The 57,671-nt window shown below is 40.5% G+C and carries 48 protein-coding genes (2 of these 48 running past the window's edge); 30 read left to right on the forward strand and 18 right to left on the reverse strand.

The annotated features are described in order from the left end of the window. The 5 genes in view from ABXZ32_RS05700 to hemA are tightly spaced (at most 38 nt apart) and all read right to left on the reverse strand, a layout consistent with a single transcriptional unit that may run on beyond the window. Window positions 1-450 carry the 5' portion of a DUF6973 domain-containing protein gene (locus ABXZ32_RS05700; protein ID WP_354617705.1) on the reverse strand. Its footprint begins 12 nt before the window's first position, so only the first 450 of its 462 coding nucleotides appear in the window; it begins with the start codon at window positions 448-450; its stop codon lies off the left edge, out of view. Between the two features lie 26 nt (window positions 451-476). Further along, complete coding sequence (gene hemE / locus ABXZ32_RS05705) at window positions 477-1,505, reverse strand: uroporphyrinogen decarboxylase (RefSeq protein WP_354617706.1); 1,029 nt, start codon at window positions 1,503-1,505, stop codon at window positions 477-479. Window positions 1,506-1,522: 17 nt separating this feature from the next. Then, window positions 1,523-2,209: a uroporphyrinogen-III synthase gene (locus ABXZ32_RS05710; RefSeq protein WP_354617707.1), complete on the reverse strand. Its 687-nt coding sequence runs from the start codon at window positions 2,207-2,209 to the stop codon at window positions 1,523-1,525. Window positions 2,210-2,247: 38 nt separating this feature from the next. Then, window positions 2,248-3,162 (reverse strand): hydroxymethylbilane synthase, encoded by a 915-nt coding sequence (gene hemC / locus ABXZ32_RS05715; protein WP_354617708.1) that lies wholly within the window; start codon window positions 3,160-3,162, stop codon window positions 2,248-2,250. After that, on the reverse strand, window positions 3,159-4,415 hold the full coding sequence (gene hemA / locus ABXZ32_RS05720; protein WP_354617709.1) for a glutamyl-tRNA reductase: 1,257 nt from the start codon (window positions 4,413-4,415) through the stop codon (window positions 3,159-3,161). The genes hemC and hemA overlap by 4 nt, the downstream gene beginning before the upstream one ends. Window positions 4,416-4,619: 204 nt before the next feature. On the opposite strand from hemA, the gene ABXZ32_RS05725 reads away from it, so the two are divergent. The 12 genes from ABXZ32_RS05725 (at window position 4,620) to ABXZ32_RS05780 (ending at window position 17,341) form a co-directional block, all read left to right on the forward strand. Then, window positions 4,620-5,510, forward strand: coding sequence for a helix-turn-helix domain-containing protein (locus ABXZ32_RS05725; RefSeq protein ID WP_354617710.1), 891 nt, complete (start codon window positions 4,620-4,622; stop codon window positions 5,508-5,510). Window positions 5,511-5,899: 389 nt separating this feature from the next. Then, complete coding sequence (locus ABXZ32_RS05730) at window positions 5,900-6,343, forward strand: hypothetical protein (protein ID WP_354617711.1); 444 nt, start codon at window positions 5,900-5,902, stop codon at window positions 6,341-6,343. Between the two features lie 159 nt (window positions 6,344-6,502). Continuing rightward, window positions 6,503-7,930, forward strand: a complete 1,428-nt coding sequence (locus ABXZ32_RS05735) for a DUF4932 domain-containing protein (RefSeq protein ID WP_354617712.1) — start codon at window positions 6,503-6,505, stop codon at window positions 7,928-7,930. A gap of 191 nt (window positions 7,931-8,121) precedes the next feature. Beyond that, window positions 8,122-8,838 (forward strand): hypothetical protein, encoded by a 717-nt coding sequence (locus tag ABXZ32_RS05740; RefSeq protein ID WP_354617713.1) that lies wholly within the window; start codon window positions 8,122-8,124, stop codon window positions 8,836-8,838. Window positions 8,839-8,996: 158 nt separating this feature from the next. Beyond that, window positions 8,997-10,187, forward strand: a complete 1,191-nt coding sequence (locus ABXZ32_RS05745) for a transglutaminase domain-containing protein (RefSeq protein WP_354617714.1) — start codon at window positions 8,997-8,999, stop codon at window positions 10,185-10,187. A 179-nt stretch (window positions 10,188-10,366) separates the two neighbouring features. Beyond that, window positions 10,367-10,981, forward strand: a complete 615-nt coding sequence (locus tag ABXZ32_RS05750) for a MarC family protein (RefSeq protein WP_354617715.1) — start codon at window positions 10,367-10,369, stop codon at window positions 10,979-10,981. A gap of 141 nt (window positions 10,982-11,122) precedes the next feature. Then, complete coding sequence (locus tag ABXZ32_RS05755) at window positions 11,123-12,163, forward strand: zinc-dependent alcohol dehydrogenase family protein (RefSeq protein WP_354617716.1); 1,041 nt, start codon at window positions 11,123-11,125, stop codon at window positions 12,161-12,163. Window positions 12,164-12,185: 22 nt separating this feature from the next. Further along, window positions 12,186-13,343, forward strand: a complete 1,158-nt coding sequence (gene solA, locus ABXZ32_RS05760; protein WP_354617717.1) for an N-methyl-L-tryptophan oxidase — start codon at window positions 12,186-12,188, stop codon at window positions 13,341-13,343. A 61-nt stretch (window positions 13,344-13,404) separates the two neighbouring features. Then, window positions 13,405-14,007: a short chain dehydrogenase gene (locus ABXZ32_RS05765; RefSeq protein ID WP_354617718.1), complete on the forward strand. Its 603-nt coding sequence runs from the start codon at window positions 13,405-13,407 to the stop codon at window positions 14,005-14,007. A 307-nt stretch (window positions 14,008-14,314) separates the two neighbouring features. After that, a complete protein-coding gene (locus ABXZ32_RS05770; RefSeq protein ID WP_354617719.1) occupies window positions 14,315-15,751 on the forward strand; it encodes a pyridoxal phosphate-dependent decarboxylase family protein in 1,437 nt (478 codons plus the stop codon). Between the two features lie 31 nt (window positions 15,752-15,782). Beyond that, window positions 15,783-16,904, forward strand: a complete 1,122-nt coding sequence (chrA, locus tag ABXZ32_RS05775) for a chromate efflux transporter (protein WP_354617720.1) — start codon at window positions 15,783-15,785, stop codon at window positions 16,902-16,904. 32 nt (window positions 16,905-16,936) lie between these two features. Further along, on the forward strand, window positions 16,937-17,341 hold the full coding sequence (locus ABXZ32_RS05780) for a hypothetical protein (RefSeq protein ID WP_354617721.1): 405 nt from the start codon (window positions 16,937-16,939) through the stop codon (window positions 17,339-17,341). 237 nt (window positions 17,342-17,578) lie between these two features. On the opposite strand, the gene ABXZ32_RS05785 is transcribed toward ABXZ32_RS05780, so the two are convergent. From ABXZ32_RS05785 to ABXZ32_RS05795, 3 genes are all read right to left on the reverse strand, one after another. Beyond that, window positions 17,579-18,427 carry an N-acetylmuramoyl-L-alanine amidase-like domain-containing protein gene (locus ABXZ32_RS05785; protein ID WP_354617722.1) on the reverse strand — a complete coding sequence of 283 codons (849 nt, stop codon included), beginning with the start codon at window positions 18,425-18,427 and terminating at the stop codon, window positions 17,579-17,581. Between the two features lie 10 nt (window positions 18,428-18,437). Further along, complete coding sequence (locus ABXZ32_RS05790; RefSeq protein ID WP_354617723.1) at window positions 18,438-21,956, reverse strand: TraB/GumN family protein; 3,519 nt, start codon at window positions 21,954-21,956, stop codon at window positions 18,438-18,440. A gap of 103 nt (window positions 21,957-22,059) precedes the next feature. Continuing rightward, window positions 22,060-23,148: a mechanosensitive ion channel family protein gene (locus ABXZ32_RS05795; RefSeq protein ID WP_354617724.1), complete on the reverse strand. Its 1,089-nt coding sequence runs from the start codon at window positions 23,146-23,148 to the stop codon at window positions 22,060-22,062. 186 nt (window positions 23,149-23,334) lie between these two features. Here ABXZ32_RS05795 and hemH point away from each other — a divergent pair, with 186 nt between their 5' ends. The 9 genes from hemH (at window position 23,335) to ABXZ32_RS05840 (ending at window position 37,887) form a co-directional block, all read left to right on the forward strand. Then, entirely contained in the window at window positions 23,335-24,366 is a 1,032-nt protein-coding gene (gene hemH, locus ABXZ32_RS05800) for a ferrochelatase (protein ID WP_354617725.1), read from the forward strand. Beyond that, window positions 24,366-25,757 carry an MATE family efflux transporter gene (locus ABXZ32_RS05805; RefSeq protein WP_354617726.1) on the forward strand — a complete coding sequence of 464 codons (1,392 nt, stop codon included), beginning with the start codon at window positions 24,366-24,368 and terminating at the stop codon, window positions 25,755-25,757. Before hemH ends, ABXZ32_RS05805 begins: the two co-directional genes overlap by 1 nt. A gap of 49 nt (window positions 25,758-25,806) precedes the next feature. Beyond that, the gene (locus ABXZ32_RS05810) at window positions 25,807-28,941 is read left to right on the forward strand and encodes a VPS10 domain-containing protein (RefSeq protein ID WP_354617727.1); all 3,135 of its coding nucleotides are present in this window, start codon (window positions 25,807-25,809) and stop codon (window positions 28,939-28,941) included. A gap of 78 nt (window positions 28,942-29,019) precedes the next feature. Beyond that, complete coding sequence (locus ABXZ32_RS05815; protein WP_354617728.1) at window positions 29,020-32,151, forward strand: VPS10 domain-containing protein; 3,132 nt, start codon at window positions 29,020-29,022, stop codon at window positions 32,149-32,151. A gap of 96 nt (window positions 32,152-32,247) precedes the next feature. Next, entirely contained in the window at window positions 32,248-32,799 is a 552-nt protein-coding gene (locus ABXZ32_RS05820) for a CopD family protein (RefSeq protein WP_354617729.1), read from the forward strand. 124 nt (window positions 32,800-32,923) lie between these two features. Continuing rightward, complete coding sequence (locus ABXZ32_RS05825; RefSeq protein WP_354617816.1) at window positions 32,924-34,330, forward strand: ATP-binding protein; 1,407 nt, start codon at window positions 32,924-32,926, stop codon at window positions 34,328-34,330. 76 nt (window positions 34,331-34,406) lie between these two features. Then, entirely contained in the window at window positions 34,407-35,189 is a 783-nt protein-coding gene (locus ABXZ32_RS05830) for an enoyl-CoA hydratase/isomerase family protein (protein WP_354617730.1), read from the forward strand. A 23-nt stretch (window positions 35,190-35,212) separates the two neighbouring features. Further along, complete coding sequence (locus ABXZ32_RS05835) at window positions 35,213-36,763, forward strand: hypothetical protein (RefSeq protein WP_354617731.1); 1,551 nt, start codon at window positions 35,213-35,215, stop codon at window positions 36,761-36,763. Window positions 36,764-36,810: 47 nt separating this feature from the next. Beyond that, window positions 36,811-37,887, forward strand: a complete 1,077-nt coding sequence (locus ABXZ32_RS05840; protein ID WP_354617732.1) for a PA0069 family radical SAM protein — start codon at window positions 36,811-36,813, stop codon at window positions 37,885-37,887. A 62-nt stretch (window positions 37,888-37,949) separates the two neighbouring features. Here ABXZ32_RS05840 and ABXZ32_RS05845 read toward each other — a convergent pair whose 3' ends face one another. From ABXZ32_RS05845 to ABXZ32_RS05860, 4 genes are all read right to left on the reverse strand, one after another. Continuing rightward, window positions 37,950-39,365, reverse strand: coding sequence for a Gfo/Idh/MocA family protein (locus ABXZ32_RS05845; RefSeq protein ID WP_354617733.1), 1,416 nt, complete (start codon window positions 39,363-39,365; stop codon window positions 37,950-37,952). Window positions 39,366-39,468: 103 nt separating this feature from the next. After that, a complete protein-coding gene (locus tag ABXZ32_RS05850) occupies window positions 39,469-40,128 on the reverse strand; it encodes an HD domain-containing protein (RefSeq protein ID WP_354617734.1) in 660 nt (219 codons plus the stop codon). Next, window positions 40,125-40,862 carry a lysophospholipid acyltransferase family protein gene (locus tag ABXZ32_RS05855; RefSeq protein ID WP_354617735.1) on the reverse strand — a complete coding sequence of 246 codons (738 nt, stop codon included), beginning with the start codon at window positions 40,860-40,862 and terminating at the stop codon, window positions 40,125-40,127. The genes ABXZ32_RS05850 and ABXZ32_RS05855 overlap by 4 nt, the downstream gene beginning before the upstream one ends. A 99-nt stretch (window positions 40,863-40,961) precedes the next feature. Further along, complete coding sequence (locus ABXZ32_RS05860) at window positions 40,962-41,372, reverse strand: BrxA/BrxB family bacilliredoxin (protein ID WP_354617736.1); 411 nt, start codon at window positions 41,370-41,372, stop codon at window positions 40,962-40,964. Between the two features lie 129 nt (window positions 41,373-41,501). Here ABXZ32_RS05860 and ABXZ32_RS05865 point away from each other — a divergent pair, with 129 nt between their 5' ends. The 4 genes from ABXZ32_RS05865 (at window position 41,502) to ABXZ32_RS05880 (ending at window position 45,074) form a co-directional block, all read left to right on the forward strand. Beyond that, entirely contained in the window at window positions 41,502-42,236 is a 735-nt protein-coding gene (locus ABXZ32_RS05865) for a tellurite resistance TerB family protein (protein ID WP_354617737.1), read from the forward strand. 53 nt (window positions 42,237-42,289) lie between these two features. After that, window positions 42,290-42,874, forward strand: coding sequence for a HupE/UreJ family protein (locus tag ABXZ32_RS05870; protein ID WP_354617738.1), 585 nt, complete (start codon window positions 42,290-42,292; stop codon window positions 42,872-42,874). Between the two features lie 132 nt (window positions 42,875-43,006). Beyond that, window positions 43,007-43,444 carry a deoxycytidylate deaminase gene (locus tag ABXZ32_RS05875; RefSeq protein WP_354617739.1) on the forward strand — a complete coding sequence of 146 codons (438 nt, stop codon included), beginning with the start codon at window positions 43,007-43,009 and terminating at the stop codon, window positions 43,442-43,444. Between the two features lie 10 nt (window positions 43,445-43,454). Then, a complete protein-coding gene (locus tag ABXZ32_RS05880; RefSeq protein WP_354617740.1) occupies window positions 43,455-45,074 on the forward strand; it encodes a S41 family peptidase in 1,620 nt (539 codons plus the stop codon). Between the two features lie 13 nt (window positions 45,075-45,087). Here ABXZ32_RS05880 and ABXZ32_RS05885 read toward each other — a convergent pair whose 3' ends face one another. Then, complete coding sequence (locus ABXZ32_RS05885; RefSeq protein WP_354617741.1) at window positions 45,088-45,291, reverse strand: hypothetical protein; 204 nt, start codon at window positions 45,289-45,291, stop codon at window positions 45,088-45,090. A gap of 51 nt (window positions 45,292-45,342) precedes the next feature. After that, window positions 45,343-45,921, reverse strand: a complete 579-nt coding sequence (locus tag ABXZ32_RS05890) for a MarC family protein (protein WP_354617742.1) — start codon at window positions 45,919-45,921, stop codon at window positions 45,343-45,345. A 121-nt stretch (window positions 45,922-46,042) separates the two neighbouring features. On the opposite strand from ABXZ32_RS05890, the gene ABXZ32_RS05895 reads away from it, so the two are divergent. Further along, a complete protein-coding gene (locus ABXZ32_RS05895) occupies window positions 46,043-46,612 on the forward strand; it encodes a DUF3109 family protein (RefSeq protein WP_354617743.1) in 570 nt (189 codons plus the stop codon). On the opposite strand, the gene ABXZ32_RS05900 is transcribed toward ABXZ32_RS05895, so the two are convergent. Continuing rightward, window positions 46,605-48,572 carry a tetratricopeptide repeat-containing sensor histidine kinase gene (locus ABXZ32_RS05900; protein ID WP_354617744.1) on the reverse strand — a complete coding sequence of 656 codons (1,968 nt, stop codon included), beginning with the start codon at window positions 48,570-48,572 and terminating at the stop codon, window positions 46,605-46,607. The two genes, ABXZ32_RS05895 and ABXZ32_RS05900, sit on opposite strands and share 8 nt — an antisense overlap. Before the next feature lie 19 nt (window positions 48,573-48,591). Continuing rightward, a complete protein-coding gene (locus ABXZ32_RS05905) occupies window positions 48,592-49,326 on the reverse strand; it encodes a LytR/AlgR family response regulator transcription factor (protein ID WP_354617745.1) in 735 nt (244 codons plus the stop codon). A gap of 403 nt (window positions 49,327-49,729) precedes the next feature. Here ABXZ32_RS05905 and ABXZ32_RS05910 point away from each other — a divergent pair, with 403 nt between their 5' ends. The 3 genes from ABXZ32_RS05910 (at window position 49,730) to ABXZ32_RS05920 (ending at window position 54,213) form a co-directional block, all read left to right on the forward strand. After that, the gene (locus tag ABXZ32_RS05910; RefSeq protein ID WP_354617746.1) at window positions 49,730-49,906 is read left to right on the forward strand and encodes a hypothetical protein; all 177 of its coding nucleotides are present in this window, start codon (window positions 49,730-49,732) and stop codon (window positions 49,904-49,906) included. 625 nt (window positions 49,907-50,531) lie between these two features. After that, a complete protein-coding gene (locus ABXZ32_RS05915; RefSeq protein ID WP_062056651.1) occupies window positions 50,532-51,518 on the forward strand; it encodes a ribonucleotide-diphosphate reductase subunit beta in 987 nt (328 codons plus the stop codon). Between the two features lie 211 nt (window positions 51,519-51,729). Further along, window positions 51,730-54,213 carry a ribonucleoside-diphosphate reductase subunit alpha gene (locus ABXZ32_RS05920; RefSeq protein WP_354617747.1) on the forward strand — a complete coding sequence of 828 codons (2,484 nt, stop codon included), beginning with the start codon at window positions 51,730-51,732 and terminating at the stop codon, window positions 54,211-54,213. A gap of 425 nt (window positions 54,214-54,638) precedes the next feature. Here the strand turns inward: ABXZ32_RS05920 and ABXZ32_RS05925 are convergent, their stop codons facing one another. Continuing rightward, complete coding sequence (locus ABXZ32_RS05925; protein ID WP_354617748.1) at window positions 54,639-55,286, reverse strand: gluconate 2-dehydrogenase subunit 3 family protein; 648 nt, start codon at window positions 55,284-55,286, stop codon at window positions 54,639-54,641. Next, complete coding sequence (locus ABXZ32_RS05930) at window positions 55,286-56,998, reverse strand: GMC family oxidoreductase (protein WP_354617749.1); 1,713 nt, start codon at window positions 56,996-56,998, stop codon at window positions 55,286-55,288. The genes ABXZ32_RS05925 and ABXZ32_RS05930 overlap by 1 nt, the downstream gene beginning before the upstream one ends. Window positions 56,999-57,136: 138 nt before the next feature. Here ABXZ32_RS05930 and ABXZ32_RS05935 point away from each other — a divergent pair, with 138 nt between their 5' ends. Beyond that, window positions 57,137-57,671 carry the 5' portion of a sugar phosphate isomerase/epimerase family protein gene (locus ABXZ32_RS05935; RefSeq protein WP_354617750.1) on the forward strand. The gene runs 467 nt beyond the window's last position, so only the first 535 of its 1,002 coding nucleotides appear in the window; it begins with the start codon at window positions 57,137-57,139; its stop codon lies beyond the right edge, outside the window.

Here is a 57,671-nt window from a genome sequence, read left to right on the forward strand (position 1 = left end):
ATGAACAAGACGATCGGTATAATTACTCAAATCCTCTATGTCGCTTATCTTTTTTGAATATGGAACCATATCCTTTAACAGGGCGATTCCTTTTTCTGTTGTCGTATCCTTATGAGCTTTGAACAGATTCCTTCCCACTTGATTATTGTGAAGGTCCATGGCCCTGGCCAGATCCTTATTTGGCGAAAATTCCTCATGCCAGTCGGTGATCAATTCCGCCCAGTGAATGGCTTTATGTTCTTCCCTGGTCCATTTCCTGCATTCTACAACTATTAAATAGTTCCAAAGTGCATGTCTAAAGGCATTTGCCGCATTATTGGTATGGTGTCTTTTCCCGAAATATTTGTTGGAAAGACGTATACACTTAAACGTGGCTTTAATGGTGGGGTATGCAAACAATGGAAAACGAAGAAGCAGTTTGAAAAGGCTCCAAACATCCCTGGGTTTCACAAGTTTTAAAATCCCCCATATATTCATTACACCTTATATTCCTTTACAGCATCAACAAAGGCCTTGGCATTTTCCAAAGGTATGTTGGGTAATATTCCATGGCCCAGGTTGGCAATATATCTGTCCTTCCCAAACTCATTGATCATTTGCGTCACCATCTTTTTGATTTCCGATGGAGGAGATAATAACCTGGAAGGATCAAAATTCCCTTGCAAAGTTATTTTCCCACCACTCAAATAGCGTGCGTTTTGTGGGGAACAGGTCCAGTCTACACCTAATGCCGATGCGCCTGAAGTGGACATTTCCTTTAAAGCGAACCAACATCCTTTTCCAAAGGCGATGACCGGAATTTCATCCTTTAGGGCATCAATGATCTGCTGTATGTATTGCCAAGAAAATTCCTGGTAGTCGGTTGGTGACAACATACCTCCCCAAGAATCGAATACCTGCACCGCATTAACTCCTGCAGCCACTTTTGCCTTTAAATAGGCAATGGTAGTATCCGTTATTTTTTGCAAAAGGGCATGGGCAACAACCGGCTGGGTGAAACAAAGTTCTTTGGCCTTGTCAAAATTTTTGCTCCCCTGTCCCTGTACGCAATAACAAAGTATGGTCCATGGAGATCCCGCAAAACCGATCAATGGAATATCATCGTTCAGTTTTTCTTTGGTCATTTTTATGGCTTCCATAACGTAACCCAAGGAATCTTGGATGTCTGGCACGATCACGCGATCCAAATCCTTTTGGGAGCGAATGGGATTTGGTAAATAAGGTCCAAAATTGGGCTTCATCTCCACATCAATATTCATTGCTTGAGGGATTACCAAAATATCCGAAAAGAGAATGGCGGCATCCATACCATACCTGCGTATGGGCTGTACCGTAATTTCAGAGGCCAATTCTGGAGTTTCACAACGAGTGAAGAAATCATATTTATCTTTTAGGGCCATAAATTCTGGCAAGTAGCGTCCAGCTTGGCGCATCATCCAAACCGGAGGTCTTTCTACTGTTTCTCCTTTTAAAGCTCTTAAGAATAAGTCGTTTTTTATGCTCATATATAAATGTTGTAACCCTAAGCGCTCTCCAAGGGCCTATTATTAAAAGTTTTTATTACCTGTACCAACACATTTTCTATGGTTGGTTTATTTGCTATGACGATAGTGTCTGTCAATGCTTCTACAGCTGCAGCCGTTGTGGTGCCTATGCAAAAAGCTGTACTGTTTCCTATGGTATTTGCCGTTAAGTAACTTTCTACTCCAGACGGGCTAAAAAATAATACCCCATCAAAATGGCGGTCAAATTTCTTGGGATTTAGTCTGGTGGCATAGGCCGTGATCTCTTTACAAGGGATGTTGTTCTCGCGTAAGCGATCGGGCAGTTCATCGCGTCTAAGATTGCCACAGAAAAATAAAAAAGAATCGTTTTTGTACGTTTTTACAAGTATTTCGGCCAGTTCTGCGCCATAATTGGCTTTTTCAAGCACTTTTAGCCCATTTTCTTCCAAAAGAGACGCTGTTTTTTCACCTACACAAAAGCAACTGAAAGAATCGATGTCCACATTTTTCTCCTTGCTAATGTTTTGTAGAAAGGCTGCAACCGCATTCTGACTGGTGAAAATTAGATTTTGGAAACTGTTGTCCATGGAGAATTCAGCGAACTCTATGTTAATGGCATCGTACGAGACCACGGCAATCCCTGCGTTCAGCAGACGTTCCTTTTGTGCAAGGGACAGGATTTTTGTGGAAAGTATTGTCTTCATAGTACGTTCAACTTGCAGCTTCCTAGGGAAGGAATCAGTTAGTTTGTCATTTCTTTCTTTATGGTAGCCATCAGTTGGGCTCCTCCATTTTGTAATATATCTTCGGCACAGAATTTACCAAAATCAGCTACCAGAGCCAGGGGAATACTTTTTTCTATCTCTAATTTTTGAGACCCATCCAAAGAAAACAGGACTCCTTTAAAGTGTAGTACATCATCCATAATGGTCGCCAAGGCTCCAATGGGTGCCGTACAGCCACCTTCGAGTGTTTTTAAAAACTCCCTTTCCACAGTGGTACAGATTTCTGTTTGGGCGTGGTTGAGTTTGCCCAATGCCTCTCTGCAGAAAGAGTCTTTTTCCATGGCAGCAACTACCATGGCTCCCTGTGCGGGGGCTGGGACCATCCAATCCAATTTCAAAAAATGTTCTGGCAATAGGTTGATGCGCTCCAGTCCTGCTGCGGCAAAAATGGCGCCGTTCCAGGAATTGTCCTTTAGCTTTTGTAAACGGGTGTTCACATTGCCCCTTAGGTCAACTACGTTATGGGATGGGTATTTATTTAACCATTGGGCTTTACGTCTTAAGCTCCCTGTGGCAATTGTTCCTGTGGTCTCTAAAAAGTCGAGCCCCTTGTGCACCAAAATATCCTCAGTTCGGGCGCGTTCCAAAACTGCTGCCTGTACTATGCCCTTTGGGAGGGCGGTAGGCACATCTTTCATCGAGTGAACCGCAATATCTATAGTGCCATTGATCATGGCAATATCCAACGTCTTTGTAAATATGCCGGTGATTCCCAATTCATATAAGGGTTTGTCCAAAAGGATATCCCCTTGTGATTTTACGGGTAAGAGTACGGATTCGTACCCTAAAGCGGTAAGTTTGTCCTTAACAGTATTTGCCTGCCATAGTGCCAATTCACTATCGCGCGTTCCAATGCGTATTACTTTACTCATTTGGACTCTATTTCTAATTGAAATACCTTTTGGATCAGATCTAGGCTGATATCCGCATCGGTATCGTCCCCTTTTAAGTGGTTGGCAAAACGGGTGGTAATCTTTTGTATGATTCGGTCAGATATGATCTCGGCCTGAATGGAATTATAATCGGAGAGTTTTTTGCTCTGGAAATCCAGCTCTTCCTCCTTCATTGTTTTTAATTTCTTTTTCAAGGCCTTGATGACCGGAGCAAATTTTCTGGTCTCCAACCATTTGATGAAATCATCCTTTGTTTCATCAATAATGATTTCTGCCTGTGGGATAAACTGCTTTCTTCGTGCCAAGGTCTTATCGGTCATTTGTGATAGGTCATCCAAATGTACTACGGTAACATTGTCCAGGGCAGCAACATCGTCAGAGACATTCTTGGGAATGGAAAGGTCCAAGATCAACAACGGTTTTTTGGTGTAGATCAATTCCTTGGAAATTGTGGGCGATTGTGCGCCCGTGGCTACGACCAATACATCCGTATTGCGGATCTCTGTCTGCAGATCCCCATAATCCTTTACCAACAGATTAAACTTGCCGGCAATTTTTTCGGCCTTGTTCTTGGTGCGGTTGATAAGGGTTATATGTGTATTCTTAGTGTGTTTTATTAGGTTTTCGCAAGTATTACGTCCAATTTTTCCCGTTCCGAAAAGTAAAATGTTCTTATCGGAAACATTGGCCACATTGTTCATGATATACTGTACCGAAGCAAAGGCAACGGAAGTGGCCCCTGAAGAAATCTCTGTTTCGTTTTTGATGCGCTTACTGGCCTGAATGACCGAATTACACAAACGTTCCAAAAACGGATTTGCAATCTCGAGACGCTTGGAGCGGTTAAAGCTTTGTTTTAACTGACTGATAATCTCAAAATCGCCCAAGATCTGACTATCCAAGCCCGTGCCCACACGGAACAAATGGCTGATAGCATCATTGTTCTTATATACATAGGCAACTTCCTGGAACTCTTCCACGGTGCCATTGGTATTATCGCAAAGTAATTTGATCAATTGAAAAGGGTGCTGGGCAAAACCGTGCAGTTCCGTACGGTTACAAGTAGACGTCACCAAAAGACCATCAATGTCCTGGTCCTTGGCCTGCCTCAACAAATTCTCCATGGCGTCCTCTTCCAAACTGAACTTCCCACGTACCTCGGCGTCCGCCTTTTTGTAGTTAAGGCCTATGGTATAAAAAGAGTTATGTTTGGAAATATGGTAATTCTTCATACAATCCTTTCAATCGACCACAAAAATAAATTCATAAAACCTATAAAAGTAACGCTGTAGGAACAATAAGTAACGATTCAAGTTTTTTAACGTCATTTTTAGGCCAAATTCACCCATATGTACTATTTTTGTTAGGGTTAGGGGGATTCTAAAAAAAATAATTTAGAACGTTTCTAAATAGATTGCTCACATAGAAAAAGGTTTATGGAAACAAAAAATATCGCTGAAGGTTCTTTCGAGGAGGTTTTTATTGAAGATGGGTTTTATGTGCTTAAAATTCAGAATGATGCCCCTCATATTCAAAAGGTGACCCGCCAAATTGATAGCTCTTTTATTCAGTTTCATTTCTGCTTGAAAGGGGGTGCCAAATTTATTTTCAATGATGGGCGTTACGCTCTGGACGTATCCGAAGAAAACTCCCTGTTGTTGTACAATACCCAGATGGACCTCCCCTTGAACCTGGAGCTCAACCCTAATTCCTGGTTGGTGTCCGTGGTGATGACCATTCGGAAATTTCATTCCCTTTTTTCCAAAGAGGCCAATTATATCCCTTTCCTCAGTGCGGAGAACAAGGATAAAAAATACTACACCCAGGAAGGTGTTACCCCGGCGATTGCCGTTATCCTCAGCCAGGTCATGAACTACCATTTGCACCCTTCCATAAAGGAGTTATATATCAAAGGAAAGATCTACGAGCTTATTGCACTATACTTTAACCGTAGTGAGGATGCCGATGTGGAGCAATGTCCGTTTTTAGTGGATGAGGACAATATAAAACGAATCCGCAAGGCCAAGGAAATTATCATAGCCCGGATGGCTGAACCCCCATCTCTTGCCGAACTCTCGGAAGAAATAGGGCTCAGCCTTAAAAAGCTGAAGGAAGGTTTCAAGCAGATCTATGGGGACAGCGTCTATAGTTTTTTGTTTGATTATAAGATGGAGTACTCCCGCAAGATGCTCGAATCTGGCATGCACAATGTCAATGAAGTGGGACTCAAAGTGGGGTACAGTACTGCCAGCCATTTTATCGCTGCCTTTAAGAAAAAGTACGGCACTACGCCCAAAAAATACCTGATGTCACTGGCCAACGGCTAGGGCACTGGCGTCTTTTGGGTTTGGGATTTGGAAAGTGTGTATAAAATTTGTCTTTTCCTGGTGTCTTTCTCCTTTTTCCATGAGCAACTTGACATAGTTATTGGTTTTTATTGATGCTTCACGGTAATCATATTCTCTTTATCAATACCTCAATTGCTACTATAATTGACTTTTTGATACTTTTTGGCCATTATTAGGCGGTTTCTTGTATTTCTCCCACTATTTGATCGTTTTATTTTTTCAACTCAAAAATTTAGGTTTCTTTTCTGGTTTTCGTGAAGCGTACTATCGTATTATTTTCTATATTGTCACTTGATAGGATGGCATTGCTGTTCCCTTTATACAGACTTTGTAGGTAATAATCGGAACCCATAAAAAACATAAAGACTATGAAAAATCTATTAATCGTACTATTGATTTCAACATCAGGAACCTTATTTGCACAATCCGGCCCACAGAATTTAATTGACACATTTTTTGCTACTTATGAAAAAGATGCTGGAAAAGCTGTGAAGGAATTATATGGGACAAATAAATGGACAGAAAGAATAAAAGATGATATTGATAAAATTATTGGCACTGTGAATGGTTTTACTGAAAGTTATATGGGTGAATATTATGGCTATGAAATCATTACTAAGAAAAAGTTTGCTGAAAGCTTTGAGTTATATTCGTATCTAATAAAATATGACCGACAGCCTCTCAGATTTATTTTTAAATTTTATAAGCCAAATGACAAATGGGTATTATATTCTTATGCACTTGACGATAATTTGGATGACGAAATCCAAGAAGCAGCAAAACTGTACTATTTGGAATTAGACAAAGATTAACTACCCACAAAAATATTTAGAATTAATCGCTCAATTTTGGGCTTAAATAAAATTCGTCTCAAGTTTTCTACGCTTGATTCTCCTGCGGAAAATACTCGCTCGTAACCCCGTAATTATTCTTATAATAACCGTTACCTTCAATTGTTCGATATATATATTATGAAAGGCATTAAATCACTTATTTACTCTTTTGTATTCTCAAGCTTGTTAACCTCGGCAGTAGTGGCTCAAAACCTGGAACCACAAATGATGTATCCAGATACATTAAGGAGTAGTAATGATTCTGTATATATACATAGTCCAAAATGGGACAAAGAATTAAGGTTAGGGATATCTAAAGACGAGACTATAAACTGGGGGACCAATGGCTACAAAGGAGTTTATTTTGAGATTTGGACCGATTTGGATACTATTAAAACACCCCATGTAAACTACCCATTTGAACAACTAATAAAAATTCCTTTAATATCTTCAACGGACACGACACTTTGCATTCTAAGGTTCCAAGCAAGCACCTCCAATTTTGACGATAACTATATTGTAAATAACAAGGGAAAAGCAAGCTTTGAAATTCCAGAGGCCTTTGAGCTCGCAAACATAATTCTCTATTTGAGCGAATGTTCGAAAAAAACGAATAATTATCCCGAAAAGACGGCTTACGTTAAAAATCTAGCAGAACATTTTTCAGCCTTTAAAAACCATAAGCTAATCCAAATATTGAACCAGCAATGTTCCAAATCGGATTATTGGGATACCTATTACGGCTTTCGAGAAAACAGCGTGGTCTTTAAATTTGTAGAAGAATATTTGACCTACGATACACCATATAAACAAGTTTATTGGGACAATTCGGAAATCATGGGTGGTCAATTTAGAAACATGCTTTACCTTATTCAGGATTTTGCTGATCAATCAAATTTTAGGGGTTTCTATAACAACAATCTGGAGTACTATGAAAGATTAAAAGAAAGGGAAGCAGAACTAATGCCTATCCATCGTATGTGGAAGTGGCTTGAGCAAGAATTCCCACAAAGAATGGATTCTTATAAAATCATTTTCTCTCCATTAATAGAGGGTTCACATAGCACTCAAAAATTTCAAAAAGGATTTTTCCGTGACCCAGAATTTCAGGAATGTGTTATGTTCATCAACGCTACTGAAAATATTGATTCAAACCCTGACTACTCAGAAAAAATTAAAGAAGGTCTTATGTCTGGAATTGTATTTACTGAAATTGATCACAACTATGTTAATCCAACAAGTGATGAATATGTTCAAAAAATCAAATCATTAATTCACAACAAGGATTTATGGGCAACAAAGGATGCACAACAAAATTATAAAAGTGAGTATGCCATATTTAATGAATATATGACCCATGCGGTATTTTGTCATTATATCTTGGAGAATTATTCTAAGGACATTGCAAAAACAATAATTGATAAACGAATATCCCTAATGGAAAGAAGAGGTTTTTCTAAGTTTAAGGTATTCAATGAAAAACTGCAAAATCAAATGAAGAATTCTAGTCGGACGCTATATGATATGTATGATGATATTTTAAATGCGATGAAAAGTATCAAGTAAACGGAGGAAAGGTCTCGGCTCTAACATAAATGAAAAGTTGACTCTTTCTACAACCTGTCACAAGTAAGGACAACAAAGGAGCTTATATACTAAAATTTCAAAGTTATGGTACATTTTATCCGGAATGAATCCAAAGCTCGACTAAAAATTTCAACAACGGACTCATAGCATAACCCTGTTACAAAAGCTCAATGAACATTACCAGAATAATAATTAATCGACTTCTATTTCGCTTTCTACCATTAGTCGTTCTCTTTGTTTTTGGTGTTTATTACGCGGGTATCACATTTGATACTATTTTTAAGAAACTTAGTTTTCCTTATTTGGTTCTTATGGCTGCACTTGTGTATTACTGCTATGATTTAATTAAGCATGTCCAAAAAGCCGTTTTAAGAAAGAAATTACTTCAGCAGGCACAACTTGAAGATATTCCAGCCAATGTAGATTTACCGAGTAAATTGAATTTTTTGGACAAACGGCTCAGCATAAATGAAATGTCGATTGATGTTTCATTTAAAAACAATGTGATTTTGCATTTAAGTAAGGCAAAGAAACAAATTGAAATAAAGAAAGCTTTTGGAAAGAAAATCTTAAGTTTTCATGAAATTAAATTCATTTTTCTTGAATATAACCAATATGAAAAGGACACTTTGATTGACCAATTTGCTTCTGGATCTTTATACGATAAAAATGTTTGGAAAAATTCAATAAGGGCTATGCTCAAAAATGGAAATTCAATTACGCTTTTTGAAGTTAAACTTGAGGAGACCAATAATGAACAAATGGTAGATGCACAAATTTCTGGCAAATACGAGGAAAAATCATATTTGGACAATGGTAAAAAAATAGTATGCCTTTTTAGTAACTACACGGACAAAAAATATTTGATAGTAAATAACACCGTATAAAAAGCCTGTGTGCAACACTACCTGAGAATAATGCGGACTTTCGGACAAAACGAAAGGCAAGTGTATATTTAAAAAGTCGCTAAATCTTATACATTTACTGCACCTTGGCAAGAAAATTGATAAATCATTACTCCATATAGAACTAAGCCATTTCCGTAATGACCAAAGCCCTTTCCTTCTTACCCCTCTTTTTATCAGTAGTCCAACTTTTTGGGCAAACTGGTATTGAGAGCATAGACAGCGCTTCCCAAAAAGTGCCCAAGGAGTTAAATACCGCAGATGAAATTGCGCTTTATCTTACCAAGGATCTAAAAAAGGAAGACGAAAAGGTAAGGGCCATATATATTTGGATCACCCATAATATCAAATATGATATGGCCCAAATAAGTACTCCCATCACCTATACCGAGGAGACGAATATTGCGGAGGAGGCCCTGAAAAACAGAAAAGGGGTTTGTGAACATTATGCCCAACTCTTTACCAGTATGTGTAGTGCAATTGGGATCACCTCCTATGTGATTCCCGGGTATACCAGACAGACTGACGGTGCTAAAATTGATCCTTTGAACCATGCCTGGAATGGCGTAGTCGTAAACAACAAATACTACTTGATAGACGCTACTTGGGATGCCGGATATTTTAACAAAGGCGGCTATGTGCACGAGTTCCAGGGCGACTTCTTTCTGGTGGAACCAAAAGAATTTTTAAAAGCCCATATGCCCTTTGATCCCATTTGGCAGTTTCTGAACAATCCCATTACCCATACAGCCTATGTCTCCAAAGATTTTTCAAGACTGGGGCAAAGGGGCAATTTTGCCTTTCGGGATTCCATTGCTAGAATGACCGCATTGGATTCCATTTCAAGAATTGAAAAAAGCATTGCAAGGATTCAAAAGGCCGGGGTGACCAACGTTCATATTCGAGAGGAAATCTCCCAAATGGAGAATTTGATTGAATATTACCGTTATAATCATTGGGTGTCCCGTTTCAATGCCATCAATGGGGAACTTAAACTGGCTGTGGATGAAATCAATTCAGCGGTATCATACCACAATGCATTTTTTAAGATGATCAATAAAAAACAAGGTGAGTCCCAAGGAACAGATGGGGAGCTAAAAACAAACCTCAGTAATGCCAGTGATCACCTCACCAAAGGGAAGGCTTTTTTAAGAGTAGCCGAATCCCAGCTAGGGAGTTTGGAGTATTTGGGGAGCAATAAGGAACATCTCCAGAATGCGAAAACAAACAAAAAAAATCTCCTTGCCTATATTGCCCAGCTAAAGGAATCGAATTTAAAATTGGAAGCTTCAATTACTAAGAACTGGGAGTATTATCAAAAAAGACTGTAAGCAGGGAACAACTACGATGTTACTTTCATGATTTCCATGATTACGCCATATTCTTGCTAAAAAATGGACAAATTGGCTGCTTTTTGGTAAATGTGGGCCTCTTCATGAAAATTATCCTTCAATACTACCCTGCAAAACACTTAAATATTTACTTTTAAAAACTAGAAGTAATTGTCCCTATGAATGAAATCCTAACCACCATACTTTTTCTAATTGCCGTTATAGATCCCTTGGGTTCAGTGCCCGTTTATTTGGAAGCGACCAAGCAATTCGATTTAAAACATCGGAAACGTATTGCCGTGAAAGGTTCGGCTGTAGCCTTTGTGGTGTTATTGATTTTTATCGTTCTCGGACAACTCGTACTGGAAGGAATGGAGGTCTCCTTGGATGCCTTTCAAATTTCCGGAGGGGTAATTTTATTTCTCTTCGCCCTAACCATGATCTTTGGTGATGGAAAACCAGAGACTGAAAAACATCTGATCACAGATTATAAGCACGTGACCATTTTTCCAGTGGCTATCCCTTCCATTGCCTCCCCTGGAGCCATTATGGCGGTAGTCCTGATGACCGATAACCATGTGTATTCCATAGAGCAACAAATTGTAACCACCATTTTAGTGTTTGTAGTTATTCTTCTTACCTGTTTGTTACTTCTTGCCGCGAACAAAGTAAAAGAAAGAGTGGGGGAATACGGAATAACGGTGGTCAGTAAAATCATGGGATTGATCTTGGCATCCTATGCCGTTCAAAGTATCTTGTCTGGTTTAAAAGGCTTTTTTGTAGTATTGGAATAATCTTTTCAAAACCAGGTCCTTTCTTAAGAGTACGTCTTAATAATAACATAGAACGTCAATAAAACGTTGCCCAAGGTGAAATTGGACAAGGGTACTTATTTGTGAATAAGTCCGTATATTTCTTGTACTAATCTGTGTACTATGAGAGCAGCCGTTTTTGAAAAGTTCCAAGGCCCTATAACCATACAAAATGTTTCAGATCCCAACCCTAAAAATCATGGGGTAGTGATCCAGGTAAAAGCTACGGGTTTATGCCGAAGCGACTGGCATGGGTGGATGGGGCACGACACTGATATTATTTTGCCACATGTTCCTGGTCACGAACTGGCAGGAACTATTGCGGCTGTTGGTAAAGAAGTATTACATTTTAAGGTGGGTGATAGGGTTACTGTTCCCTTTGTTTGCGGGTGTGGCACCTGTGGCCAGTGTATTTCTGGGAACCATCAGGTTTGCGACCATCAATCCCAACCCGGATTTACGCACTGGGGCTCCTTTGCCGAATATGTAGCCTTGGACTATGCGGATATAAATCTTGTGAAAATTCCCGAGGAGATCAATGACATCACCGCCGCAACCCTTGGTTGTAGGTTTATTACTTCCTTTAGGGCTGTTGTGGAGCAAGGCAAGGTTACTGGAGGGCAGTATGTGGTTGTCCATGGCTGTGGTGGGGTTGGCCTTTCCGCCATTATGATCGCCAATGCCCTTGGGGCGCAGGTAATAGCTGTGGATATCAATGACAGGACGTTGGAATTCGCCATGGAAATGGGGGCCATTGCTACAGTGAATGCCTCCCAAAATGAAGATGTTGTAGAACAAATTAAAGCCATGACCAAGGGTGGGGCACATGTCTCCCTGGATGCATTAGGTAGCCAGATCACCTGTTTTAACTCCATTGCCAACCTAAGAAAAAGAGGAAAGCACATACAGGTGGGATTGATGACCGGGGACCATCGGCATCCAAAAGTGCCTATGGACAAAGTCCTGGCCAATGAACTGGAAATTATAGGGAGTCACGGCATGCAGGCTTTTAAATATCCTGAGATGTTGGACATGATCAAGAACGGAAAATTACATCCCGAAAAACTCATTGAAAGTACCATTACGCTTCAGGAAGCCACCATTGCTCTACCTCATATGAACAAATTTGAACATAAAGGGGTCATGGTGATCAATTCGTTTTAAGAAGGTTTTATAACTTGGTTTTATGTCTAAGCAGCATTTTGATGTGATAGTAGTAGGTGTTGGCTCCATGGGAGCTCCAACCTGCTATAATTTGGCAAAGAGAGGAGCAAAAGTACTCGGTTTGGAACAGTATACAATTGTACACGACAATGGTTCACATGCAGGACAAAGTAGAATGGTTCGAAAAGCCTATTTTGAGAATCCAGATTATGTCCCTCTCTTGGATAAGGCGTATACCTTATGGGAAGAATTGGAAAAAATAACGGATCAAAAGCTGTTTCATAAAACAGGTTTATTCTATACGGGGCCCAAACAGAACGACGTATTGGAAGGGGTGAAATTATCGGCTCAGAAATTCGATATCACTATAAAAAGACTGGGAGAAAAAGAGTGTTCAAAACAATTTCCAAACTTTAAACTGCTGGAAAATTACGAACATCTATTTGAGCCGGATGCGGGGTATGTGATCCCAGAACAGATCATTGCCCTGTACTGTAAATTAGCAGTGGATAGGGGAGCTACTATTTTGGAAAATCAATGGGTAGAAAATTGGTACGAAGGAGATAATATCATAACGGTCAAAACAAAAAACACTACATATACGGCTGACAAAATAATATTCACAGCTGGAGGCTTTACCAACAACCTTTTGCCTTTTAAAAAAAATCAATTGGTACCACGACGGCAAATAACTTGTTGGTTCGAACCAAAGGAACCCGCACTTTTTTCTAGCGATAAATTCCCTTGTTTTTTGTATACGACGCCAGATTTACCTGGATTATTTTATGGATTTCCATTATTATCAACTGGAGATGGCTCTGGAAAAATGGGTATAAAGATCGGGTATCATTTTCCAGGAGAGGTTATTGATCCATATACCCTGCACAGTTTTGATCAGGAAAAAGAATCCAAATTGATCAAAGAATTTATGCGCGATTTTATTCCCAAAGGGTATAAATCGGTCCTGTCCATCAAAAGCTGTATATACACCTATACCGAAGACGGCAATTTCATTTTGGAAAAACATAAGGACTTCAAGAATGTAAGTGTGGCCTGTGGGTTTAGTGGGCACGGGTTTAAGCTTGCTCCACTGGTAGGGGAAATTTTAGCGGATCTGAGTTTGGAGGGAAAAACCGACAACCCTATTGCCTTCTTGTCTTCCGATCGGTTTTTGAAGTAAATAGGATAGAAAAATGATTAAGTTGATAGGATATTGATAGTAACACTAAAACAAAAGTAATATGAAAATATTGATCATAGGAGGGAATGGAACCATTGGAAACAAGGTTGCCTCCCATTTTGATAAAGAACACGAAGTATTGATTGCAGGGCGTAGTAGCGGCAATGTAACCGTTGATATCGCCAATAGCACTTCCATTAAAAAAATGTTCGAGAAAACTGGGAAGGTTGACGCTGTGATATGCATCGCTGGAGAGGCCAAATGGGCAAATTTTAGTGATTTATCCGAAGAGGATTACTATATAGGGCTCAAGAGCAAGCTAATGGGACAGGTAAATCTGGTGCGTATAGGGCAGCATTATGTGAATCCAAAAGGTTCCATTACCCTCACCTCAGGAATCCTGGCCGATGATCCCGTAGTAAAAACGACAAGCGCGGCCATGGTCAATGGTGGTATCCACAGTTTCGTACAGGCAGCTGCCTTGGAAATTGAAAATGGGGTGCGGGTAAATGTGGTGTCATCCGGAATGGTGGAAGATGCCTATGAAAAATACAAGGATTATTTCCCGGGTCACAATCCGATACCCATGAACAAGGTGGTCAAAGGCTACGTGCGCAGTGTGAAGGGTATGGGGAATGGGGAAGTAATTAGAATTTACGGTTAGGGAGCTAAAATATAAAAGCCATATCTCATGATTTATGATGCTTGTTGGTTATCATAATTAGGTTATTGATGCATACTATGCCCAAAATCAATCCAATTTCATCAATTTTTAGCCTTTTTGATGTTAATTACGGAAAATAGGAAGCTATTCTGTCGAATATGTCGTTCGTATTATTTCGCGGATTTTGTTGGTCGTTCTCTAAGGTGATATGGACTTTATATTGTTCTTTTTTGTTCCTATTTTAGCCTGATTATTACAAATTTGAATTGCCGTTCCAGTACTAATATTAATGGCTTAAAAGTTGACAATGGATTCCAATGAATTTCGAAAGCAAGCCCATCTCATGGTAGATTGGATGGCAGATTATATGGAGCAAGTGGAAGACTATCCCGTAAAATCACAGGTAGCACCAAGAACCATCTATGATCAGATAAGTTCGGATATCCCAAAGCAGGGGCAGAACATGGACCCTATTTTTAATGATTTCAAAGAGATCATAATACCGGGAATAACACACTGGCAGAACCCCAACTTTTTCGCTTACTTCCAGGCCAATACGAGTCCGCCTTCCATCTTGGCAGAAATGTTGACCGCAACCTTGGGAATTCAGGGGATGAAATGGGAAACTTCCCCTGCAGCTACAGAATTGGAGGAGAGGATGATGGAATGGTTGGGTGACGGTATAGGGATACCCAAGCAATGGGCAGGGGTGATCCAAGATTCGGCCTCCATGGCCACATTATCTGCAATCCTTACAGCCAGAGAGAGACTTTCCAAGTATCAGATCAATGAGGAGGGATTTGAGGGGTATACCAAATTACGGGTGTACTGCTCGGACCAGACCCATTCCTCCATAGAAAAGGGAGCTAAAATAGCCGGAGTAGGGAAAAGTAATGTGATCAAGATCCCCACCAACGAACATTTGGAAATGCGTACCGATCTTCTACAGCAACAAATAGAAAGTGATATTAAGCAGGGCTACCAACCCCTTTGTATTGTTGTGGCCCTTGGGACAACGGGTACCATGGCCATGGATCCCTTGGAAGAAATAGGAATGCTTGCTGAAAAGCACAATATCTGGTTGCATGTGGATGCAGCTTATGCCGGAGCGGCCTTTTTACTCCCAGAATACCAGAGCCTGATGAAAGGGATTGAAAAAGCAGATAGTTTTGTTTTTAATCCTCACAAATGGCTCTTTACAAATTTTGATTGTACGGCCTATTTTGTAAAGGACAAGAAGGGGCTCCTGAATACCTTTTCTATCTTACCGGAATATTTGAAAACAGCTTCAGACGAACTAGTGAACAATTATTGCGATTGGGGTATTCCTCTGGGAAGGCGTTTCAGGTCTTTGAAATTATGGTTTGTGATGCGACATTACGGGCTTGAAGGGCTACAAAAAATGCTGCGGTTGCATATAGAATTAGCAAAATGGTTGGAAGCCGAGCTAAAAAAGAAGCCTACATTTGAAATGGTGGTACCCCGTAGCATGAACCTGATCTGTTTTAGATATATGCCAGCCGGAGTAGAAGACCAAGAAGAACTCAATACCATCAATGAGCAATTGTTGCAAAGATTAAATGCCACGGGCGAACTCTATTTAACACATACCAAGATCGATGGAAAATATACCCTTCGCATGTCCATTGGGCAGACCAATGTGGCTAAGTCCCATGTAGAAAAGGCTTGGGAAACCATACAGAAAGTAGCTGAAGAAATAACAAGGAACGGGAAAATAGAGTAGCCACATCAAAGCAATATAAGAGGGATAACCAATGGCCAAAGAACAACGTCTGAAAGAGATTGCAAGTCTATTTTTTAAGTTAGGGAGTATTTCCTTTGGAGGACCTGCGGCCCATATCGCCATGATGGAAGATGAGGTGGTCAAAAAAAGGGGATGGATGACCCATCAACATTTTCTGGATGTGATGGGGGCTACCAACATTATCCCTGGACCCAACTCCACCGAGATGACCATGCATTGTGGGTACGAACGTGCAGGTTGGAAAGGCTTGTTGGTAGCTGGATTGTGTTTTATTCTTCCGGCAGTGTTCATAACGGGCATTTTTGCTTGGCTGTATCAGAAATATGGTCAATTACCAGAAGTGGAACCCTTTATCTACGGAATAAAACCAGCAGTTATCGCCATAATTGTGATGGCAGCCTATCGTCTTGGAAAAAAAGCTTTTAAAACAACCGAACTGTGGATTTTGGGTGTGGCTACGCTCGTTGCCTGTTTGTTGGGGGTAAATGAGATCCTGGCGCTTTTTGGTTGTGGGGCGATGGGATTGATTCTTTATTTTTTAAAAAGACCAGGAGAAACCCTCTATAGTATTTTCCCACTATTGTTTTGGCAGGGCGCTTACATCGGAAAAATGGAAACTTGGCATATCTTCCTGACCTTCTTAAAAATAGGGGCCATTTTATATGGCAGTGGTTATGTGTTATTTGCCTTTTTGGATGCGGAATTGGTAACCCATGGATGGCTAACCCGCCAAGCGCTAATAGATGCAGTGGCGGTAGGACAGTTTACTCCTGGTCCGGTACTTTCAACTGCCACCTTTATTGGATGGCAAATGAATGGATTATGGGGTGCCCTAGCGGCAACATTAGGGATCTTTTTGCCTTCCTTCATCTTTGTGGCCATATTAAACCCGTTGATCCCTAAAATGCGGGCATCAAAAATAATGGGGGCTTTTTTGGATGCGGTGAATGTGGCTGCCGTAGCAGTAATTATGGCGGTGTGTATTGTTATGGGAAGGGAAACCTTGACGGATTGGCGTACCGTGATAATAGCCTTGGCCAGTTTGGTACTGGTCTTTGTGTTTAAAAAATTAAATAGTGCCTTTATAGTTTTAGGAGGGGCAGCCCTGGGCTATGCGCTCACCCTGTTATAGGAATTAATCATTAATAAAAAGATCAAGATAAAATGAAGCATATACATTTTAATAAGTTGAATCGGTTTCAATCCATTATACTTTTATTGATTGGGCTAGTCCTTATCCTGATCGGGTTTTATAAAGATTATCTGGGGCAGGGAAGCCTTTGGACCTCCACTTCTACTGTCATAGGATACTTATTTTTTGGCCTTCATTTTAGCAAGATGTTCTGGTATAAAAATTATGTGGAATGGAACAAGAAAGGGGTTGTCTATAGGATCAAAACGCGCTTTGGAAAAACACTACGCTTTAATCAAATTGGGAATGTGGCCCTTAAGAACAATGTATTGTTCGTCACTTTAATTGACGGTTCCAAAACTGAGATCGATTTGCACGAAGTGTTTCCTGAAGATCAGAAAAAACTGCAGGAAATCTTTACGAAAAAGGGACAGTAGTTGTAAATGAGGCAATATCAGCTAAACCGACCGTTAGGTTGGTTTTCAGGTCCCAACAAGTTGAGATGGAAGGCCAGGGCACGGGATATAAAAGTAAAGAGTATCGCTGAAATGCCTCTTTTAGGGCTTGCTGGGCAAAAAATCCACCACCAACAAACCGAGTGGTTTGTAAAAATCGTGATTTAAAGGCTGCTATAATTTCTTATTTGTAGCTAAAAGCTAGAGAGTTCTTCCTTTTTAAAGGGGTCTGGCTACCATAATTCCGGTATTACTTTTAATCTTCTTAAGATAATCTACCAATGGTAATTCTGAGACCTCTACCTGCATAGATCCAGTAGAGGCGTGCAATAAATGGATGCGCCCATCAGCTTCCCTAGTAGCAAAACCGGTATGGGTAATATCCAATCCCTTAATGGAGGTGGTCAAGGCAATGATATCCCCGGATTGGATGAGGTGCTCATTGGCGGCAATCTGGTCCTGTACCAGGATGCAGAGCTCTTGTCCGTTGAGGTGCTTTTCGGTTTGCCTGATCTTTTCAAAATTTTGATCGTTCTTTAAAAAGGGATATAGGTCCCTATGGGTCCCCATAAAATTGATTTCTTTATCAATGGCTATTCCGCCTATATCTGCGGTTATATCCTTTACCAGGCCTTTCTTTTCATTATCTTTTATCCATTGGGAGAAATAATGGAGTCGGGATGCGTATCCATCCAATTTGCCATTTTCATATCGGATGTGTTCCAAGGCGTTGGTGTAGGCCGTAAAATCGGTTTTATGGTTTCGCAACATAGAACCAAAGGCCATTACATTTTCCACATAGGTGGTACAGTCCAATCCCTGCAGGTTGACCACTAGGGATTCTGTTGTCCCAATTTCCAACGTTTTGGCAACATAGGGCACGCCAAAGAAGGTCTTGCCCACAGCAATTAGATTCTCCCCATAGTTGTCCTGCCGCTTTAGTTTTTGAATTTCCGTAACCTTTTTCTCAAAAGCAGCCTTGTCTATTTGGGAACATACAATTTCTTGGGCAAGGATTGGTTGGGCCAAAAGCGCAAGGAATAAAAATATCGATAAGGGTTTCATCATACGAGCTCTTTTAAAAACCAAACTGATTAAAGGTACTAAATTGGTAGGGTCTGTAAACTATGGCACGTTGCCTATCTTTTAATAGGAACTCTTCGGTAACCCATTCTATGAGTTCCTTATCGGTGTCCGTATCCTCAATACGGATGCCTTGACTCTTAAAAAAAGGCTTGGTCTGAAGGTCGCCGAATTTTTCATATACCACTAGGTACATTTTAAATCCATCATCGTAGTCTTGGTTGTTCCGCAATTTAAAATAATAACCGGTATATTCTTTATCTCTATATTTTATAGGCCTTTCGGCAATAAATAGTATGGTGTTCTGGGTTTCGTCATATTCCTCCTGATCAAATAGAGAAGCTTCGGCCAATTGTTTTTGTGTGCTATATTGTATTGGAAAAAGTGAGAGTTTTTCTATATCGCGCAGCCTATTGAACAACAGGGCCCTACTGTTGATATTGGAAGCTAAGGATTCCACCATTCCAAATGGTATATTCTTATTGTCCCGGGCCATTAAGCCAACGTAAGTAGTTTGAATTTTAGGGTCCTTACTGAGTAAGAGACGGTCAAAAAACTGTTGCACCTCTTTGTCTTTTATAAACGGATAGAGCAGTATTTCATAGTCTTCCAAGATACTTGTGTTCTGTAATTGGGTATTGCTAAAAAATCGCTTTTGGCTATCAGAAGAAATATACTGCCCCAAATGTCTTTTCAGCTGTAATTTCGCATCGTTTAAAATTTGCTTGCTATACTTCTTATAACTCTTCGGTTTTATCAGTCCTTCTGTCAATAAATCGGCCAGAATGGAAAAGATGGGACTATTATATTCTTCAATGGTGCTATAGTCCAAAATGTGTGGATATAGTTTTTTGGCAAGCTCCAGATTGTCCATATAGGGTTTAAAGATGGCATGGATTTCCAGTTTGTTGGAAATAAGAGGCAGGTCCTTCGACATTAGCTCCAAGAGGAGCTCGGTAGAATAATCATCAGCCTTTTTAGAGATCGCCTGTAATATTTTGGTCTGGGCATTAGAGTTATTATAGGAGTTGACATAGAGGGTCCTAAAGAACGGAAAAACTGCTGGATCATCTATTTCCCCCATTTTTTGGATGAGGGTGGCCTGTATATTTTTTTGGTCTTCCCTAAAGTTAAATTCGGAAATATAATAGGTCAGCGAATCTAAATGTTTTTTTGAAAATAACAGAAAACGTATGCCATCTGTACTGATGCTATCCCTTTCGCGTAAGGCCCTGAAAAAGTCAGGCACCTTGTCCTCCATTAGGTTTCTACCGATAAGGGTATCAGAGGGTTGAAAATTGGAATAAAATTCTGTGATGTATCTGCTTGGTGGCCTAAGGGTGTCAATATTGGTCTTAAGCTCATAGAGGAGTCCGCCCTTAGAAATGTTCTTCACCAAAATTCTGGTTGAACTGGCCGGATCCCCTAAGGACAGATTCAATTCATGATATCCTTTGGGGGAAACGGTTCTTTTTTCATCATAAATTGTAAACTTTCTATTGGAATATAGCTTTTTTCTTAGGGCCCATACCGAATCTATACTTGGAAACATTAAATAATCATGGCTCTTGCTTACTTCTACATGAATAGCTTCATTGTTCTTGTTTATGTAAATCGACTTTTTAACAAAAGGGCTGTAGGGTTTTGGCCTGTTCTTGCCGGTGTAGTAATTGTTGCTGTTCTCCACAAATTTAGGTGGAGCAATATTGCTTACCGTGGTAAAGAAGAGGGCTGTATCCTTTACTTTTTCGAAAGGTTCCCGATAAACAGGCTTTTTTATAGTAAAGGAATTAAAGTAGGTGTCGGCTTCCTTATCATTTTGGGTCAGGGCTCCTATAAGGTAGTAATCGCCCCCATTGATAACCGTTTTGAGGTGTAATTTTTGCGTTTTGTTGAAAGGCGCTTCTGAGGTAAGGGACTTTTCTTTTGATTCGTCATACTTGGCCTCTAATTCCAAATCCCCATAAAAACGTTTTTGGATTTGCTTCAGTTCAAAGTTGTCCTCCTCAATAAAATTGAAATCGTTCAAGGTGGCCTTTTTAAGAAAAAAATAGCTCTCCGTATTTTTATCGTAGCCTTCAATAGACCGGGTGCCATTTCTTAACTGATTCGGGAAGGTGTAAAAGGAGGGCATCTCAATCTCAAAATCCTTAAAAGCGGAAGTTACCTTTTCTTTTTCCGTTGCCAGTTTCTTAAAGTTGATGCTATTAAAAATAGTGTCCGAATATTGAGTGACATAGTCGCCCTGTCCCCCCATCTTGAAGATTAGAATTTCCAAAGGGGTAATGTAAATTTGGTATCGCTGGCGGTCCCCATTTTTCAATTCGTTTTTCACGTCCAGTCCGTAATACCCTTCTTTGTACAATTCTGTTTTATCGATGATTCTACCTGGAATATTCTCGAAAAGAAATTTGTCAATATCCTCGATGTTAAACAAGGCATCTTTCTTTAAAAAAGAATAAGTGGGGATGCGATTGACCATAAAGTAGCTCCCATTTGCCATGTCGGGGGCAATATATGTGGTATTGGTCATCTCCGTGACGGGATATAGTTTGCTAGGCAATAAAATGGAAAATAAACCATCTTCTAGCTGGGTTTCCATGTAGGTGTTCACCTTGACCTGCTTTTCCAATCTCTCCTTCATGCGCCTACTTCTACTGCTTATTTTGGAGGTTAGGGGCTCCACCACATATCCCTTACTGCGCAATAACGAGATTACTCCATTAATGCCGGGTAAATGGGCCGCTCCAATTCCGGTGAAGACTTTGCCTGTCCTCATAATGGAATCTAATCGTTGCACCATTTGCTGGTTCCGAACATATAGCATGTTTTTTAAGTAATGCCCGGTGTATATGCCTTGGTTTATACTGTCTATTAAATTAATGTTCCTTGCTCTATAGGCATCTTGCATTAAGGTAGTAGGATCTTGCTGCTGAATGGTTTTTTGAAGCCATTCGTCGGGCTTGGCTTTAAGGGCATTTAAATTGGCCCTTCCAACCAGGGCGGAAGACTCCTCAATATCCTCCAAGGCAATTATTGGTTTGTTGAATTTTTTCCCCGCCTGGTAAATGAACATATCCAGATAGGTTTCTTCCTCAAAGTTGCCGGAATAGCCATCGGAACGGTATAAAATGGTATTGATCATCCTATCCTCAAAGGCCAAATAAGCTGCTATATCCTCCTTTTTAGGGTTTTTCACAAGAAATGGATAGATGTAAAAGCCCTTTGCAGTAAAAGTAGAACTTTGTCCATAGCCAAAATTACCCAGGCTTTCCTCGTCATCCAACCAAGTATCAGGATCGCTTTCCAAGGCGACGATATCACTTTTTTCCAAGGCCTCATAAAACACATCATCCAAACGGAAGGCAATTTTCTTGCTCACATGCATGGTACCGTATAGGTATGAACTCTGCTCCAAGCCGTTTCCGGAAATCTCCCAGAGCAGGCTATTTTTTTCCTGGGCAGCAGAGCCTGTGATAATGAATGTGATGGCCAAGGCCATTAAAAAGCGCATAGAGATCTCTTAATTAGGATTAAAAATGCCTTAAAAAACCATAGAAATAAAAAGTTATTGGATAATTAACGTTTTCTTGGCCATGAAGGTATCCCACAACAGCTTATTTTTTGCTTTTTTCTTCTTTCCCATCCTTTGCCTCGTCCATGTTTTTAATATACAGACGGGTGTGCGGCAAACTCTCAGGGTAATTCTCCTGTAGATAGGTAATCAATTTTTCCCGCACCAGCACTCTTAGGTCCCAAGCGGTAGGGGAATCCGAAGCGCTCATCAGGGCACGGATCTCCACGCTTCTCTCCTTCGCATCGGTCACCTGCAGCACATTTACCTTCCCATCCCATAGATCTGTACCCTCTAAAATCCGAGTAAGCTCCTCCCTTAATTTATCAAAGGGCACATGGTAATCCGTATGAATAAAAACGGTCCCCATAATATCTGCAGAGCTTTTGGTCCAGTTTTGGAACGGCTTTTCAATAAAATAGGGCGTGGGTACAATAAGTCGCCTTTTATCCCAAATGGCAATGACCACATAGGTGAGGGTGATCTCCTCAATACGGCCCCATTCGCCCTCAACGATTACCACATCATCAATTTTTATAGGCTGGGTAATGGCAATCTGAATCCCTGCCAGAATAGTTCCAATCATTTTTTGGGCAGAAAACCCAACAATGATACCTGCCACCCCGGCAGAGGCAAAGAGGCTTATCCCGACCTCTCTGATGCTTTCAAAACTCATCAAGGCCGCGGCAATAGCAAGAAGTACGACAAGGACGATAAAAATACGTTCCAGGATATTAAATTGGGTGTATATCTTTCGTGCCTTTAAATTATCAGTGGCCTGTACATCATAATTTTGGATGACCAGTTTTTTGGTGACCTTAAGTGCTACCAAAATCAGCCAGGTAATACAACCAATGATCAATAAGGTGCTTGTTTTGCGAATGACAAAGGAAAAATCCTCCACCCCAAGTATAGTCTGTAGGGATTGGGAACGTATCCAGAATGCAAAAAATAATAGGAACAAGGGCACTCCTACTTTTTTTATGGAATCCTTGGGAATAAGATATTTGGGATTGGCACCTAGTTTCCGCAGGGCATAAGTGGTAATGATATAGAGAATGGACAGTAGGAGAAAGGAACCTAAAGCGTAAACGGTTGTCTGGATTTCGGAATTATTCAAGAATTTATCCATAAGGTGTGAAGCCGTTTTTTCAATTAAGGCATTAACTTACAAAAAACAGTGCGTCTATGGCTATTTTCTAGCTTAAAATTAGATTTCTCTATACGTGTATCAATAAAGTAATTAGAGCTTTTAAATTATAGTTCCCCTACATGTGTTATTTTTGTTTTGAAAAAGAAAATTTAAAGAGTTCGATAGATGAAAGGAGTTTTGTTTGTAAACCTGGGGTCGCCAGATAGCCCTACCGCAAAGGATGTTAAGCCGTATTTGGATGAGTTTTTAATGGATGGAAGGGTGATTGATGTTCCAATTATCTTGAGGAACATACTTGTAAGGGGAATAATTTTGCAGACAAGGCCAAAAAAATCGGCTCAAGCATATAAGAAAATCTGGTGGGAGGAAGGATCCCCATTAATTGTGATTTCTGAAAGGTTTACGGAAAAAGTAAAAAAACAAACCAAGATGCCCGTGGCTTTAGGAATGCGCTACGGTTCCATGACTACAAAAAAAGCCCTCCAGGAACTTAAGGATCAAGGTGTGGACGAGGTGCTACTTGTGCCTTTGTACCCACATTACGCAATGTCCTCCTATGAAACTGTGGTGGTTAAAGTGATGGAAGATCAACAAAATTATTTTCCAGAAATGAAATTGACCACCCTTCCTGCATTCTATAAAAATCCGGATTATATCAAGGTACTTTCCGATAGTATTGCAGAAGGCCTGAAGGATTTTGAATACGATCAACTTTTGTTTTCCTACCATGGGATTCCAGAAAGACACATCAGAAAATCAGATCCAACAAAATTTCACTGTAAAATAGATGGCAGTTGCTGTCAGATCAATTCCGTTGCACACCACACCTGCTACCGTCACCAGTGCTATGAGATGACCAAATTGGTCAGGGAGCACTTGGGCTTACCTGAGAATAAAGTGAGCGTTTCCTTTCAATCACGATTGGCGGGTGACCCATGGTTGAAGCCTTATACCGACTATGAGTTTGAGCGTTTTCCCAAAGAGGGCAAAAGGCGTTTGGCAGTAATTACGCCAGCCTTTGTTGCCGATTGTTTGGAGACCTTGGAGGAAATAGCCATGGAAGGGAAGGAACAGTTCGAAGAAGGTGGAGGAGAACACTACAAGCATATCCCATGTCTTAATGATAGTCCGGATTGGGTGAACCTCATGGCCCAATGGGTAAATGAATGGGAAGCTACTGAAACCCTGCCCTTATAATGGCCAAAGTGTCTTCGGAACAGTTGGGTTCTGAACCTATAGGGAAGCTGCTCATCAAGCAGGCCCTGCCGGCATCCATTGGTATTTTGGTGATGTCCCTCAATGTTCTTGTAGACTCTATATTTGTTGGTAATTGGATCGGTTCCATTGCCATAGCCGCTATAAATGTGGTGTTGCCGGTTTCTTTTTTTATAGGCGCCCTAGGGATGTCCATCGGAATCGGGGGTTCCAGTATTATTTCGCGGGCCTTGGGCGCAAACGATAAGGAAAAAGCCCTCAAAGTATTTGGGAACCAGATTACACTGTCCCTATTGGTAACTGTTGCCATGGTGTTCTTGGGGTTGTATTTTATTGATACCCTAATTCCTGCTTTTGGTGGTAAGGGTGATATTTTTGGTCCCGCAAAAATCTACTATACCATAGTCCTCTATGGTGTGCCTTTTTTGGCCCTGTGTATGATGGGAAATACAGTTATTAGGGCCGAAGGGAAACCAAAATTTGCCATGATTGCCATGATAATTCCGTCAGTCGGGAACCTACTGATGGATTATATTTTTATTTATCTTTTTGATTGGGGCATGGAAGGGGCTGCATGGGCAACTACTATAGGTTATTTCCTGTGTTTTAGTTATGTCTTTTATTTCTTTCTCTCCAAAAATTCGGAGTTAAAGATCTCCTGGAACCATTTTGGCCTGGATCGTAAAATTCTGAAGGAAATAGGGGCTTTGGGCTTTGTGACCATGGCCAGGCAGGCCGTTGTGAGTATTATATACCTTATAATGAACAATGTGTTGTTCAACTTGGGGGGAGAGGCCATGGTGGCCGTCTATGCCATTATTGGAAGGATGTTGATGTTCGCCTTATTCCCCGTATTTGGCGTAACACAAGGTTTTCTGCCTATTGCCGGATTCAACTATGGAGCTGAAAAATACGATAGGGTAAGGGAAACCATAAATACGGCCATAAAATATGCCGCCATATTGGCAAGTATTGTCTTTGTAGGCCTTATGATCTTTCCGGCGGAAATAGCCTCCTTGTTTTTGAGTGATAAACCAGGGATGACCCCTTCTGAATTGGCCATGAACGCCTTTGTCCTGGAAAATACGCCTGGCGCAATGAGATGGGTGTTTGCCGCTACCCCGATAATAGCCCTTCAACTCATAGGAGCGGCTTATTTCCAAGCTGTGGGCAAAGCCGTACCTGCATTGCTGCTCACCTTGAGCAGGCAAGGGTTCTTTTTTATCCCCTTAGTACTTATTTTGCCACAATACCTAGGTGAATTGGGGGTTTGGATATCATTCCCTATTGCAGATGTTCTGGCAACCATGGTCACCGGTTTTTTCCTACGTAGGGAAATTCGTACTAATTTAATCACAAAGATTTCGCCATAAATAGTTTTTATCCCTATTTTTAGAGGGACTAATTCTAATACAACCTTAAATGAAATCTTTCCTTTCGAAGATTGGCATATTCATGCTGATCGTCTTACTATTGCCATTCAACACAAACGCACAAAAAAAGAAGAAATCCTCAAGTTCGGATACCCAGTATCCTGAAGAGCTGTATTCCAGTTTGGAGTATCGTTTGATAGGTCCGTTCCGTGGTGGTCGTTCCGCTGCCGTGACCGGTGTTCCTGGAGAACCAAACTTATTTTATTTTGGCGCTGCCGGTGGTGGTGTCTGGAAAACTGACAATGGTGGCCGAGAATGGGAAAATATTTCTGATGGCTTTTTTGGAGGAAGCATCGGCGCTATTGAAGTAGCAAAGAGCGACCCCAATGTGATCTATGTTGGAGGAGGTGAGAAAACCTTGAGAGGGAACGTTTCTTCTGGATATGGAATATGGAAATCTGAAGATGCAGGGAAAACATGGGCTTCAGCTGGATTAAAGGATAGCAGGCATGTGCCCAGGATACGTATTCATCCTACCAATGCCGATGTGGTTTACGCCGCAGTTTTGGGGAATATATATAAACCAACCCAAGAAAGGGGTGTTTATAAAAGTACCGATGGAGGAAAAACTTGGATCAAAAAACTATACGTTAACGACCAAGCAGGAGCAGTGGATCTAACTTTTGATCCCAATAACCCAAGAATACTATATGCTTCAACATGGCGTGCCCAAAGGACCCCTTATAGCCTAAGCAGCGGGGGAGAAGGTTCTGCCCTTTGGAAAAGTACCGATAGTGGAGAAACCTGGAAAGAAATTTCTAAAAATGAAGGGTTTCCAAAGGATACCTTAGGGATTATCGGTGTAACCGTATCCCCTAAGAACAGTGAGCGTGTATGGGCCATAGTTGAGAACAAGGAAAAAGGAGGTCTTTACCGCAGTGATGACGGGGGTAACAAATGGACCCAAGTCAATGATGAGCGTAAATTGCGCCAAAGAGCATGGTACTATACCAGACTTTATGCCGATACCGAAGATGAGGATATCGTATATGTCCTGAACGTTAATTACCATAAATCTTCGGATGGTGGTAAAACTTTTAGCACTTTCAATGCCCCTCATGGGGATCACCATGATCTTTGGATCGCTCCGGAAGATTCCAATAGAATGATCATCGGAGATGACGGTGGGGCCCAGATATCTTATGATGCCGGGGAAACTTGGAGCACCTATTACAATCAACCAACTGCCCAGTTTTATAGGGTGACGACTGACAATTCGTTCCCGTACCGTATTTATGTGGCCCAACAAGATAATTCCACTATCCGTATCAACCACAGGAGCGATGGTTCCAGTATTGGTGAAAATGACTGGGAGGAGACCGCAGGAGGGGAATCGGCCCATATTGCAGTGGATCCTTCCAATAATGATATCGTTTATGGCGGTAGTTATGACGGATTCTTGACACGAGTAAACCATGAGACAGGTACCGTTAGAGGAATCAATGTATGGCCAGATAACCCTATGGGTCACGGTGCAGAAGGTATGAAATACCGCTTCCAGTGGAATTTCCCTATTATCTTCAGCAAGCATAACCCTAAGAAATTATATACTTTTTCCAATCATGTCCACGTAACCGAAAATGAGGGGCAGAGTTGGACATTATTGAGTGGGGATCTAACTAGAAACGATCCTACAAAATTGGTTTCCAGTGGGGGGCCTATCACCCAAGATAATACTAGTGTGGAATACTACTGTACCATTTTTGCAGCCAACGAAAGCCCTTTGAAAGAAGGATTGCTTTGGGTGGGTAGTGATGATGGCCTTATTCACGTTTCCAAGGACGGCGGACAGAATTGGGAAAATGTGACCCCGTCAGGGATGCCAGAATGGTCCATGGTGAACAGTATTGAGCCATCTGCTTTTGATGAAGGCACGTGTTATGTTGCTGCCACCCGCTATAAATTGGGGGATTTTCAGCCCTATTTGTACAAAACGACGGATTATGGTAAAACATGGACAAAAATCACTAATGGGATAGCTAACGAGCATTTTACCAGAGTGGTAAGGGAAGATCCTAAACGTAAAGGCTTACTTTATGCAGGTACAGAAACAGGAATGTATGTCTCTTTCAATGATGGGGCAAATTGGAAACCCTTCCAGTTGAACCTTCCTATCGTTCCTATTACTGATTTGACGATAAAAGACAACAATCTTATTGTGGCAACACAAGGGCGAAGCCTTTGGATTATAGATGACCTATCCGTTCTGCACCAGTTGAACGAATCAAAGAAAAATACAAATACAATTCTTTACAAACCTAAAGATTCATATAGAACCAAAGGAAGAGCGGCCAGGACACCATCAAAGACTTCTGGGATGAACCATCCGAATGGAGTCATCACGCATTTTTATTTAAAGGATGTTAAAGAGGAGGATAAGATTGCATTGACCTTTACCACAATGGCAGGAGACACCTTGAAATCTTACAACACAAGTGCCAAGGAAAAGGACAAGAAACTGACCGTAAAAAAAGGTGGGAACACCTTTGTTTGGGACACCCAGGGAAAAGGTGCCGAAGAATTGGACGGAATGATCCTTTGGTGGGCAAATCTGGAAGGTGCTAAGGCAGTTCCAGGAGATTATAAGGTACATTTAAATGTCAACGGGACAAATACCTCAGAGACCTTTACCATTTTACCTGACCCTAGGGCTGAGGTAGGCGTGGCAGACATGCAAAAGCAATATGATTTTGTGGAAGATGTAAATGCTACTGTGGACAGGGCACACCAATCCATTAAAAAGATCCGTAAGATCAGCACTCAATTGGATGCCTTTACCAAGCAGTATAAGGACAATGAAGCGACCAAGGACTTGGTTGAAAAGGCCAAAAAGATGAAAGCTGATTTTGAGAGCATAGAAAAGGCCCTGTACCAAACCCAAAACAGAAGCGGGCAGGATCCCCTTAACTTCCCAATTAGGCTTACCAATAAATTGGGACATTTGAACAGTCTGGTGACCATGGATGATTTTCCACCTACAGACCAGGACATTGTTGTTAAAAATGAACTGACAGCTGAGATTAACAAAGAATTGAAAACGTTCGATACCCTTGTTGATACAGAGATCAAAGCATTCAATGAAGCCTTTAATAATTTAAAGCTCAATTATTTATTTTTAGAATAATCACACAATTAAAAAGTCCCAAGAAATTAATTTCTTGGGACTTTTTTCTTTTAGTACCATTTAACCAGCCTATACCTTATGAAAAAACAGCTCTTACTCTTTGTTTTCTTGTTGCCTTTGACCATGGTTTTCACTCAAACAGCGGAAACATATTTTTCACCTTTAAAATATCGTAATATCGGCCCCTTTCGAGGAGGACGCTCGGTTTCAGCTACTGGTGTGGTCGGGGATCCCCTGACCTATTATATGGGTACAACTGGTGGTGGACTCTGGAAAACTGCGGATGCAGGGCAACGGTGGGAAAATATTTCGGACGGCTTTTTTGAATTGGGATCTGTAGGTGCAGTTGCAGTCTCCACTTCCAATCCCAATATCGTTTTTTGCGGTATGGGGGAGCATGCCCCAAGAGGGGTCATGACCTCCTATGGGGATGGGGTTTATAAATCTACCGATGCGGGTAAAACCTGGAAAAAAATGGGGTTGGAAAACACCCAGCACATTTCTAGAATTGTGGTGCATCCCACAAACCCGGATGTGCTATGGGTCGCCGCACAAGGCGCCCTTTACGGTCCAACAAAGGAGCGGGGCATCTATAAATCCACCGACGGGGGACTTAACTGGAAGAATGTGCTTTTTGTGAATGAGCTGACCGGAGGAGTTGAACTTTCCATAGATGCCAATTACCCGGAAGTGCTATATGCCGCTATGTGGCACCACCAACGTAAACCAAATATTGTAATCAGCGGAGGAGAAGGAAGTGGCCTTTATAAGTCGGTTGACGGGGGAGAATCCTGGTTTAAAATCCATAAGGGCCTACCCGAAGAAAAGGGTAAAATGGCCATTGCCGTGAGTCCGGCAAATTCAAATAAAGTATATGCTTTGGTAGAAAGTGATACGGATAAGGATCAGGGCGGACTTTTTGTTTCCGAGGATGCGGGAAAATCCTGGAATATGGTAAGCGGCGATAATCGTCTTGTCCAAAGGGCCTGGTACTACATCGAGGTCTTTGCGGATCCAAATGATGAAAATACTGTTTATGTGCTTAGTGCACCAGCCCTGCGTTCCCTAGATGGCGGAAAAACCTGGGAAACCCTCTCGGGGCCACATGGGGATTACCACGATCTATGGATCAATCCAGACAATTCTAAAAATATGGTCATAGCCGATGACGGTGGTGCCGGTATCAGTTTTAATTTTGGAAAAACATGGTCTACACAGAGCAATATGCCAACGGCACAGTTCTATCGCATCAGTACGGATAACCTATTCCCCTATAATATCTATGGTGGCCAACAGGACAATACTGCTATTAAAATAGCGAGCATGTCTACGGGCAGAAGCGGTATTACCCAAGAGGACTGGACCTATACCGCAGGTGGAGAAAGTGCCTTTTTAGCCTTCGATCCCAATAATCCAAGGTACGTAATGGGTGGGAGTTATCTCGGGACCATAGAGCTATTGGACATGGATTCCAAAGCTTCCACACAGATCATGGCAGCCCCTATTCAATATTTGGGACGTGCGGCTAGGGATATGAAATATCTCTACAATTGGAATGCGCCTATCATAAAGTCCCAACATGAAGCAGATACATACTACCATTGTGCCCAATTAGTGCTCAGAACACGTGATAAAGGGGTTACTTGGGAAGAAATATCCCCAGACCTTACACGGAATATGGACGACAAGCAAGGCAAAGGTGGCGGGCCGTATACCAATGAAGCGGTGGGCGCCGAAAACTACGGGACCATTGCCTATATGATAGAATCTCCTCACGAAAAAGGTGTTTTCTGGACCGGTAGTGATGATGGCTTGGTCCATATCACCAAAAATGGAGGCGAAAGTTGGGAAAATGTGACACCCAAGGGGCTTCAGGAATGTCTGGTAAATGCCATAGAGGTATCCCCCCACGAACCTGGGACTGCCTATATCGCCACCACTAGATACAAATTCAATGATTATACTCCTGGCCTATACAAGACCACAGATTATGGGAAAAGCTGGACCAGCATAAGTACAGGGATCCATTATGGTAGTTTTACAAGAGTAGTTCGAGAAGATACAACTAGAAAAAACTTGTTATATGCGGGAACAGAGAAGGGGATTTACCTTTCATGGAATGGCGGAAAAAATTGGGAAAGCTTCCAACTGAACCTTCCCAAAACACCTATTACAGATTTAAAGGTCCATAACGATAATTTAATTGTGGCCACTTCAGGCCGTTCTTTTTGGATTCTCGATGATCTTACCGCGTTATCCCAATATACGCCCAGTATAAAGGGGGCCAAGATTTTAAAGCCAAGTGCTGCATATAATGGCTCTTGGGGAAGTCCTTTAAGTGGTAGCTCGGAGGAATTCAATGGGACAGATGCTTTTGATGGGATCAATCCCGCGAATGGGATGGTAATTTATTATGAATTGCCAAAAATTTCCGATTCAACCAGCATCTCTCTGGAAATCCATGATGCCAATGGGAATTTGGTGCGGAGCATTAGTTCTGAAAAGGACCCTGAATATGTCAAGAACAACGGAGGTGGACCACCACCTGCTCCAATACTTTCAAAAAAGGAAGGTCTCAACCGCTTTGTTTGGGATATGAAACATCCTATAATGACCGGTATTCCCAATGTCTATATAGAGGCAAATTTTCGGGGCCATATGGTGCCTCCGGGAGACTATACCATTACTTTGAAGACTCCAAAGGAATCTGTAGAAACAACGGGTACCATCAAGGAAATACCCACCTATAATACTAGTCCGGGGCAATATGAAACCTATAACACCCTGATGTTGGCAATGGAGGAAAACCTATCCGATATGCATCAAAAAGTAAACCTTTTGTATGCGGTTCAACAGCAGTTAAAGGATATTGTATCGGAATTGAAAGCATCACCCGTGAAAACCAAGGGAGAAAATCTAATTGCACAACTCCAGACATGGGACGGGGAAATGGTACAACGGAAGTCCCAAGCGTATGACGATGTGGAGAATTTTCCCAATAAATTTACTGCCGAATACCTGTTTTTGATCAATCAGACCAGCAGTGATATCCCCAGGGTAAACCAATCTTCCGTAGATAGAAGAATAGAGCTGGATGCCCAATGGAAGATGCTGAACGAAAGAGCTGTAAAGCTTATAGAAACAGACATCCCAGAGTATAATAAGGAGTTGTGGAATGCGGGGATCGGTGCCATTAGAATAGCTGATTAAGGTCAGGAATTGGAATGTTGTTCAACGGCCAATGGAATATTTCCATTTGTTACTGAATATTTATTCCCGAAATTTGCGGGAACATAGGAGAACGAAATGCAAGACTATTACAATTATATAAAATCACTACATCTCATCTTTGTGATCACCTGGTTCGCCGGATTGTTCTATATCCCCAGGTTGTTCATTTATCATATAGAAGCATCACAGAAGGGTTCCCCGGAAAAGGAAATCCTCACAGAGCAGTTGAAACTAATGACCAAAAGACTGTGGTACATCATTACTTGGCCATCGGCCATCCTGGCCACTATCTTTGCCATTTGGTTGTTGGTCTTAATGCCGGTATGGCTGCAACAGCCGTGGATGCATATAAAATTGGGATTTGTGCTCCTGTTGGTCCTGTACCATCTTAAAAACCATCAAATATTCCGACAATTGCAGCGGGATGAGGTTCGTTATACCTCCAATTTTATGCGACTTTGGAACGAAGGGGCTACCTTGATCCTTTTTGCCGTGGTATTCTTGGTCATCCTAAAGAATACCTTTAATTGGATTTTTGGGGTTGTGGGCATCATTGTCCTTGGGGTACTTTTGATGTTAGGCATTAAGTTGTATAAAAGTATCCGAAGAAAGAACCCGAATGCCTGAGATGGTTCTTTTTGGGGCAGTTGCAAATGGCACCCTCCATTTGGCGTGATAATTGCTATATTTAGCATAAAATAGGACATTCTTGTTGACAAAACTATCGTTACGATCCCGGATATTTATCACTATGATCTTATTGGTGCTCATTGCATCCGTATTGATCGCAGGGGTAACTATTTATCAATACAGGGAACAATCCAAGGATTACCATGCAGATCGTTTGGAACGAAAGGAAGAACAGATCAAACAAAGTATCGTTTATACCATCCAAAAGACCACCTATCCGGTGACTACCGAGAATTTGGAATTTATCTTTATGGATGAGATTTATCAGATTGCCGATGTGCAAAATGTGAATTTCAACATTTATGATCTGGAAGGCCAATTGATAAAGAGCTCTAGACCTACCTTCGAAAGGGACTCCATTTCTACTTGTCTTTCTGCAGAAGTATTGAACAATTTGGCGGCTAGCACCGATGAGCGCTATGTAGAGGAAAAGAGTACGGCCGGGGATAAATACCAGGCGTCCTATACCTACATAACGGACACCAAATTTAAACCGGTCGGTATCCTTAATTTGCCCTATTTTGAGGACAATTCATTCAACAATAAAGAATTAAAGGAGTTCTTGATGCGCTTGGGTGGGGTATATTTATTGATGTTGTTAATAGCCATCGCACTCGCCTATTTTATTTCCAAATATATTACGAGGTCCTTGCAGACCGTATCCGATAAATTGAACCAGACCAATTTTGAAAAGCGGAACGAGAAGATCTTGGTGGATAATCCCAGCCAGGAAATAGGCAAGCTGATAGAGGCCTATAATGCCATGATCGACGAGTTGGAGCAGAGTGCCGTGAAATTGGCACGAAGCGAGCGGGAACAAGCATGGCGGGAGATGGCCAAACAGGTGGCCCATGAGATAAAAAATCCATTGACACCCATGCGCCTCAGTGTTCAGAGTTTTGAACGTAAATTTGATCCCAAGGACCCGGACATTGATCAGAAGGTAGATGAGTATTCCAAAACCCTTATTCAGCAGATAGATACCTTAAGTAATATTGCCTCTGCATTTTCGAATTTTGCCGATATGCCCGCACAACAGAACGAGACTCTGAATGTTGTTAAAATTGTAAAATTGGCGTTGGATATATTTCAGGAAGACTATATACATTTTGTTTGCGAAGAGGATGAGATAATTGCCAAGCTAGACCGTACACAATTGATAAGGGTGGTCACCAATTTAATAAAAAATGCCATTCAGGCCGTGCCTACAGTAGAGTCTCCGCGTATTTTAGTATCTGTGGCTTCGGAAGGAGCCCAAGTAAAAATCATGGTTGCCGACAATGGGGTTGGGATTGGGGATGAGTTTAGGGATAAGGTATTTGAACCCAAATTCACAACGAAGTCGAGCGGCATGGGTCTTGGTTTGGGGATGGTAAAGAATATTGTGGAAACATACAAAGGGACTATAGATTTTACTTCTCAAGAAGGAAAGGGAACGGTATTTACCGTTAGGTTCCCAAAAGAATAGTCATTCATCATATAAAGGGACTAACCTGTAGTAGGAAGACCAATTGAATAAATTACAACTGATAAAAAATAGAACAATGAGTTACGAGAACATATTGGTAGAGCAGAAAGACTCTAGAGCGGTTATTACCATTAATAGGCCAACTAAGTTGAATGCCTTGAATAAAGCCACTATTAAAGATCTGCAAGAAGCTTTTAAAGCATTGGATAAGGACAAGACCGTGAAGGCAATCATCATCACAGGAAGTGGGGAGAAAGCTTTTGTGGCTGGCGCCGACATTTCCGAATTTGCACATTTCAGTGAAAGAAAGGCACATAAATTGTCTGAAAAAGGGCAAGAACAACTTTTTAGTTTTGTAGAAAACCTTTCTACCCCTGTCATTGCTGCAGTTAACGGCTTTGCGCTTGGTGGTGGTTTGGAATTGGCCATGGCCTGCCATTTTAGGGTGGCAAGCGATAACGCCAAAATGGGACTACCAGAAGTCTCCCTTGGAGTTATTCCAGGTTATGGGGGTACACAGCGCTTACCTCAGTTAGTGGGCAAAGGAATTGCCATGGAAATGATTATGACAGCAGGGATGATGGATGCCCAAAAAGCACTGTCCCACGGATTGGTGAATTATGTGGTCACCCAAGATGAATTAATGCCCTTATGTGTGAAATTGGCAAGCAAGATATCGAATAATTCATCTGTGGCCATTGGTTATGCAATAAAAGCTGTAAATGCGGGTTTTAAAAATGATGTGGATGGGTATAAAGCTGAAATAAAAGCGTTCGGCAAATGTTTTGGTACTGAAGATTTTAAAGAAGGTACTTCAGCATTTTTGGAAAAACGCAAAGCAGAATTCCCCGGTTCATAACCAATCTTAAACCTACTATTTCTATGAAAACCAAGCTTATTATATTCTTTCTGTTGGCTTCCAACATGGTTTCACATGCCCAGAAAATGCCTGTTAGTTATGATGTTGGAGAACGGTACAGCGACCGCTACAAATATTCAAATCTACTGACCATTGCAGATGATGGGGAGGGAGGCTCAATTTTAGTGAGATCCTATTTTACCGGACTTATCCTTAGACCAAAAGGATTCTACATTGAGCATTATAATAAGGATCTGGAATTGGTTTCTGAATATAACTATAAGATTACCGATATAGATTTTGTGGACGGTTATGTAAAAAATGGCCATTTGCACCTCTTATTGTTAAAATATAACCAAGGCACTGCATCCTATGAATACATAATCCATTCCTCTTTCTTGTCGGAGATGAATTTTAAAGAAAATCTTATTCTGTCCATAGAATCGGTGGAGGTAGAGAATCCTTTGGACAAGAATTACTACAATAGGAATTTTGGTTCTGGGTTTACCACCTCAGTATTGTTCAATGAAGATAAATCGGCCTTTGCCATTACCACCCATTTTAAGAAACGAAAAGACAACCAGCACTACATCTATTTGTTCGACACCACTGGGACCAAATTGATGGAGTATGATTTTTCTGCAGAGATTGAAGATAAAAATTATGCTTTTGAAGATATCGCGATATCCGAGGATTTAAAAAAAGTGTATCTCATAGGGAAAGCGTATTTCAAGAAAAAGCGATTTTCGGCCACTGAAAGGAAGTTTCAGTATGAGTTATTGCTCATAGATGAAAACGGGGGTAAAACACAAACATTTGATGATCCCGGTAAATTTTCAGAAGCCCTAAAGACAATCCTCATTGATGACAAATTGGTATTTGTTGGTTTTTATGCCGATAGAAAGGACAATCGATACAATGGATTGGTCTATTTTGAAATGGATCCCACCTCCTTGGAACTCCTCCAGAAAAAATACCATCCTTTTTCCCAGCAATTTATGCTTGATAAGTTTGGAAAAGGAGAAGAAAGGGAGATTACCAACCTGATTTTTAAGGACGTTAGCGTCACCGAAGAAAAGGACATCCTTTTTAATGCGGAAGAGTATTTTGTGACCAAGAGCGTACAACAAGATGCGAGTGGAGCCCGCTTGCACATAGATAGATACCATTATAACGATATGGTAAGTGCCAAATTAAATGTTGCGGGAGATTTGATCTGGACCAGAAATATCAATAAATCGGAAGTGACCCAGAATGATGCGGCCTATGCTTCCTATAGTTCGTACACCTTGGGTAATGACACCTACTTTTTTATCAGTACTGCCAGTGAGAACCCACAACAGATGAGCAACGAGCGTATAATCTTTAGACAGGGATATAGTAGAAACAGAAATGTATTTTTGATCAAATTGGATGCCCAGGGTAATATGAGCTATGAAAAGTTCATTGATGATAAGGACGCCAGACTTCCATTAATGGTTTCTTTGCCCTATACAAACAAACAAGATAATAGCATGCTCTTTTATGCCAAAAGGGGATCCAAAAAGCAATTGGTAAAAGTATCGTTTAAATAAATTTTAAATAATGGAAATATTCCATATTTTTGGAATAAATCCATAAATTGAAATCAAACGACTATCTGAAAGGGCGGGGTGCCCAGCAAAATATCCATAATCGGTTTCTAAAGGATATCCACGAACAGCGTGATGATTTCCTGGAGTTCTGTCGTTTAGATGGGGAAGAGGCAGACAGGAACAAGACCAAATACCTTCCCATTTTCCCCAAAACCATTGTCAACAAAGTGACAAGTCCCGATGTTGGGATGCATTATTCCATGAACCCCTATCAGGGCTGCGAACATGGATGTATTTATTGCTACGCCCGCAATTCCCACGAATTCTGGGGCTATAGTGCCGGGTTGGATTTTGAAAGGCAGATTCTTATCAAGAAAGATGCACCTCGTTTGCTGGAAGAAAAAATAAGATCGAAAAGTTGGAAAGCGGAAACAATTGTTCTTTCGGGAAATACAGATTGTTACCAACCTGCGGAAAGGGAATTTAAAATTACCAGGGCCTGTCTGGAGGTATTTCTAAAATACAAACACCCAGTAGGGATTATTACCAAAAACGCCCTGCTCTTAAGGGATTTGGACCTCTTAAAGGAGTTGGCCAAGGATAATTTAATAGGTGTCAATATTTCCGTCACCTCCCTTTCAGAAGATACTAGGCGTATTTTGGAACCGAGAACCACAACCATTAAAAAGCGACTGGAAAGCATCCAAATGTTATCGGAAAACAACATTCCCGTCAATGCCATGTTGGCACCGATCATTCCAGGAATCAACAGCCATGAAATACTGGATCTTGCCAAAGCGGTCTCTGACCATGGAGCTGTTTCCATGGCTTTCACATTGGTGCGACTCAATGGGGCCATTGGTCAAATTTTTACTGATTGGATTCATAAGACCTTACCAGATAGGGCAGAAAAGGTGCTGCATCAAATAGAGGCCTGCCATGGAGGGTCCCTGAACGACAGTAGGTTTGGGGTTAGAGGAAAGGGAGATGGAAAAATTGCAGAACACATTCACGCCATGGTCCATTTGGCAAAGGCCAAATATTTTAAGGATAAAATATTTCCAAAGCTCAATACAGAATTACATGAAAGATATAAGGTTGGACAGTTATCGTTGTTCCAATAATTAAAAGCATAAAAAAAGCCCACTTTACAAGGTTAAAGTGGGCTGTATAATATAAATTAGATTTAGCTGAGTTCCCAACCAGGTCTATAATCGCGCTTCACCCATTCGTTGGCCTTTTCATAATTGGTAACTTTCATGTTCTTGCCATCCCACAGCAATTTACGTCTTCCGGGATAGTTGAAAGGATCCCAATCCCCTGCTTTCTTGCCATCCTTGAATTCCTTGTATTGGTAGGCTTTGATTGCTAAGTTCCCCATTAGTACGGCTTCCGTTAATGGTCCTGATCTTGAAAAATCAGAGGAAGTACCGGTTCCGTTCATACAGCCTTCCACCCAATTGTTGGCATGTGTGCCCGTAATCCTAGGGAGATATGGTTCTGGAGCATTAAACAGCTTCATGGTCTCCGAAGGTAATAATCTTGGGTTTCTGGAATAGGTATCACAAACCAAAATTCCTTTGGTGCCATAAAAGATACTTCCCCCACCACCATCACCTATGGTTTCATCGTTCTTTAATTCATCCGGTAAATCTGGTTTAAGACCACCATCATACCAATTTAGGGCAATGTCCCCATGGTCTTCTGTATCGAATTTGAGGCGCACTATGGAGGATGGAGGACAGGAAGAGCTGTAATCTGCTTCGACAAAATCCCCTACCCAAACGGTGGTGCAACTTGCCTCAGCTTCTGTAGGGTAGCCCAAATCCAAGGTGCTGAACGGAGTCTCCATGATATGGCAGCCCATATCGCCAAGGGCTCCTGTTCCAAAATCCCACCAGCCTCTCCATTTAAATGGAAGGTAGGCAGGGTTATAGTCCCTCATAGCTGCAGGTCCAAGCCAAAGGTCCCAATCCAATTCCTTAGGGACCTGTTCCTTGCCAACAGGTTTTTTCACCCCTTGTGGCCATACTGGACGGTTTGTCCAACAATCAACCTTTTCTATTTTTCCAATGATACCGGATTTGATCCATTCTTTAGCCTGTCGGCTACCATCACTGGAGGCTCCTTGGTTTCCCATTTGTGTTACAATCCCGTTTTCTCTGGCCACTTCGGTCATTAAACGAGTCTCATAAATATTGTGGGCAAGGGGTTTCTCCACATAGGCGTGTTTTTTGGCACGCATATAGGGCAATGCAATGGTTGCATGGGTATGGTCTGGGGTTGCCACCATAATGGCATCTATTTCTTTTAAATGTTTGTCGTAAACCTTTCTAAAGTCCTTGTACATTTTGGCATTTGGATGCAGGGCCTGACTTTCGGCGACCATGCGCTTGTCCACATCGCAGAACGATACAAATTTCACTTTCCCCGTTGCTGTTAATTCACGGATAACACCACCACCACGTCCTCCTACACCAAATGCAGAAACATAAAGGGTATCACTGGGTGGAACATGGTTTTTCCCAAGCACAAAACTGGGTACTATAGAAAAGGCCGCCGAGGTGGCAGCCACATTTTTGATGAATTTTCTTCTTTGCATTTTGGTCGGATTCTAGTTTTCAGTTTGAAGATACAAAAAAATGAAAACTAGGAAGCCCGTTTTTGTACAATAGGCACGTATTCCTTTAGCGTTGAATGGCACTTTAAGAGTTTCCATTCCATTCCATAAAGAAATGCTCCAAATAATCCAACATGACCTGATGTCTTTGTGCTGCTATTTTCTTACCACTTTCAGTATTCATCTTGTCTTTTAACAACAACAATTTTTCATAGAAATGGTTGATCGTAGGGGCAGTGGATTTTTTGTATTCCTCTTTGGACATTTTTAGGTTGGGCGCAATATCGGGGTTGTAAAGCTCCCTATTTTTAAAGCCACCGTAATTAAAAGCCCTTGCGATACCAATAGCCCCAATGGCATCTAAACGGTCGGCATCCTGGACTACGGCCAATTCTTGGGAGGTAAATTTGTCTTTCCCAGTTTCTAAACTGGATTTATAGGATATGTTTTCAATTATTTTTACGACATGGTCAATCACTTGTGGGTCAACTTCGAGGGAGGTTAAAAATTCCGTAGCGAGTTTGGGACCGATGGATTCGTCACCACCATGAAATTTTGCGTCGGCGATATCATGTAATAGGGCGCCAAGGCTAACCACCAGGATATTTACCTGTTCGTCCTTCGCAATCAGCAGGGTATTCTTAAAGACACGCTGAATATGGAACCAGTCATGTCCGCCTTCAGCACCTTTAAGGGTTTCCTTCACAAAGGCAATGGTTTCTTCTACAATTTGGGTATCTGTCATGCAAATGAAGTTATTCCAGAAGTGATCTGTTGTTCTACTTTGGCAATGAGTGCATCCCTATCTTCACTGATTTCGAGCGGTTGGTGTACATCCAGCGTGATATGGTTGCCCAAGGCATTAGGAAATTTACCGTAGCGCAACATTTTCCAGGAATTATTGATGCTTATGGGAACAATCAAAGCCGAAGGGGCATTTTTCATTAATATTTTCAGCCCCATGGTCTGGAACTTTTTGGGATGCCCCGTTTTACTTCTTGTGCCCTCAGGAAAAATTACGGCACTGCGGTTATGGGCTTCTATATATTTTCCAAGTTTGGCAATTTCAGTCAAAGCCTGCCTGCTATCCTTCCGGTCGATCAACACTGATCCTCCATGCCTTAAATTATAGGATACGCTGGGGATGCCTTTTCCGAGTTCCTGCTTGCTCACAAATTTTGGATGATGTTTCCTCATATACCAAACTATGGGCGAAATATCGTGCATGCTCTGATGATTTGCCACAATGATCAAAGGCCGGTCAGTTGGGATATCGTACGGGTTGTTAAAGGTGTATGTGGTTCCAAGAACGTTGGAACATCGCAGAAGGCAAAAGTTTAAAATACTTACAGTTCTTTTTAAAGCGGGGTATCCAAATACATTAAAGGCGATCCATTGGATGGGATGGAATACCAACAAGGTAAGGCCAAATAAAATCTGGTAAACGACTGAGAAGGGGTAGGCCAATATTTTTTGCATGACACAAAAATAAAAAGAGAAACCATGACTAGCATGATTTCTCTTTTTATTTTTTTCTCTGTTATTCCTAGAACCTTAAAAAAGGCAGGGAAATATAAATTAACAGAATTCGTTATAGGCTTCCATCAGGTTCTCAGCGATCATTTCTGCTGGTCTTCCTTCAATATGGTGACGCTCAATCATGTGCACCAATTCGCCATTTTTGAACAAGGCCATACTTGGAGAAGATGGAGGAAAAGGAACCATAAGTCCCCTTGCGGCATTTACCGCTTCCGTATCAACCCCAGCAAATACCGTTACCAAATGGTCTGGTTTTTTACTGTTCTTTAGGCTCATTTTGGCGGCAGGCCTTGCATTGGCGGCAGCACAACCACAAACGGAGTTAACCACTACTAAAGTAATACCTTCTTGATTGATGGCCTTCTCAACAGCTTCGGCCGTATATAATTCTTCAAATCCGGCAGATGCCAGATCTTGTCTCATCGGTTTAACTAATTCTGCAGGATACATAGTCTAATTTTTAATGATTTAGATATCTGACAAAGGTAACCATTTTGTATCATTTACTGCATGTGCCTTAACTTTTCATTAGGGGTTCTTTTCTCTTGTAATATTATATCTTTGGAAAAATTTTGTAGGATGATAAAATGGTTTGCCGCCATCTTGGGGTATTATGTGCTTAGGTTTCCAGGTGCTATAGTAGGTTTTTTGATTGGGAGTTATATTGATAGCCTTAGGAACCGTGGTTCAGGTGGCGGGTCAGTTTTTGGAGGTGGCCAGAGTCAAAGCGTGTCCCCTGCAGATTTTGAATTGAACCTGCTTTCCTTATGTTCTGTTGTGATCAAGGCCGATGGTAATGTAACCCAAAGGGAGCTGGATTATGTGAGGCAGTATTTCTTGAGTACCTATGGCAAGGATAAAGCAAATGCTATTTTCAGGACTTTTAACGAGGTAATCAAAAAAAGAGAGATCTCTGCTGCTAGAATATGTGCCTATCTCAATCAGCGCACACGGTATGAGGTGCGACTCCAATTACTGCACTTTTTGTTCGGAATTGCGCAGTCCGACGGTAGTATAAGCCCTCTTGAGATTGAAAAAATAAAGGAAATTGCCGGGTATTTGAACGTGGGAATGATCGATTTTGAAAGCATAAAGGCCATGTTTGTCAAATCTGCGGATACAGCGTATAAGATCTTGGAAATTGAAAGATCTGTATCCGATGAGGAGGTGAAAAAAGCATATAGGACCATGGCTAAAAAATACCATCCAGATAGGGTGAACACCGAGAATGAAGCAATTAAAAAAGGCGCTGAAGAAAAGTTTAAAGAGGTTCAAAAGGCTTACGAGACCATTCAAATGGAACGCGGTTTGTAATATTTGACGTTTTTTAAGACATTAATCAATAATCAACGATAACTAAACCAATTATGGAAAATTTCTGGTTCTACCTCCAAATGGGTCTGGATCATGTTTTGGATCTTAACGCATACGATCATATTCTTTTCCTTTCGGCCTTGGCAATACCGTTTACTTTCAAGGATTGGAAAAAGGTATTGTTGTTGGCAACGGTTTTTACCGTGACCCATTGTCTTTCTTTAGCAATGTCGGTTTATGATCTGGTTACTATGGATGTTGCCTTGATTGAATTTCTTATTCCTATCACTATTTTGTTCACGGCCTTATTCAATCTATGGCACGCCATTAAATCCATTGAAAACAAGAATACCGGTATACATTTAATTGCAACGGCATTTTTTGGGTTGATCCATGGTTTTGGCTTTTCCAATTATTTTAAAATGTTGATGGCAGAAGAGGAGCAAAAGCTGAGGCCTTTACTAGGTTTTGCCACTGGAATAGAATTTTCTCAAGTGTTTATAATCCTTTGTGTATTGCTAATATCTTACCTAATTCAATCAATGGCAAAGGTGAGGGTGCCGCTCTTTATAGGGGTTGCCTCCATATTAATTATCGCAATTGTGATCCCCATGTTGGTTGAAACTTATCCTTGGTAGATTTTCACTAAATATTAACCTTAATAGGTTGTCGGAATATTACAAAGAGGGTATATTAGTGTACCTTTGAGGTTGTAATAGGTCATGGTTAGATGATAGGTCTTTCGCGATCAATGGTGATTTAAAGTATTGATGGAGAACAAGAAACAGAAAAAATATGATACCGCTTACTTGAGAATGGCAAGTGAATGGGGCAAATTGTCCTATTGCAAGCGTAAGCAGGTAGGTGCCATTATTGTAAAGGATAGGATGATAATATCCGATGGTTACAACGGAACTCCTACCGGTTTCGAGAATAGCTGTGAGGACGGTGAAGGGTATACCAAATGGTATGTGCTCCATGCAGAAGCCAATGCTATTTCAAAAGTGGCTTCCTCTACACAATCCTGTGAGGGTTCTACTTTATACATCACCCTTTCTCCTTGTAAGGAATGCAGTAAGCTGATCCATCAGTCTGGTATAAAACGTGTGGTATATCAGAGAGCGTATAAAGATGATTCAGGATTACAATTTTTAGAGAAGGCTGGGGTAGAAATCACTTTTATGCCCATTGAGGAATTCAGTTCGTAAAAAGTAACTTATGAAAAGCAAATACAGTTATATATGGCCTACAGTTATTGCACTGGCACTTGCGATAGGCATCTTAATTGGCGGAAAGTTACATTTTAATGATACTCCGGAGAAACTGTTCACCACCAATTCAAAAAAGGATAAGCTTAACAGGCTTATAGATTATATTGATTATGAGTATGTGGACGATATCAATACAGATAGTATCGTTGATGTTACGGTAAATAATATCTTGGACAAGCTGGACCCCCATTCCGTTTATATCCCAAAAGAGGAGATGAAAAAAGTTGCGGAGAACATGAAAGGTGATTTTGTGGGCATCGGCGTAAATTTTTACATGTACAAGGATACCATAGCCGTTATCCGTACCGTAGAGAATGGGCCTAGTTACTTAAAGGGGCTTCAGGCTGGAGATCGTATTTTGGTGGCAGATACCGATACCCTTTTTGGAAAGAACATGCCCAATAGTTCTATTGTAGAAAAGCTGAAAGGAAAAGAAGGCTCTAAAGTCAACCTGAATATCTTTCGGAAAAAGGACAACAGGAAGTTCAATGTGAGCATAAAGAGGGATTTAATTCCTATTAAAAGTGTGGAGGCCTACTATATGCTAACCCCTGATATGGGATATATTAAGCTGAATCGTTTTGCGGAATCATCTTACAAAGAGTTTAAAGTAGCATTGAGTACGTTACAAAATCAGGGTGCAAGAAAGTTGACCTTGGATCTTAGGGATAACCCTGGAGGGTATTTGGGGATTGCGGAGGAGATTGCTGATGAGTTTTTGCCAGATAAAAAGCTAATTCTGTTCACTAAAAATAAAAACGGGAAAATAAACAAATCGTTCGCCACCAAAAAAGGTGATTTTGAGGACAAGCCGGTATATGTGCTCATCAATGAAAGATCGGCATCAGCGAGTGAGATTATCGCAGGCTCCTTACAGGATAATGACATAGGGACCATTATAGGACGTCGCTCTTTTGGGAAAGGCCTTGTACAACGGGAAATGGATCTTGGAGATGGATCGGCCGTTCGTCTAACTATTTCCAGATACTACACCCCTACGGGAAGATCCATTCAGAAGGATTATAAAAACGGAAACAAGGACTATTACGAAAAGTTCACAAATAGGTACCACAATGGGGAGCTGCTTTCTGTAGATAGCATCAAGGTGGCAGATTCCCTAAAGTTCACTACCCCAAAAGGAAAAGTAGTTTACGGGGGCGGGGGAATTATTCCAGATGTTTTTGTGCCCATAGGTTCCAATGAAATGGAGACTATAGAATCTATTGAGAGTTTGGGATTAATATCCCGCTTTGTATTTGAGCACCTGGATGAAGATAGAAATAGGTACTCTTATTTGTCCAAGAACGACTTCATTTATAATTTTAAAGTAGATGATATCTTGTTTGGGAAATTCATCAAATACGCCGAAGGTATTACGGTCATCAGGAACTTGAATTTGGCATATTATGATCTGGAAGATCAGATCAAATTATATATAAAAGCTTCCTTGGCAGAGCAGTTGTATGATCCAAATATCTATGCAAAGATCAAAAATGAGAGCGATGCCATGCTGCAAAAGGTCTTGGAATTGGACAATCCCAAAATCCATAAAAGAATCAAAGAGTAATGGAAACTAGGAATTAGTTTTCATCAACCTTCTCCTGAATTTTTTTTGAAGCAATAAATATCAATAAAAGTACTATGGCACAAAGGGAGGCCACTATTCCGATAATGGCAATTATACTATCGCCTTCCAATGGATTTTCAAAATTGATTAAAGTCACATTGTAGGCAATTAAAGCAATGGCCAAGGTAATCAGGATAATGCTTAAAATTCTGTTCATAATTTTAATACTTAAAGAATATGACCCTCAAAACTGACGTCATATGCAAATTTAAAATAATTCGTTGATGTTGCTGGCAAATAACTTCACAGCAATGGCCAATAAAATTACGCCAAAAACTTTTCTAATCACACCTAGACCATTTTTACCCAATACCTTTTCTATCTTCCTGGAGGACTTCAGAACCAGATAAACAAAAATAATATTCACGATTACGGCAACAATAATATTTTCTACAAGGAATTCAGATCGCAAAGATAGTAGGGTTGTAATGGTTCCGGCTCCCGCGATCAATGGGAAGGCTATGGGGACGATAGATGCCGTCTCGGGAATATCGTCTTTATATAGGGAGATTCCCAAAATCATTTCGATGGCCAAAAAGAAAAGAATAAAGGATCCTGCCACGGCAAAGGAATTGACATCTATCCCAATTAACTTCAAAATTTCTTCCCCAATGAACAAAAAGGCTATCATGATGCAGGCCGCGACAATGGAGGCTCGGCCCGAATGAAGATGTCCCACCTTGTTGCGGAGCGATATAATAATTGGAATACTACCTACAATATCAATTACAGCGAATAAAATCATACTGGCGGTAAATATTTCCTTGAAATTGAAATTAAATTGCATGTCGAACTTTTTTTTAATCCTGCAAAATTACGTTTTCTAAAGTCCTTAAGGATGCCATAATGGAAATTATTCTACCTCATTTTAGGACGAAAGAGGTATCTTTGCGCCATATTTACGAATTATGTTCCAATTAGGTAAAACCTTGGTGTCCGAGGAAATTATTGAGAAAGATTTTGTTTGCAATCTGAATGCCTGCAAGGGAGGTTGTTGTGTTGATGGGGAGGCTGGTGCACCCTTGGAGGATAAAGAGACCGAAATATTGGTGAACATTTATAGTGATGTCAAACCATTTTTGAGACCTGAGGGAATTGCTGCTATCGAAGAGCAGGGAGCATTTGTAAAGGGGGAAGACGGAGAATGGGAAACACCTTTGGTGAATGGGAGTGAGTGTGCCTATGTTATTTTTTCCGATGACGGTATTACTAAATGTGGTCTGGAAGAGGCCAATAATCAGGGCGCTACCAATTGGAAAAAACCTGTTTCGTGTCACTTGTACCCTGTTCGTATAAAGGAATACACAGAATTTACTGCTGTGAACTACCATAAATGGGAAATTTGTGACCCGGCATGTGCTTTGGGAGCAGAACTTCAGGTTCCTATCTATAAGTTTGTAAAGGAGGCACTCATTAGAAAATTTGGCAAAAAATGGTATGGTGAGCTAGAGGAAGTGGCCAATGAACACGCTAAATAGCGGGGATATTAAGGCTTATTTTAGTGCCACAAGGACGATTTTGATCGTCATATAAATCCAAAATATCCACGGTAAATGAGTTTTGGTAGTCCTTTGAAAAATTGGCCAAACGTTCTTTGGTAATATTGATACCTACCGATTTTCTTTTAATGACCCTATTTTTTTTGTTCTTTTCAGAGGTCTCCCTTCCTATGCCATTGTCTGTAATGGTAATATTTGTAAAATACTTATTCTCTTGGCTTATGCGTAATTCTATGCTTTTCTGACCTTCTTTAGCCGAAAGCCCATGCCATAGTGAGTTTTCCAAAAAGGGTTGAAGGATCAAAGAGGGTATTTTAATGGTGTGTATATCTACATTTTCGTCTATCACCACGTCAAAATCGATCTCCTCATTAAATCTAATATTCTCAATATTCATGTAAAGTTGCGCTGTTTCCAGTTCATCTGCCAATGATATTTCCCTTACAGAGGAGGCTTCCAGAATTTTACGGATCAATTTTGAGAATTTATTGAGGTAGTGTACCGCATTCTTCTTCTCATTGTTGATAATGTACAGTTTTATGGAATTCAGAGAATTGAATAAAAAATGCGGATTCATTTGACTACGGAGCATAGTTGATTCTAAAGTCAATAGTTGTTTCTCATTCTTCAATTGTCGCTGGTAGAAAAGGATATATAGTATACTTGCCAACAATGCCAGTGCAAACCCACTGATCAACAAGGTAGTTTGATTCTTTCGTAATTTTAATTTGACAATCTCATTCTCCTTGGCCAAGACCTCAAGTTGACTGTTCATTTTTTCTGTTTCGGAACGGTTGATGAGATCTGCTACATAGCGTCTGTTTCTGTCATTTATGGTCCGTCTTTCTATTCCTCTCGCTTTTTTGTAATACTCCATTGAGGCTTTGTATTCGCCTTCTTTTGCGCTCAGATCGGATAGAAACACATAGGCTTCCTCCATTTCGCTGTCAAGTTTGTAGATTTGGGCAATCTCAAAGCCTTTAAGGAGGTTTTCCTTGGCCTTATCATATTGAAGGCTTTCCATGAACGTCCAACCCGTATTGATATATATTTCGGAAATTAGCTCCATATTACCTAATTCTTTGGCAGGGGCAAGGAGTGATTCTAAAATACCCAGTCCTTCTTCAAATTTGCCTTGGTGTACATAAATATGGGCGATCCCCAAGTTCGATTTTATGTTAATGCTGGTTGAGCGCGCTTTTTCATTATAGGCTAAAGCGGTATAATAAGTGCTCAATGCCTCCTTGAGCTTTCCTTGTGCCTCCAAACTTTCACCTATATCCTGATGGTTAATGGCGAGGCCCAAATTATTACCTAATTTCTTTTCCAATGCTACGGCTTCCTGAAATCTAGGAATGGCTAGTTCCCATTGTTCCAGGTTTTTATAAATGTTGCCTATCCTATTCAGGGACACATTTTTACTTCTTTTTATCTCTTCAGAAGGGTTTTCCATTTTATCTGCCAGGTCAAATGCAGATTGGGCATAGTCGAGGGCAGATTGTATGGCATTTTTCCTCAAATGGGCCAAGCTCAACATGTTTAAGCTATAAATTTTAATTTCAGGATTTTCTGCCAAATCAGCTTTTGATAATGCATCTTGGTGAAAGGATATGGCCTTGTCAAAGAGGGATAGGTTTTGATAAATTGTGCCCAAATGGTTCAAAGCAAAAGCTTCACCTAAATTGTATTTTTTATTTCTGGAAGCATTAAGGAAATAATTGAGGACGATGGTGTCCTGAAGCGCAGGTTTTAAGGCTGCTTCCAATTCCTTATTTGTACTTGGTTGATTCTGTAAAATTTCGGCAATGGCGTTTTTTTGCTTGTCTGAAATTTCCTGTGCGTGGCCTAGAGCCAGAAGTGAAATTGTAACAATCAAGAACAAGATAGGCTTCCTTAAACGGTAATATGAATCTTTATTGGATGTATTTTTTTGCAACATGGGGAATCCTGACTAATTCTTATAACATATCTAGGAAATCAGATCTTTTCTGGCGAGACACCGGGATTTTATGATCCGATGACAATACAACGTACCCATCTGTTTTCAGGAACTCCTTTATTTTATTGAGGTTGATAATGTACGAGTTGTGGACTCGAAAGAAATACTCCTTAGGCAACATTTCATTGACTTCCTTTAATTTTTTGGTAAGTAGTATTTTTTGTCCGTCAGTTAGAAATAGGGTGGTGTAATTGCCATCTGATTCTGCATAAAGGACTTCGTGGTTTTCTAGAAAAAGTAGTTTCCCGTCTGTGTTGATGGTTATTTTCTTCTGAACAGCATTATTGTTGAAATTCATTAATATTTTTTCCAACTTATCGGCACTGTAATGCTTTTGATTGAATTTTTTGATCTTAGCGATTGTTTCGCTGAGGTCATCACTGTCTATCGGTTTTAATAGGTAATCTATGGCCTCATTTTTCAATGCTTTTATCGCATATTGGTTGTATGCTGTTGTGATAACCACCGGGAAATTCTTGTTGGTAATCTTTTGGATAAACTGAAAGCCATCCATAGCGGGCATTTCAATATCTAAAAACAGACAATCAGGGGTATTCTTTTCCAGATAGTCCAAAGCCTCATAAGGATTGGTAAAGGAGGCAACAACCTTTACCTCATTGCTAAAGTTGGTCAGCTCCCATGAAAGTCCTTGTATCGCTTTTATTTCATCGTCTACTATTACTGTTTCTAACATTTCAAATGGATAAACTTAAACTAAATTATTATTATGAATAGGGCCCATTTCTAAATGGAGGTAAGGTCAAAAGGGCTATTAGTGTTAAAACGTATCAATAATGTTAAAAGTAGTCATTAATTGAAATCAAAGCCAATAATCCAGTTGATTTTTCCTAGTATATCTTCTATTCTTAATATAGAGAATGAATGTTCAATTGGGGTTGCAAATTACACAAAATTGCATACCATTTATACATATGGATACCTTAGAGTCCTGTTTATCAGCTATATTCGTGGTCCTGAGAAGAACAAACGGTTCTTTTTTAGCTAAAGGTAGAATAATCATCACCTTTTGTATGATGAGTGAATTACCTCAATGATTTGATTGCAATAGCAGGCAATAGAATGTAAATACTTGAATCATGCAGAAGTGTTTAATTTTATTTTCAATACTGATAGCCTTATTGATTTTTGCAAGTGTAACGGGCAATAATGAGGCAATGGAAGAGCGGACAACGGTCATTGTAGACAATGACAGTATTGATGGTCTTCTGAAAAAAGATGTAAAAGTGATTGATAAGATCTTGGCCAATAAATAGAAATAAGAGCTTTTTTACCAAGTATTTTGAAAAGTAATAGAATTTTAAATAGTTATTAAGTTAATGAAACTGTCAGGCCACATGTACGACCCAATGCAGTTTGTTTTTAATTAGACATTCGCATGTACGGGAAGCCTTACTCAATGGAAATACAACCTATTGGAAAACCTAGTCAACGTGTTGGCTTTGGAACTCTGCTTGGTTATTAGGTTTCGGGGGAACTACCTATATCAGCAGATCCATTTATGGTAATATTGAATATACTATCTATTGAAGGGTCGTAAGGTTTGGCAGTATCATTTAAGAATTAGTTTAAGGAGCAACTTGAAAAAGTTGCTCCTTTTGTTTTGAAGTAAACCGAAAGGTCTAATTTTTAATACTTTTTGGTTTATTTTTTTCAAACCTTTTCCGTTGAATTTTCCATTGAACTTATTCCAAATCCATCCTTTTCCATAAAGGCAACAAACATCGCTGGCGAGCCTAGATTTCAACATACAGTGTTAAAAACTTTGTGATTTAAATGATGAAACAACCTTCGTTTATTGCTTACATTTTTCAATCTTTGTTACTCCCAGAGCAGGGGTAATTATCACCCCCAATACACAAATTACTTAAATCAGAACATATGTCAACAGCAGTAGAGCCCATTTTACAGGAAAACAAGGATAGATTTGTAATCTTCCCCATTCAACACCACGATTTATGGGAATGGTACAAGAAGTGTGAAGCCTGTTTTTGGACTGCTGAGGAAATTGACTTACATCAAGATCCAATCGATTGGAAAAATAAGCTCAATGATGATGAGCGATATTTCATAAAACACATATTGGCGTTTTTTGCAGCTTCCGATGGAATTGTAAATGAAAATTTAGCCGAGAACTTTGTGAGTGAGGTGCAGTATTCGGAAGCTAAGTTTTTCTATGGTTTTCAAATCATGATGGAGAATATCCATTCAGAAACCTACTCCCTTTTGATCGATACCTATGTGAAGGACGAGAAAGAGAAAAATCTGCTTTTCAATGCCATTGACAATTTCCCTGCCATCAAGAAAAAGGCAGATTGGGCCTTGAAATGGATAGAGTCTCCTAGTTTCGCCGAAAGGTTGATCGCATTTGCAGCTGTTGAGGGGATTTTCTTTTCCGGTGCTTTCTGTTCCATTTTTTGGTTAAAGAAAAGAGGACTTATGCCAGGACTTACCTTCTCTAACGAGCTTATCTCCAGGGACGAAGGGATGCATTGTGATTATGCCGTGCATTTGCACAATCACCACTTGGTGAATAAAGTGCCTAAGGAAAGAATTACGGCAATCCTTGTAGATGCCCTTAACATAGAGCGTGAATTTATTACAGAATCATTACCTGCAAGTCTAATTGGGATGAACGCCAAGTTGATGACGCAATATCTGGAATTTGTTACGGATAGGTTATTGGTGGAATTAGAATGTGATAGGGTGTACAATTCATCAAACCCATTCGATTTTATGGATATGATATCCCTACAGGGCAAAACCAACTTTTTTGAAAAGAGGGTATCTGAATATCAAAAAGCAGGAGTTTTGAACAAAGAAAAAGAAGCGGACAATAAGAAATTAAGTTTCGACGCTGATTTCTGATCCAATAGAAATAAAGCCCCCTTGCAAAAGGGGTTTTTAAGCCCTTGGATTAAAATGTTAAAGAAAACCAAAAATTATATACATCGACTTTTTTGGTCATTGGAAGTCGGTCTCATCACTCCTTATAGCTAAACAGTTTTTATTGTTTTTACTACTGTAGGAAGGCATAAAAGGACCAGTAAATAATCGTTTCATTTAAAAATTGTAGCACATGTTTGTAGTAAAAAGAGATGGCAGAAAAGAGCCGATGATGTTCGATAAGATCACGGCAAGAGTTAGAAAATTATGTTATGGCCTCAATGCGCTTGTAGACCCAGTAAAGGTTGCCATGAGGGTAATAGAAGGTTTGTACGATGGGGTTACGACCTCAGAATTGGATAACCTAGCTGCGGAAATAGCCGCAACCATGACTACTACACATCCGGATTATGCCAAGTTGGCCGCCCGTATCTCTATCTCTAACCTACATAAGAATACTAAAAAGTCATTCTCTGAAACGATGAAGGACCTTTATGTGTATGTAAATCCAAGAAATGGAAAAAAGGCTCCTTTGCTATCGGATGAGGTATACAAAGTAATTGAGGAGAATGCAGAGACTCTGGATTCCACCATAATTTATAACCGTGATTTTGGCTACGATTATTTCGGTTTTAAAACATTGGAACGCTCATACCTTTTAAAGCTTAATGGTAAAATTGCTGAACGCCCACAACATATGTTGATGCGTGTTTCCATAGGTATTCACTTAAATGATTTGGAAGCAGCCATGGAAACCTATGAGCTGATGTCCAAAAAGTACTTCACACATGCAACGCCAACCTTGTTCAATGCAGGGATGCCTAAGCCGCAAATGTCCTCTTGCTTTTTATTGGCAATGAAGGATGATAGTATTGACGGTATTTATGACACCTTAAAACAAACTGCAAAAATATCCCAATCCGCAGGAGGTATTGGGCTATCTATACATAATGTTAGGGCCACGGGATCCTATATTGCAGGAACCAACGGTACCTCCAATGGAATTGTTCCCATGTTGCAAGTATTCAATGATACTGCGAGATATGTAGATCAGGGTGGAGGAAAGCGTAAAGGTAGTTTTGCAATTTACGTAGAACCATGGCATGCTGATATCTTTGAATTCTTGGACCTAAAAAAGAATCACGGGAAGGAAGAAATGCGTGCAAGGGATCTTTTCTATGCCATGTGGATTCCAGATTTGTTCATGAAAAGGGTTGAGGCCAATGAGGAATGGACTTTGATGTGTCCTAATGAGTGTCCAAACTTGTTCAATATCCATAGCGAGGAATTTGAAGCGCTTTATTTGAAATATGAAGCAGCAGGTAAGGGTAGAAAGACCATTAAGGCGCGTGAGCTTTGGGAGAAGATTTTAGAATCTCAAATAGAAACTGGAACGCCTTATATGTTGTATAAGGATGCTGCCAATAGAAAGAGCAACCAGAAAAATTTGGGAACCATCCGTTCATCCAATTTATGTACCGAGATCATGGAATACACATCCCCGGACGAGGTGGCTGTATGTAACCTAGCATCTATTGCATTACCGATGTTTGTGAAAAACGGGGAATTCGATCACAAGGAACTTTTCCGAGTGACGAAAAGAGTGACCAAAAACCTAAATAGGGTAATAGACAGAAATTACTATCCTGTTAAGGAGGCGGAAAATTCCAATATGCGCCATAGGCCAGTAGGTTTAGGGGTACAAGGTCTTGCAGATGCCTTTATAATGCTGCGTTTGCCTTTTACTAGTGAGGAGGCCAAAAAGTTGAACCAAGAGATCTTTGAAACGCTATACTTTGCAGCGGTAACTGCATCTATGGAGCAAGCCAAGGAAGAAGGTCCATATTCAACCTATGAGGGATCGCCAATTTCCAAAGGTGAATTCCAATACAATTTATGGGGTATTAAGGATGAAGAATTATCCGGCAGATGGGATTGGGCGAAACTTAGAAAAGAGGTGAAGAAAAATGGAGTTCGTAACTCCTTATTGGTGGCTCCAATGCCAACAGCTTCCACTTCCCAAATATTGGGTAACAATGAATGCTTTGAGCCATATACATCAAATATTTACACCCGTAGAGTATTGTCCGGGGAGTTTATTGTGGTAAACAAGCACCTTTTGGAGGACTTGGTAGGACTTGGTCTTTGGAACGAGAATTTGAAACAGGAATTGATGAGAGCCAATGGCTCTGTTCAGGATATCGATGGTATTCCGGAGGATATTAAGGAATTGTACAAGACCGTATGGGAGTTGAGCATGAAGGACATCATTGATATGTCTAGACATAGAGGATACTTTATCGATCAGAGTCAGTCTTTGAATTTGTTCATGGAAAACGCCAATTATGCAAAACTTACCTCCATGCACTTTTACGCCTGGAAAAGTGGACTTAAAACAGGGATGTACTATTTGAGGACCAAAGCGGCGGTAGATGCCATTAAATTTACGTTGGATAATAGTAAGAAACAGGAAGTACCAACTGCTGATGTTGTTGAGTCAGAGGTTTTAGCTACTGCGATCACAAAGCCAGAAGGGAAAACTGCAGTTGAAGTAGCAGCTATCCCGGTACAGCAGGATGTGGATGTTAAGCCTATGAGCGCAGCTGAAATGAAGGCGTTGATAGCTCAGGCGAAGGCAAGTGAAGGTGATGATGATTGTTTAATGTGCGGATCTTAATATTTTTAGGTTAGGCTGTATCATTATTGTTTAACAGCTTAAACATGTAATAAAATACCTCGAGGTAAGCGGCCAAAAATGGTCCTTCTCGAGGTATTTTTTTTGTCTATCATTCTATAGTAAAAAATATGGGGGAACTATTTATTTTTTAAAAAGCTGTGATAAACCAGTTTGGCGCTTACGAACAATAGTGCGTAAACCCCAAGTATGAATATATAATGTTCCATGAAAAGTTAGACGGTTGCCTATAGACAAAACTTACTGAACAAAACGTTAAATATCTGTAAAATAGAGTTTTAGAAATTTTCAATAGCATTTATGACTACTTGTTGCAAACAGATATCTTCTTGAAAGAAAAAGCCCTTCCAAATCTATGGAAGGGCTTCAATATTAATGGGTCATTTCTATTTATAAGAAATTCTTCTTTAGATAGACCATGCTTTACCGCCTGTAAGCTCTTGTACGTCATCACACGGAATATATTCCCCTGGAACAGGCAAGTAGGCCAAAACCTCTTCCCCTACGTATTCTGAGCTCTTATAGGCCCAAATGGTCATACCTCTAAGATTGTTGGCAAATGCGAACCTGCTTACTCCTTCATCCAATTGTGCAGTTTCCTGGTTCTCAATGGCTTCTTGATAAGATGTAATGACCTTAAAGTTTTCAATTTCTTCTTCCTTTGTAACTTTTAAGGCTTTTGATAGCGTTGGTTCCAAATCCTCAGCCGTCAGGTCGGCCAAAGTTTCCTTGCCAGAATCCTTTAAAGCTTGATCCAAGAATTTCCCCATAGACATTTTAAAGAATTCTTGTTGTTTAGGCTCCATGACCTCATTGGCAAATTTATCGATAAACATATGAACGTTTACTTCCGATGCCGAAGGGGTGTCAGTTTTTGGAAGAATGATATCCACCAAATTCATTAAGGCAGCCCCTTGATCCTTGCTTAAAAAATCTGGGGTCCATTCCATTGCTGGTTTATCCTTACAACTTTGAACAAGACTTACCAATGTGGGAACCGCTACTACGTATCCCAAAGAAAGGCCTATATTTTTGAGTGCTATTCTTCTATCCATTATATGTTTCCTTTTTTAAGTTCTTGGGCGGCATGATTGGCAGCTCTTGCCGTAAACGCCATATACGTTAAAGATGGGTTGACGCAGCTCGCCGAAGTCATAAATGCACCATCTGTTACATAAACATTGGGGACGGCATGTATTTGGTTGTTCCCGTTTAATACCGATGTTTTTGGATCCCTACCCATTCTGGCAGTTCCCATTTCGTGGATTCCAAGACCTAGGGCACCAGGATTGTCAAATCCTTTTACATCCCTAAGACCCGCTTTTTCCAACATTTCAATGGCTTGGTTCTTCATGTCCTCGCGCATTTTCCATTCATTTTCCTTAAACTCGGCGTCGAAGGTTACCGTGGGCAGACCCCAACCATCTAAGTTGTCGTAGTCTAAGGTCATCCTATTTTCCTGGTATGGAAGTACCTCTCCAAAACCACCTATACCAAAAGTCCAACCCCCTGGTTTTAAAATATTTTCTTTAAGCTCTTTTCCGTAGGACATTTCAGAAATAGTTTCTTCCCAATTGTCCCTGCTAGCTCCACCTTGGTATCCGTAGCCGCGGATAAAATCTTTTTGGTTGCTAGATCCTCCTAAATTTCTAAAGCGAGGGATATAGACACCGTTTGGTTTTCTTCCCTTGTAATATTTATCTTCAAAGCCATCAAATTTTCCGGAAGCACCAACACCTAGATGGTGGTCCATGATATTTCTACCCAATTGATCGGAGTCATTCCCCATTCCATTTGGAAAACGCTCAGATTTTGATTGCATCAAAATAGAGGTAGAAGCCATGGAAGAAGCACAAAGGAAAATTACTTTGGCATTGAATACCAATTCTTCTTTGGTAAGTCTATCGATTACTTTTACTCCTGAGGCCTTCCCCGTTTTAGGATCATAGATTACCTCAGAAACAATGGAGTCGGGTCTCAATGTTAAGTTACCTGTTCTTTCAGCAGCTGGTAATGTAGATGAGTTGCTGCTGAAATAGGCTCCAAAAGGACACCCTCTTATACAACGGTTCCTAAATTGGCATTTACTTCTGCCTTCAAATTCCTTATTGCCTGTAATGTGGGCCACCCTACCGGCGGTCACTACACGGCCATCAAAGTTTTCAGATACTTTTGCTCTGAAAACCTGTTCCACACAATTCAATTCCATCATGGGCAAAAATTGTCCATCGGGCAATTGCTTTAAACCAAGATTTTCTCCACTTACCCCAATATATGATTCCACCTTGTCATACCAAGGTGCGATATCTTTATACCTAACGGGCCAATCAACTGCGATCCCATCTCTTTTATTGGCTTCAAAATCAATATCACTCCAACGGTAACTGTGACGTCCCCACATAATAGAGCGTCCACCTACATGATACCCACGCATCCAATCAAAACGCTTTGTTTCATTATAGGGATGCTCCAAGTCATTAACGAACCATTCGTTATGTGCAGCCTTAGTGGTGTAGCCTGTTCTGGCCTGCTTCAGTTGTTTTGCTTGTTCCTCTCTCGAAAGGTTTCCGTTGTTCGGGAAATCCCAATCGTCCATATTGGCGGTTTTGTAGTCGTTAATATGTGTAACCATCCTACCGCGCTCGAGAATCAATGTTTTGAGTCCGTTCTCACATAACTCTTTAGCAGCCCATCCGCCACTAATCCCAGTGCCCACTACTATTGCGTCGTAGGTTTCCTGTTCTTCGTTGTAATAAAATTTACCCATCTATTGAATTGTTTATTTCCTAAATTTATTAAATATAAAATTAATTTTCTACATTTAAACTCCAATTTTATTGGCAAACCTGTACTATAACGTTGTAGTGGGCACTAATCCTTGAAAACAAGAAAATCAACTAAACTGATGAAAAGAAGCACCTTAAAAATTGCCATCCTTACGGGATTGGCAATCTTCCTTACAGGAATCTATTCTTGTAAAGACACCAAAAAAGTCGAAACAGAAGCTACAGAAATGTCTTCGGAGATGGAAAAAGATGTAGAGCCTTTTTTTCAACTCTCTTTAGCACAGTGGTCCATGCATAAAATGGTTTTTGATGAAGGTGTGGATCCTTACACTTTTGCTGAAAAAGCTAAGGGATGGGGTTTCACCGGATTGGAGTACGTAAGTGGTCTATATTATAAGGAATTGGAAAAGTCCAATTTTTCCAAAGAAGCCATGGCTGCTTTTGTTGAAAAATGTAACGCGGAAAGTACAAAGCACGGAATGAAAAATGTGCTTATCATGATAGACGGACAAGGAGATTTGGCAACTACGGATGCAAAGGAACGTAAAAAGGCAGTTGAAAACCATTATAAATGGGTAGATGCCGCTGCTGCGATGGGATGTCATTCTATAAGAGTCAATTTGGCCGGAAGCCAAAATCCGGAAGAGTGGCATT

Origin of the sequence: Sediminicola luteus, from assembly GCF_040566555.1 — a bacterium.
Lineage (GTDB): Bacteria > Bacteroidota > Bacteroidia > Flavobacteriales > Flavobacteriaceae > Sediminicola.

What these genes read in the sequence shown, in the direction of transcription:
- ABXZ32_RS05910 (WP_354617746.1), top strand. Translation starts at nt 49,730, where the DNA reads ATGCAGAAGTGTTTAATTTTATTTTCAATACTGATAGCCTTATTGATT.
- hemH (WP_354617725.1), top strand. Translation starts at nt 23,335, where the DNA reads ATGAAAGGAGTTTTGTTTGTAAACCTGGGGTCGCCAGATAGCCCTACC.
- ABXZ32_RS05845 (WP_354617733.1), bottom strand. Translation starts at nt 39,365, where the DNA reads ATGCAAAGAAGAAAATTCATCAAAAATGTGGCTGCCACCTCGGCGGCC.
- ABXZ32_RS05805 (WP_354617726.1), top strand. Translation starts at nt 24,366, where the DNA reads ATGGCCAAAGTGTCTTCGGAACAGTTGGGTTCTGAACCTATAGGGAAG.
- ABXZ32_RS05870 (WP_354617738.1), top strand. Translation starts at nt 42,290, where the DNA reads ATGGAAAATTTCTGGTTCTACCTCCAAATGGGTCTGGATCATGTTTTG.
- chrA (WP_354617720.1), top strand. Translation starts at nt 15,783, where the DNA reads ATGGCCAAAGAACAACGTCTGAAAGAGATTGCAAGTCTATTTTTTAAG.
- ABXZ32_RS05785 (WP_354617722.1), bottom strand. Translation starts at nt 18,427, where the DNA reads ATGATGAAACCCTTATCGATATTTTTATTCCTTGCGCTTTTGGCCCAA.
- ABXZ32_RS05835 (WP_354617731.1), top strand. Translation starts at nt 35,213, where the DNA reads ATGAAAACCAAGCTTATTATATTCTTTCTGTTGGCTTCCAACATGGTT.
- ABXZ32_RS05780 (WP_354617721.1), top strand. Translation starts at nt 16,937, where the DNA reads ATGAAGCATATACATTTTAATAAGTTGAATCGGTTTCAATCCATTATA.
- ABXZ32_RS05890 (WP_354617742.1), bottom strand. Translation starts at nt 45,921, where the DNA reads ATGCAATTTAATTTCAATTTCAAGGAAATATTTACCGCCAGTATGATT.
- ABXZ32_RS05750 (WP_354617715.1), top strand. Translation starts at nt 10,367, where the DNA reads ATGAATGAAATCCTAACCACCATACTTTTTCTAATTGCCGTTATAGAT.
- ABXZ32_RS05920 (WP_354617747.1), top strand. Translation starts at nt 51,730, where the DNA reads ATGTTTGTAGTAAAAAGAGATGGCAGAAAAGAGCCGATGATGTTCGAT.
- hemC (WP_354617708.1), bottom strand. Translation starts at nt 3,162, where the DNA reads ATGAGTAAAGTAATACGCATTGGAACGCGCGATAGTGAATTGGCACTA.
- ABXZ32_RS05885 (WP_354617741.1), bottom strand. Translation starts at nt 45,291, where the DNA reads ATGAACAGAATTTTAAGCATTATCCTGATTACCTTGGCCATTGCTTTA.
- ABXZ32_RS05895 (WP_354617743.1), top strand. Translation starts at nt 46,043, where the DNA reads ATGTTCCAATTAGGTAAAACCTTGGTGTCCGAGGAAATTATTGAGAAA.
- ABXZ32_RS05810 (WP_354617727.1), top strand. Translation starts at nt 25,807, where the DNA reads ATGAAATCTTTCCTTTCGAAGATTGGCATATTCATGCTGATCGTCTTA.
- ABXZ32_RS05815 (WP_354617728.1), top strand. Translation starts at nt 29,020, where the DNA reads ATGAAAAAACAGCTCTTACTCTTTGTTTTCTTGTTGCCTTTGACCATG.
- ABXZ32_RS05790 (WP_354617723.1), bottom strand. Translation starts at nt 21,956, where the DNA reads ATGCGCTTTTTAATGGCCTTGGCCATCACATTCATTATCACAGGCTCT.
- ABXZ32_RS05755 (WP_354617716.1), top strand. Translation starts at nt 11,123, where the DNA reads ATGAGAGCAGCCGTTTTTGAAAAGTTCCAAGGCCCTATAACCATACAA.
- ABXZ32_RS05855 (WP_354617735.1), bottom strand. Translation starts at nt 40,862, where the DNA reads ATGCAAAAAATATTGGCCTACCCCTTCTCAGTCGTTTACCAGATTTTA.
- ABXZ32_RS05710 (WP_354617707.1), bottom strand. Translation starts at nt 2,209, where the DNA reads ATGAAGACAATACTTTCCACAAAAATCCTGTCCCTTGCACAAAAGGAA.
- ABXZ32_RS05745 (WP_354617714.1), top strand. Translation starts at nt 8,997, where the DNA reads ATGACCAAAGCCCTTTCCTTCTTACCCCTCTTTTTATCAGTAGTCCAA.
- ABXZ32_RS05825 (WP_354617816.1), top strand. Translation starts at nt 32,924, where the DNA reads ATGATCTTATTGGTGCTCATTGCATCCGTATTGATCGCAGGGGTAACT.
- ABXZ32_RS05795 (WP_354617724.1), bottom strand. Translation starts at nt 23,148, where the DNA reads ATGGATAAATTCTTGAATAATTCCGAAATCCAGACAACCGTTTACGCT.
- ABXZ32_RS05905 (WP_354617745.1), bottom strand. Translation starts at nt 49,326, where the DNA reads ATGTTAGAAACAGTAATAGTAGACGATGAAATAAAAGCGATACAAGGA.
- ABXZ32_RS05850 (WP_354617734.1), bottom strand. Translation starts at nt 40,128, where the DNA reads ATGACAGATACCCAAATTGTAGAAGAAACCATTGCCTTTGTGAAGGAA.
- ABXZ32_RS05765 (WP_354617718.1), top strand. Translation starts at nt 13,405, where the DNA reads ATGAAAATATTGATCATAGGAGGGAATGGAACCATTGGAAACAAGGTT.
- ABXZ32_RS05820 (WP_354617729.1), top strand. Translation starts at nt 32,248, where the DNA reads ATGCAAGACTATTACAATTATATAAAATCACTACATCTCATCTTTGTG.
- ABXZ32_RS05830 (WP_354617730.1), top strand. Translation starts at nt 34,407, where the DNA reads ATGAGTTACGAGAACATATTGGTAGAGCAGAAAGACTCTAGAGCGGTT.
- ABXZ32_RS05865 (WP_354617737.1), top strand. Translation starts at nt 41,502, where the DNA reads ATGATAAAATGGTTTGCCGCCATCTTGGGGTATTATGTGCTTAGGTTT.
- ABXZ32_RS05740 (WP_354617713.1), top strand. Translation starts at nt 8,122, where the DNA reads ATGAACATTACCAGAATAATAATTAATCGACTTCTATTTCGCTTTCTA.
- ABXZ32_RS05725 (WP_354617710.1), top strand. Translation starts at nt 4,620, where the DNA reads ATGGAAACAAAAAATATCGCTGAAGGTTCTTTCGAGGAGGTTTTTATT.
- ABXZ32_RS05730 (WP_354617711.1), top strand. Translation starts at nt 5,900, where the DNA reads ATGAAAAATCTATTAATCGTACTATTGATTTCAACATCAGGAACCTTA.
- hemA (WP_354617709.1), bottom strand. Translation starts at nt 4,415, where the DNA reads ATGAAGAATTACCATATTTCCAAACATAACTCTTTTTATACCATAGGC.
- ABXZ32_RS05735 (WP_354617712.1), top strand. Translation starts at nt 6,503, where the DNA reads ATGAAAGGCATTAAATCACTTATTTACTCTTTTGTATTCTCAAGCTTG.
- ABXZ32_RS05915 (WP_062056651.1), top strand. Translation starts at nt 50,532, where the DNA reads ATGTCAACAGCAGTAGAGCCCATTTTACAGGAAAACAAGGATAGATTT.
- ABXZ32_RS05900 (WP_354617744.1), bottom strand. Translation starts at nt 48,572, where the DNA reads ATGTTGCAAAAAAATACATCCAATAAAGATTCATATTACCGTTTAAGG.
- ABXZ32_RS05930 (WP_354617749.1), bottom strand. Translation starts at nt 56,998, where the DNA reads ATGGGTAAATTTTATTACAACGAAGAACAGGAAACCTACGACGCAATA.
- ABXZ32_RS05860 (WP_354617736.1), bottom strand. Translation starts at nt 41,372, where the DNA reads ATGTATCCTGCAGAATTAGTTAAACCGATGAGACAAGATCTGGCATCT.
- ABXZ32_RS05770 (WP_354617719.1), top strand. Translation starts at nt 14,315, where the DNA reads ATGGATTCCAATGAATTTCGAAAGCAAGCCCATCTCATGGTAGATTGG.
- ABXZ32_RS05875 (WP_354617739.1), top strand. Translation starts at nt 43,007, where the DNA reads ATGGAGAACAAGAAACAGAAAAAATATGATACCGCTTACTTGAGAATG.
- solA (WP_354617717.1), top strand. Translation starts at nt 12,186, where the DNA reads ATGTCTAAGCAGCATTTTGATGTGATAGTAGTAGGTGTTGGCTCCATG.
- hemE (WP_354617706.1), bottom strand. Translation starts at nt 1,505, where the DNA reads ATGAGCATAAAAAACGACTTATTCTTAAGAGCTTTAAAAGGAGAAACA.
- ABXZ32_RS05925 (WP_354617748.1), bottom strand. Translation starts at nt 55,286, where the DNA reads ATGGATAGAAGAATAGCACTCAAAAATATAGGCCTTTCTTTGGGATAC.
- ABXZ32_RS05880 (WP_354617740.1), top strand. Translation starts at nt 43,455, where the DNA reads ATGAAAAGCAAATACAGTTATATATGGCCTACAGTTATTGCACTGGCA.